This is a genomic window from Megasphaera sp. UBA4382 (assembly GCF_002391155.1).
GTDB lineage: Bacteria > Bacillota > Negativicutes > Veillonellales > Megasphaeraceae > Megasphaera > Megasphaera hexanoica.
On record NZ_DGRS01000046.1, the window covers coordinates 1 to 42,146 of the forward strand.

The following is a 42,146-nucleotide window of genomic DNA, read 5'->3' on the forward strand; positions in this document are numbered from 1 at the left end:
ATTTCCGGCTGATAGCCTGCTTCGCACAGCGTTTCGAATCCGTTGGTGATGAGCTGGCAGATACCGCCGCAGAGGACGGCCTGTTCGCCGAAGAGGTCCGTTTCCGTTTCTTCCTGGAACGTCGTCTGGATGACGCCGGCCCGGGTGCCGCCGATACCGCGGGCATAGGCCAGGGCGATGTCAAAGGCCTGACCGGAAGCATCCTGTCCGACGGCAAAGACATCGGGGACGCCGCTGCCTTCGACGAACTGGCGGCGTACGATATGGCCCGGGCCTTTGGGGGCTACCATGAAGACATCGACGTCGTCGGGCGGGATGATCTGCTTGAAGTGGATATTGAAGCCGTGGGCAAAGGCCAGGGCGCTGCCCGGTCTGAGGTTATCCCGGATTTCGTTTTTATATACGTCGGCCTGTTTTTCATCGGGAATGAGGACCATGGTGATGTCCGCACCGGCGACGGCTTCGGCGACGGTCTGGACGTTAAGACCGGCTTTACGGGCTTTTTCTGCCGATTTGCTCCCTTTATAGAGGCCGATGGTGACATCAATCCCGCTGTCGCGGAGGTTGAGCGCATGGGCGTGGCCCTGGCTGCCGTAGCCGATGATAGCGACTTTCTTTCCTTCCATAGCTTCCCAATTGACATCCTGATCATAAAACACTTTTGCCATATTAATTTCCCCCTTAATGCTTTTTCTGATAAAGAATAAAAAAAATCCGTCCCTTATAAGGGACGGATTGTATATCCGCGTTACCACCCAAATTCTTCACTACGGTGAAGCTCCTCACAACGTACCAACATACGCGTTTCCAGTAACGTGGAAATACCGTTGATGCTTAATACATTCAGCATCACTCTTCAGGGAGGATTTTCGTCTGTCTTGTATTACCGGCTTGCACCAAGTGCCGGCTCTCTGTAAATACCAAGGGCAGAGTACTCGTTCCCGTCATCAGATTTAGTCTTTATGTGCTTGCTCCCTGAGGACTCCTGTCCCTTGAGAGAAGTTGTGAACATTGTAACGGAACTATTCCTGTTTGTCAATAGAAAATATAGCCCGGAGGAATAGAACAAAACGGCGGTTTCGAATAATTAAGGGCAAACAAAACATGCTTTATAAAAACGACGTTAAAAATTAGTATATTAATAAAATACATTATAAAAACAAAAACAAATTAATGGGTCTGCTTTTACATCCCCCCCCGGAGTAAAGGGGCGGATATCAGGCAAATACCTTCCAAAGACCGATGAGTACCAGGGCCATGATGATGATGAAACTTATCACGCGGGTTTTGGAAAAGATTTTGGGATCATTGACCGTTCCTGGCGTCGGTTTGGGGGCTTCTACCTGCTGGGTGCCGCAGATCGGGCACATCCGTACGCCATCGCGCAGTTCAGTGCCGCATTTTTTACAAATCATATATGTCATCTCCTGAAATGTTGTTTTATATTTCCACCTGTATCATACCATGAGCGGAAGGGTCTTGCTAGTGTGCATTCCGGCATTTGTGATATAATGGAGCAAAAAGAAAAAGAGGGGGAACTGCTGTGGGAATGAATGATACACCTTCTGGTGAACGCGTACATATTGGCTTTTTTGGCCGCCGCAATGCCGGTAAATCCAGTGTTGTCAACGCTGTGACCGGACAGAATCTGGCTATTGTGTCGGATACGAAGGGGACGACGACTGATCCGGTGTATAAGGCCATGGAACTTTTGCCGCTGGGACCGGTACTGATCATTGATACACCGGGGTTTGATGATACAGGGGCTTTGGGGGAACTGCGCGTGGCGCGGACGCGGCAGGTGCTCAATAAAACGGATATAGCGGTCCTGGTCATCGATGCAGCAGAAGGAATGCAGCAGAGCGACAAAGAGACGCTGGACCTGATCCGGGAAAAACAACTTCCCTATATTATCGTTTATAATAAGAGTGATTTAACTACTGTACCCAATCAGATTCCCGATGATGTTTTATATGTCAGTGCCAGAAACAATACGGGCATTCATGAATTAAAAGAACGGATGGCCCGGCTGAAACCGCAGGATACGGGAGTTCCTATCGTGCGGGATATGGTACATCGGGGAGATTTTTTTGTACTCGTCGTACCTGTCGATTCGGCGGCTCCGAAAGGGCGGCTGATCCTGCCCCAGCAGCAGACTATACGGGATATACTCGATGCAGACGGGACGGCCATCGTCGTCAAGGAAACGGGGCTGAAAGATACCCTGTATCGTCTGGGCCAGAAGCCACAGATGGTCATTACCGACAGTCAGGCTTTTAAGCGGGTGTCAGCCGATACGCCGGATGACATTACGCTGACTTCTTTTTCCATTCTCATGGCACGCCACAAAGGCTTCCTGGATATTGCCATAGAAGGGGTGAGAGCCCTGAAACAACTCCAGGACGGCGATACGGTGCTTATTTCAGAAGGATGTACCCATCATAGGCAGTGTGACGATATCGGGACTGTCAAAATTCCCCGCTGGCTGCAGCAGTATACGGGGAAAAAGCTGGTCATTGAAACGTCTTCCGGACGGGATTTCCCTATGGATTTGACAAGATATGCCATGGTCATTCACTGCGGTGGATGCATGTTGAATGAACGGGAAGTGGCAGCACGGATGCAGCGGGCACAAAGACAGCATGTACCCATTACAAATTATGGGATTTTTATTGCCTGCATCCATGGGATACTGAAACGCAGCCTGGCACCATTTCCCGATTTACAGAAACGGGTCCCGTAGAGGAGAGAACGATGGAACGCTGGCTTATTTTGAAAATACAATCGGTTTTATTCCATAATCCCGCCGCAAGGGAAATCGCCGTCGGGATGGCCCGCTGGGGATTCTGGGCGTATATCCTCTATGGCCTTGTGCAATGGTTCCGCCCGGGAAATCTGCCGCAGCAGATCCGGCGCCGGCAATCAATGACAGAGGCCCTGTTTTCCGTGGGGATCAGTTCTTTCTTTTCCTTTCTCATATCGCTCATATGGCGGCGTCAGCGTCCCTTTGCCGCCCATGGTTCCGTAAGGCAGGCGGTCATACATAAAAATAACGCGTCCTTTCCCAGTAACCATACGATGAATGCAGCAGCTGCAGCACTGACGGTATTTCGTTATCAAAAGAGGTCAGGGACGGTGCTCCTGATATGGAGTATACTAATTGGCGCATCGCGGATTGCCTGCGGTGTACATTATGTGACAGATATTTTAGGCGGAATGATTCTGGGATATATGAGCAGCCGCATTGCCGGACGGAGCAGACTGGTTCGTCTGGTATCTTTTTTGGTGCCAGTGGTTTTGAAAATAGGCAGAAAAAGATAAAATAATTAGGGATGTATTGACGAATAAATTCGAAAATACGTTCAAATTAAAACGTAATTATTGATATTTAAAATAGCGTACTATAAACACGTAGTGGTATACAGCTGGCACATAATAATGTGCCAGCTTTTTATGAGCCCGAAAATGCGATATATAAGGCATTTGCGGACTTTATTAAAATTAGATTAAAAAATAAATAAAACACAATGATGTTATTTTTCTTGTAAAAATACATTATTTAGCATACAATAAATTTGTCAATAAGAGTACGGCAACGTACTTGAGGATACCGCTTATAAATCACAAGAGAGAGGAGAGTAACACATTATGGCAAAGAAAATTTTTAAAACAATGGACGGTAATGAAGCGGCTGCATACATAGCGTATGCCTTTACAGAAATCGCTTCTATTTTCCCAATCACACCGTCATCCCCTATGGCTGAACACGTAGATGAATGGGCAGCCCATGGTCGGAAGAACTTGTTCGGGACGACGGTCCAGGTACAGGAAATGCAGTCTGAAAAAGGGGCAGCCGGTGCAATGCATGGCGCATTGAATGCCGGTGCGCTGACGACGACCTTTACTTCGTCCCAGGGCATGATGATCATGCTTTCCAACATGTTCAAGATTTCCAGTGAACTTCTGCCTGGCGTATTCCACGTAGCATCCCGTACAGTAGCCACCAACGGGTATACGATTTTTGCCGGTCATGATGATGCCATGGCTATGCGTGGCACGGGCATCAGCATGATGTGTGAATCGAGCGTACAGGAAGTCATGGATCTGGCTGCCGTCGTCCATGCAACGGCTATTTCCTGCCGCATTCCTATCCTGAACTTCTTCGATGGATTCCGTACATCTCACGAAATTCAGAAGATAGAAGTCATCCCTTATGAAGAGCTCCGCCCGATGCTGGATATGGAAGCCGTCAAGGCGTTCCGTGCCCGTGGCATGAACCCGGATGATCCGGAAGCGATTTCTTTCTGCGAACCGGCAGAAACGTATATGCAACATCGTGAATCGTTGAATAAATTCTATGACCGCGTACCGGATGTAGCCGAAAGCTATATGAAGAAAATCAGCGAAATCACCGGCCGGGAATATCACCTCTTCAACTATACAGGTGCACCGGATGCAGAATTCGTCCTGGTAGCTATGGGGTCTGGCGCACAGACCATTGAAGAAACGGTTAAGATGATGGTTGAAAAAGGCGAAAAAGTAGGCTGCATCAACGTCCACATGTTCCGTCCGTGGTCGGAAAAGCATTTCCTGTCCGTCCTGCCGAATACGGTCAAGAAGATTGCCGTCCTGGACCGCACGAAAGAAACCGGCGCCAACGGGGAACCGTTATACCACAGCGTCGCCGCTACTTTTGCCGCTGCTGACCGGTCGCCGAAGATTTATCATGGCCGTTATGGTATTGCTTCCAAGGAATTCCTGCCGGGCGATGTCGTAGCTGCCTTTGAAAACCTGAAAGCCTTTGAACCGAAGAATGATTTCACACTGAGCATCGTCGATGATGTGACCTATAAATCCCTGCCCCGTGTGGAAGGTGTCCATACAGGCGGTAAAGGCCTCAAAGCATGTAAGTTCTGGGGCTTCGGGTCTGACGGCACGGTCGGTGCCAATAAGAGCGCTATCAAGATTATTGGCGATAATACGGACATGTATGCCCAGGCATATTTTGCCTATGACTCCAAGAAATCAGGCGGTGTCACCGTATCGCATCTGCGCTTTGGTGATACGCCCATCAAGATGCCATATCTGATCAATAACGCCGATTTCATTGCCTGCCACCGCCAGTCGTACGTACATGGTTTTGACCTCCTGAGAGGCATTAAAAAAGGTGGTACGTTCCTGCTCAACACTGTCTGGAAACCAGAAGAACTGAGCGAAAAGCTGCCGGCAAGATTAAAACGGGATATTGCCCGCAATAATGTACAGTTCTACATTATCGATGCTGTAGGTATTGCCCAGAAGATTGGCCTCGGCGGCCGTATCAACATGATTATGCAGTCGGCCTTCTTCAAACTGTCCGAAGTCATTCCTGTAGACCTGGCTATTGATAAACTGAAAGAATCGGTCGTCAAATCTTATGGCAAGAAGGGCCAGAAAGTTGTCGATATGAATAATGCAGCAATCGATGAAGGACTGAAGAATATTGTGAAGATCGACGTACCGGCCGACTGGGCTGATGCACAGGACGAACCGGTTGACCTTTCGAAGCACACGAAATTCTTCCGCGAATTCTCTATTCCGGTCAATGCCCTGGAAGGCGACGACCTGCCAGTCAGTGCATACAACGGCATGGAAGACGGCAGATGGCCGACTGGTACATGCGCAGAAGAAAAACGCGGCGTAGCCATGTTCGTGCCGAGCTGGGATGCAGAAAAATGTATCGGTTGTAACCAGTGTTCCTTCGTCTGCCCGCACGCCGCTATTCGTCCGTTCCTCCTGACGCCGGATGAAGCCGTTAATGCACCGGAAGGTTATCAGGATAAAGAAATCAAAGTAGCTCCGGGATACAAATTCAACATTGTCGTATCGGTCATGGACTGCTTGGGCTGCGGCAGCTGTACTCATGTCTGCCCGAAGGAAGCCCTGACCATGAAACCGTTCGACGACGAAGAATACAAAGCTGCACTGTGGGATTATGTCATTGCCCTGCCGCAGAAGAAGAACCCCATGAAGAAAGATACGGTCATCGGCAGCCAGTTCGAACAGCCGCTGCTTGAATTTACCGGTGCCTGCGCTGGTTGTGCTGAAACGCCGTACTGTAAAGTCGTTACCCAGCTCTTCGGCGACCGCATGATGGTTGCCAATGCTCACGGCTGTTCCTCCGTATGGGGCGGCAGTGCTCCGGACTGCGGTTATACGAAGAATGCCCAGGGTCATGGCCCGGCATGGTCTACGTCCCTGTTCGAAGATAACGCCGAATATGGCTTTGGCATGATGCTGGCAGAACAGGCCGAACGCAAGCTCCTGGAAAAATATATGGACGACGCTATGGACGTTGCCAGCCCGCAGCTGCAGGAAGCATTCAAGGACTGGAAAGAACATAAACTGGAAGGCGAAGGCTCGCGGCAGCGTTCCGATGCTATCATCGCTCTGCTGGAACAGGAAAAAGAAGGCAAGCCGGCTCTGGAACAGGTATATGAAATGAAGAAGTTCCTCGTCAAACGTAGCCAGTGGATCTTCGGCGGCGACGGCTGGGCTTATGATATCGGCTATGGCGGCCTGGATCACGTACTGGCCCAGGGTCAGGATATCAACGTCCTCGTATTCGATACGGAAGTATATTCCAACACGGGCGGCCAGGCTTCCAAAGCAACGCCGACGGCAGCTGTTGCCCAGTTCGCAGCTTCCGGCAAGAAGACGAAGAAGAAAGACCTGGGCATGATGGAAGCCCAGTACGGATATATCTATGTAGCTCAGGTTGCTATGGGTGCTGATAAGAATCAGTTCCTGAAAGCCCTGAAAGAAGCAGAAGCCTATAAAGGTCCGTCTCTGATCATCGGCTATGCACCGTGCATCAACCATGGTCTGAAAGTAGGCCAGGGACAGAGCCAGCTGGAAGAAAAACGGGCTGTCGAAGCCGGATACTGGCATCTGTGGAGATACAATCCGGAACTCAAGAAACAGGGCAAGAATCCGTTCACGCTCGATTCGAAACCGCCGACAGCAAACTTCCGCGATTTCCTCATGGGCGAAACCCGGTTTGCTTCCTTGAAACGTACCTTCCCGGATACGGCAGAAGCTCTGTTTGAAAAGACGGAACAGGATGCCAAAGAACGGTATGAAGGCTATGTCCGCCTGACAAAGGCCTATGATGAAAAATAACACAGATATCATGGCGCCGTAAGGCATGATGGTATACACACTCTTGTGTTTATGAGCACAGACACCCCTGGGGATTTCCCCAGGGGTGTTTGCTATCTGTATGGGATTGTTCCTTTCGGTCTATCCCTTGATCCGCTGGCGTTTGTTGCCTACGACGAGGTAGCGGCTGATACTGCGGTAGACCATGAAGGTAAAGAAGAAGAAGCCAAACAGGAATACCAGAGCGTAATCCAGTGTGAGTGGTTCATCCTGTACGTAGTACCAGGCACAGATGAGGGTCAGTATAAGGCTGCCGTACATAGATATGAGGACGCTTACCGTACGTTGTCCCCGGTCGCGCATGGAAAAGAAATCTTTGAAATGGATATAAAAACCGATAGTCGAGAATATAAGCGCTGCCGTGACGATGCCGATGGCGAGAACGCTCAGCTGGAAATAGAGTGAGACGAGAAGCAGTACCATGAGAAAGAGGGTACACAGGAAAATACCTTCCTGACGACGGATATCCTGTTTGTCCTCTTCTTCATAGGTACGGCTATCCCGGTTGCGATGACGTGCCATGGAATCACCTCCTTTGTATACCCTTTATTATAGCATATTTGCCGTGACGGGTTCTGCTTATTCGCGAAAGCGGTATCCTGCACCCCAGACGGTTTCGATATAGATGGGTTTGGCCGGGTCTGGTTCAATTTTTTCGCGGATGCGGTTGATGTGGACCATGACGGTCGCCGTATCGCCTTCGGCATCGAGACCCCAGACTTTTTCAAACAGGCGGTCCCGGCTGAAGACGAGACCTTTATTCTGGGCCAGGAATACGAGTAGCTCAAATTCCTTATTGGTCAGGGTGACTTCCCGGCCGCCGGCGAAGACGCGGTGTTTATCGACGTATATTTCCAGTTCTCCGGACCGGATGACGGCACCGTCGGCAGGAGAAGCTGACCGGGTCAGGCGTTCGTACCGCGTGATATGGGCTTTGACGCGGGCTACGAGCTCCGGCGGGCTGAAAGGCTTGCTGATATAGTCGTCGGCGCCGAGACCCAGTCCGCGGATTTTGTCGATGTCTTCCCGCTTGGCCGATACCATGAGGATAGGGACCTCTTTTTCGGCCCGGATGCGCTTGCAGATGTGGAAGCCGTCCATCCCGGGCAGCATGATGTCCAGCAGAATGAGATCGTATGTGCCGTGGAGGGCCCGGTCCAGGCCTTTTATGCCGTCGGTCTCGATGTCACTTTCGATGGCATTGGCTTCGAGGAAATCCTGTTCCAGTTCGGCGATTTCCTGATTGTCTTCAATGATGAGTATTTTTTTCATATTCTGACTCCTTAGCTGCTGCTGGCAGCGTAATGATGATGGACAGGCCACCGCCGGGCGTTTCCCCGGCAGAGATGGTGCCGTTCATGCCTTCGATGATCTGCCGTACGATAGCCAGCCCGAGGCCGCTGCCTTTTTTGACATCTGTCCGCGCCGCGTCGGTACGGTAGAAACTGTCGAACAGGCGGGGGAGGAATGGCGGTGCCACGCCAGGGCCATGGTCGGCAAAGACGAGGCGGACCTGATCAGGACCGTCTGTTACGGTTATTTCCATCGCTACTTTAGGCTTATCCTTGTATTTGATACTGTTTTCCAGGATATTTTCTACGACCCGTTGGAACTGGGCCCGGTCCAGTTGTACACAGGCTCTTCCAGTCGCCCGGCAGGTCAGGTCCAGTCCCCGTTCAGACAGGCGCTGCCTGTTTTCTCCGGTGTAGTCTTCCATATAGGACGAAAGGGAGACCGGGGTCAGGGAAAAGGACACCTGCCCCAGATCCAGCTTGGAGAACAGGAAGAGCTGTTCTACCAGTTTTTCCATGGTGCAGGCATTCTGGTATATCTGGGTGACGTAGCGTTGTTTCTTTTCTTCGGTCCGGGCAATTCCTTCGAGGATGCCGCTGGCGTATCCTTTGAGCAGGGTCAGAGGGGTCGATAAATCGTGGGAAATACCGGCGATGAGTTCTTTCCTGTTTTTTTCATAGCGCTGCTGGGCTTCACGGGCGCTTTTCAGCTGGCGGCGCATGTGGTCAAAAGCAAGGCAGGTCCGGCCCAGTTCATCGCGGAATGTGGATGTCATGTGATAGTCGAGATTGCCTTTTTCAATTTCTGCCGCTGCCTGACGCAGTGTTTCCAGGGGCTGCAGGATCTGACGGGAGAGCAGATGGGACAGGATGAGGCCGCAGGCGATGATAATCGCGCTGGCCGTGACGATGATGACAATGAGCAGTCCCTGCAGGACGCCTTTGGCCAGTCCGGCGCGGATGCCGCTTTTGGCGATAAATGGCATGGGTCCCGACGCGATGACCGTCGTCCCCGTGTGAAGCGCCGTATAGCGTAAGAAAAATCCGTCGCCATCCCAGATCATGGCCGTGTTCTGACCGCCTGATTTGCTCAGGACCCGTTCGGCCAGGCTGGTGGCATTGCTGCCGGGGGTGACGTACATGGTCCGTCCGTCCCGTATAATGGCCGTGGCGATGCCCAGATCTTCCAGTGTGCGACAGTCTTCTTTCAGGTCTTTGAGTTTCAGCGGCCCCGGGTGTTCGGCTTTGACGCGCAGGGAGCTGACCGTGTACTGGATGGACAGGGCCGGTCCTTTTTCGGGCCAGAGCGTGGCCAGGTCGCTTTGCTGGGCCGAAAAGCGCAGGCCCTGGAACAGAAGCAGGCCCAGCAGGGTCAGGATGCAGACCGGCACGAGGACCATGGTGACGTTTGCCATGAGCAGTCGCCTTCTCAGGGGGATATCTTGTATATGCAGCATAAGCAGTATCCTTTCTCGTACATATTTTCTCACAGTATATATTGTCATTATATACTGTGTCGGCACAATCTGCCAGAGACCGGATGGGGTATGACAAAAAGGGACCTCCTGTGATGGCCCGGCCATCATAGGAGGTCTCTTTGCAGGTATCAGGCAATGCGGCTGGCCAGGATGTCTCCACTTACGGCATCTATAAGGATGTGGTAGTGGATGTCGCCATCGGAAGCACGGATCTGATAGACAGGATGGAACGCCGTGGCAGCCGGGGTGGCTGGTGCAGCCGGTGCAGTTGCTGCAGGCTGGACATCCGGTGCAGGCCGGGTGTCAGGGGCGGTGCCTTTACCAGTGGCACCGGCTGTGTCATCAGGCCGTGCAGTTCCCGGAGCCGGGGTTCTGTCTTTTTCCCGGTCCTGTTTTTTGTCCCGGTATTTTTTATCTTTCTTGTCCTTTTCTTTATGCCGGTCCTCTCCTTTTTCATGTTTGCTACCTTCAAGGTCTATGAGGGAGATGCGGGAGAAACTAAGGGAGCTTTCGTCTTTCCCGATAGCCTGGGCGGCCAGGGCGCGGGCTTTTTCTTCCGGGATGAGGGTCAGGTTCTGTGCCTGTGCCTGGGCTTCAATCATCTGGGAGATGGCCTGGATCTTCTTTTCTTTATAAGCCTGTTTTTGCTGATGATGATACCAGGCACCTCCGCTGCCGGCGACGGTACAGATGACGATGGCGGTTACGGCGATTTTCGCGTTGCGGGCCGTGAAGATTTTCGATTTCCATGTATGCAGGTACGTATTCCATTTTTCTTGTGTCATGATGTATTCCTCCTCTGTTGTTTACTGACAAGGATAGTGTACAGGTAAAAGCTAAAATCCATCTAAACCGGGGCATAAGAGTTTCGAAAATTTCTCTGTACATCGGGCATTGTCTCTTTGTTGACATCGGCCCTTCTATATGGTACGCTGAACGAGGATAACTCATACTGGAAATAACGCCCTGACGGAATCTGTCCCGTGAGGGCATTTTTATTGGGAGGCAGGAATGATAAAAGCTGTAAAGAATTATGATGTCGTTATTATCGGGGCCGGGCCGGCCGGTATTTTTACGGCACTGGAACTGGCCGATAAAGGATATACGATCCTCATGGTAGAAAAAGGACAGGACATCCGCGACCGCATCGCTACGAGCGTCAATCCGCAGGCACTGGCCAAGGACAAGGTACGCAATGTCGTCTGTGGCTGGGGCGGTGCCGGGGCGTTCAGTGATGGGAAACTGACGCTTACCACGGAGTTTGGCGGCAATCTCGACGACTATATGTCCCAGGCAGAGCTGGCGGAAAAAATCAAATACGTCGATTCCGTATACTGCCGCTTCGGCGGTGCTGACCGCAAGGTATACGGTGATGAAAATCCCGAAGAAATCCGCCGCATCCAGCGTCGGGCTGCTGCAGCCGACCTGCGTTTCATCCCGGCCCGGATCCGTCATCTCGGGACGGATGTCAACGCCCAGATCCTGACAAATATGCGCGATTTCCTTGATGGTAAGGCGGATATCCTGTCCGATACGGCGGTGGAACACATCGTCGTTGAAGACGGCACAGTACGGGGCGTCATCATCGACGGCCAGCTCTACGGCTGCCAGTACCTCGTAGCCGCGCCGGGCCGGGAAGGGTCGGAATGGTTCGTCGGCGAAGTAGAACAGATGGGCCTGTCCCTGACATCCAATGCCGTCGATATCGGCGTCCGCGTCGAAATGCCGGCGGAAATCTTTGAACCCATCACGGATATCGTCTACGAATCGAAACTCATATATTTCAGCAAGTCCTTTGATGACCGCATCCGGACGTTCTGCATGAATCCCTATGGCTTTGTCGTCACGGAAAACAACGACGGCCTTTTGACGGTCAATGGCCACAGCTATGCTCACAAGCGCAGTGAAAACACGAATTTCGCCATTCTCGTTTCCAAGAAATTCACTGAACCGTTCCACGAACCGATCCGCTACGGCAAGTACATCGCCCGCCTGGCCAATATCCTTGGCGGCGGCGTCATCGTACAGCGTCTGGGCGATTTCCTCGACGGCCGCCGCTCGACGCCGGAACGGATCCGCCGCGGTCTCGTGCGGCCGACCATGCCCAGCGCGACACCGGGCGATTTGTCGCTGGTCCTGCCGTACCGCCATATGCTGGATATTAAGGAAATGTTCGAAGCCCTGGATAAGGTAGCGCCGGGAGCTAATTCCCGCCACACACTCTTGTACGGCGTGGAAGTGAAATTCTATTCTAACCGCCTGGAACTGAACAATAAACTGGAAACGAAGATTCCTAATTTCTTTGCCATCGGTGACGGGGCCGGTATCACGCGTGGCCTCGTACAGGCATCGGCAGCTGGTGTCACCGTAGGCCAGGAAATCCTGTCGCGCACGCGGCATCATTGACGCGGCGCCAGAGAGACGATACAATGAAAAGATAGAGATTTTGATCTATACCATACGAGGAGGATGTCATTCATGTTAGCATCGAAGTTATATTGCCCGACGCTGCGCGAAATCCCTGCAGAAGCAGAAATCGCCAGCCATCAGTATATGTTAAAAGCCGGTATGATCCGCAAGAACGGCGGCGGTTTGTATTCGTTCCTGCCCTTGGGACGGCGGGTTGAGCTGAAAATCGAAGCCATTGTCCGCGAAGAAATGGACGGAATCGGCGCACAGGAAATCATGATGCCCATCATGCAGCCGGCAGAAATCTGGCATGAATCGGGACGCTGGAACGCTTACGGCCCGGAAATGTTTAAGCTGGAAGACCGTCATGGCAATCATTTCTGTCTGGGACCGACCCACGAAGAACTGATTACGACGCTGGTCCGCAACGAATTGCGCTCGTACAAGCAGCTGCCGGTCACACTCTGGCAGATGCAGAATAAGTACCGCGATGAAATCCGTCCCCGCTTCGGCCTCATGCGCAGCCGTGAATTTGTCATGAAAGACGCCTATTCGTTTGACGTCGATGCCGAAGGACTGCACAAGAGCTATCAGGATGAATACGATGCCTACACGCGTATCTTTACCCGCTGTGGCCTGAACTTCAAGCCTGTCGAAGCCGACAGCGGACAAATCGGCGGCAGCCATACCCACGAATTCATGGCTCTGGCCGAAGCAGGGGAAGCGGAAGTCGTATCGTGCCCGAAGTGCGAATACGCGGCAGATATTGAAAAGGCTGAACCGGCAGCCCTTGCGATGGCAGCAGAAGACGCAAAGGATATGGAACTCATCGAAACGCCGGGCTGCTCTACCATTGAAGAATTGGCAGCCTTTATGAAGATTCCCGTAGAAAAGACTATCAAGGCTGTAGCCTTCACTATCGACGGCGAAAAGACGGTCCTCTGCATGGTCCGCGGCGATCACGAAGTCAACGATGTAGCCGTCCAGAACTTCGTTGGCGGTAATGCCATCGAACCTGCGACGGAAGACGAATTGAAGGCCCATGGCCTGCAGCCGGGCTATATGAGTCCTATCGGCGCTGATACACCCGATAATGAAACGTTCTTCGTCCTCGTCGATCCGACGGCTATGAATGTGCCTAACGGCGTCACCGGTGCCAATAAAGCCGGGTATCATTACCAGAATGTCAATCCGGACCGGGATTTCAAAAACGTCACGGTGGCCACTATCCGCCTGATGGTCGAAGGCGATGCCTGCCCGCACTGCGGCGCGCCGGTTCACATCATGCGCGGCATCGAAGTCGGCCAGGTATTTGAATTGGGGACCAAGTATTCCGAATCCCTCCACGCTACCTTCCTCGACCAGGACGGCAAGGCCAAACCGTTCTACATGGGCTGCTACGGCATCGGCGTCACCCGCACCATTGCCGCTGCCATCGAACAGTTCCACGATGATAAAGGCATCATGTGGCCGGTAGCCATTGCTCCGTATGAAGTAGTCATCCTGCCGCTCAACATGAAAGATGAAGAACTGGCCGGTTACGCACAGGATTTGTACCAACAGTTTATGGCCGTTTCCTCTGATGTCGTTCTCGATGACCGCAAGGAACGGGCCGGTGTCAAATTCAACGACGCAGACCTCATCGGCTACCCTGTCCAGGTCGTCATCGGCAAAGATACGAAGAATAACGGCACGGTCGAAATCAAGGTCCGCCGGACGGGCGAAAAAGAAGTCGTAGCCAAGGAACAGGCCCTGACACGGGTACAGGAAATCCTTTCGGATCTGCGCAGCAAAAACATGTAAGAACTGCTGTTCCTGCGCTATTTCCTATGGCTCTGGCGGCAGGGATGGTGTATAATAAAGCGTAAGCTTATTTCCAATATACATCTGTTCAAAGGAGAGATACTCGTGATAGAACGTTATACAAAAGAAGAAATGGGTAAGATCTGGGCTGAATACAATGAATGGAATACTATGAAAGAAGTAGAAATCCTGGCCAGCGAAGCCCAGGCTGAACTGGGGAACGTCCCAAAGGAAGCGGCGAAGGAAATCCGCGAAAAAGCTGCTTTTACGGTAGAACGCATCCATGAAATCGAAGCCGAAACCCATCATGACATTGCCGCTTTTGTATCCACGTTGTCTGAAAATATCGGCGAAGCCGGCAAGTATGTCCATCTCGGCCTGACATCGACCGATGTCAAAGATACGGCACTGGGCTACATGCTCAAACAGGCATCGGATATCCTCATCAAGGACCTGGAAAACTTCCATGCCGTCCTGCGCCGCCGTGCCGTCGAATTCAAATACACTCCCTGTATCGGCCGTACTCATGGAATCCATGCCGAAGCGACTACGTTCGGTCTGAAATTATGCAACTGGATGGCTGAAATCGAACGGGATATCGACCGCATGAAACACGCCAAAAAGACCATCGCCGTCGGCAAGATTTCCGGCGCCGTCGGTACCTATGCCGATATCGACCCGTTCGTTGAAAAATACGTCTGCGAACACCTGGGCATCGAAGCTTCTCCGATTTCTTCCCAGACTTTGCAGCGTGACCGCCATGCTGAATACGTGACGACTCTGGCCGTCATCGCCAGCTCCATCGACAAGATGGCAACGGAAATCCGTCATCTCCAACGGACAGAAGTACGGGAAGCAGAAGAATATTTCAGCCCCAAACAGAAGGGCTCGTCCATCATGCCCCACAAGCGCAATCCCATTACGTGTGAACGCATGTGCGGCCTGGCCCGCGTCATCCGCGGCAATGCCCAGGCAGCCCTGGAAGATGTCGCTCTCTGGCATGAACGGGATATCTCCCATTCGTCCGTCGAACGGGTTATCCTGCCGGACAGCACCATTGCCCTGGACTACATGCTCCAGACCTTTACCCGCGTCATCGACCGTCTCCTCGTATATCCTGACAAGATGATGAAGGACCTCAACCTGACCGGCGGCCTTATCTACAGCCCGATCATCCTCAACACGCTCGTAGAAAAAGGCGCCGTCCGCGAACAGGCGTATCGCTGGGTACAGCGCAATGCCATGAAACGCTGGCTCGAAGGGGAAGATTTCCTGGAAAACCTGAAGAAAGACGAAGACGTAAAGAAATATATGACGGCAGAAGAAATCGAAGGCTGCTTCGACGTCAACAAGATGCTCCGCCATGTCGATACTATCTTCGCCCGCTTCGGCATCTGATCCAGCCGGCTATAGACGATACAATATAAGAAAGAGGGGAGCTGCAGCATGTTACAGATGCCGGCAGCTCCCCGTTTTTGTATAAAAAAGAGAGGCCGCCAGACGAACCGGTTTAACAGCCTGCGAACGGCAGTTTCTTCGTCAAACATCAAACATCAAACTATCTATCCCGGAGGTGTACTATGTACTATTTTGACAATGCGGCTACGACGGTACAGAAGCCGCCGGCTGTTGCTGAGGCGGTGTACGAAGTGCTTCATAGCGGCCTGTATGGCAATCCGTCCCGTGGCGCCCACGGGTATTCCCTGCGGGCGTATGAACTGGTGCTGGAGGCCAAAGAGCAGGTAAAAAGCCTGTTTTCTGCCGGGCAGGATTATGAGGTGGCCTTTACGCACAACTCGACGACGGCGCTCAATCTGGTCCTCAAGGGACTGGTGCGTCCGGGAGACCACGTGCTGACGACGATGTGGGAACATAATGCCGTCCTGCGCCCGTTGTACCAGCTGGAGAAAGAAGGTGCCACCGTAGATTTTATCGGCAGTGATGCCCGCACGGGGCAGCTCCGTTATGAGGAACTGGAGCAGAAACTCCGGCTGGAAACGAAGCTGGTCGTATGCAATCATGCGTCCAATGTGACGGGAAATGTGCTGGATATATCCCGCATACGGGCTTTCTGTAAAGCCCATGGCCTGTTTCTCGTCATCGATGCATCCCAGTCGGCTGGCGTCGTTCCCATCGATGTGTCGGACGGGACGATAACGGCTATCTGCTTTACGGGTCATAAATCACTCTACGGACCGGGAGGAACGGGCGGTGTCTGCATCCGCCGCGATGCACCGGTCCGGCCGGTCCTGACCGGTGGCGATGGCGTCCATGCCTTTGACCACGACCAGCCCGGTGGTGTCCCTGCCATACTGGAAGCGGGGACGGCCAATGTCGCCGGCATTGCCGGCCTGAGTGCCGGCGTGTCCTATATACGGGAACACTGGCAGGAGCTGCAGCGGAAGCAGGCGGTTCTGAGTGACTATTTTCTCCAAGGACTACAGCAGATTCCGGATCTAGTACTCTATGGCGATGTTTCCGGTCCGCGCGTCCCCGTCTTTGCCGTCAATTTCCCCGGTGCTGAATCAACCGTCGTCAGTGATATACTCTGGGAGACCTATGGCATCGCTACGCGGCCGGGATTTCACTGTGCTCCCCTCCTGCATGAATCTTTGGGAACAAAAGAGCAGGGAGCCGTGCGCTTTTCCCTTTCATCCTTTACGACACGGGATGACCTGGACGCAGCCCTTGTCGCCCTGAAAAAGATAAGTGCCCTGCAAAGATGAACGAAATGCATAACAAATATGATATGTCTGTTTCAAATGGACGCTTGACTATTTAGAGTGGAAATAGTATCGTATAGTACAGGCGTGTGGTATACGTAACGTCCTCATTTCTTGGGAAAGAAAAGGGGAATATCTGTCCCGGTCCGCCACCGGGACAGATTTTATTGGAGGCGTGAGTATCATGAACGAAACGATTGCATCAGCTCTCAGTAATGAGGAAGTAAAAGACATCCTGACCAAATTTGTCCAGACTAATACGGTCAACCCGCCGGGTAATGAAAAAGTTCTGGCTCAGTGGATTGCCGATGATTTCAAAAAAGCCGGCATTGAAGCCGAAGTGCGCGATATGGGCGACGGCCGGGCTAACGTCGTGGCGCGGATCAAAGGCAGCGGTGAACGGAAAGCCCTGCTTTTCGACGGCCATCTCGACACGGTTCCGCCGGGAAACTGGACGGAAGACCCCTGGGGGGCTGTCGTCAAAGACGGCAAACTCTATGGCTTGGGGGCATCGGACATGAAAGGCGGTCTGGCTGCGATGATGCATGTCGTTAAAGCCATCAAGAAATCGGGAGCCGCTCTTAAAGGGGACCTCGTATTTGCCGCTTCCATCGATGAAGAAACGGACAGTCTCGGCGCCTGGGACCTGCTGAAATCAGGTGGACTTGACGGCGTAGGTGCCATCGTCATCGGCGAACCGAATTACAACGAAATCACTATTTGTGAAAAAGGCGCTCTCTGGTTGAAAGTGACGACCCATGGGCAGACCTCCCACGGAGCGATGCCGGAAAAAGGCGTCAACGCCGTAATTCACATGAATAAATTCCTGGATAAACTGCTGCAGTACCAGTTCCAGTATACGGAAAGCCCTATCCTGGGGAAACCGACCATGAATATTGCCACGCTGCACGGTGGTTTTAAGACTAATGTCGTACCCGACCGCTGCGAACTGACCGTCGATATCCGCACGGTCCCCGGCCAGGTGCATAAGGATATCATCGCCGATTTCCAGCGCATGTGCGATGAAGTCAAACAAGAAATACCAGAATTTATGGCCGATATTGAAGTCCTGAGCGACCGGGCTGCCGTAGAAACTAAGGCTGGCGACGACTTCGTCCGCCTCTGCCGTGGTGTGCAGCAGGACGTGACGGGCCGCAATCCCGAACCGAACGGCTTTATGTGCTATACAGACGCGGCCGTATTCCTGCCTCACACTCATATTCCTCTCATCGTGTACGGACCGGGGGAACAGCATATGGCACATCAGCCGGATGAATATATCCGCCTCGACCGCCTGTATGAATCAGTGCGGTTCTATGCCGAACTGGCAGAAAAATATCTGATCGACTAACGAATACTAAATCCGTGGGATAGGAGATGCCGTCGAGGGGAGTATGACGGCATCCCGGCAAGGGGGAGAATCATGGCAAACAGCAATGGTGGCTGGAAGCACCGCAATACGGTAGTTATCATTTTGTTTATTATATGGGTTACAGCCTATCTGGACCGCATGGTCATGGCTACGGCTATTCCTTACATTTCTGATGAATTCGGGCTGACACCGGTCGCTATGGGCGGCGTCATGAGTGCCTTTTTCGTAGGCTATGCGCTCTGTCAGATTCCCGGCGGTCTTCTGGCAGACCGCTTCGGCGCTCAGAAGGTAATGTTTTCCGGCATCGCTTGGTGGTCCGTATTTACGGCTATTACGGGCTTTGCCAATAATCTCGTCCACATGCTCCTGGTCCGCGTTGCCTTTGGCGTCGGTGAAGGAATTTTCCCGGCCGCGTCGTACCGGACGATTTCCAACTGGTTCCCGGCCAAAGACCGCGGCACGGCGACGGGGCTCATGATGTCGTCCAATGCCTTCGGGCCGGCACTGGCACCGCTGTTCGTCGTTGCTATCATGGCTGCCTGGGGCTGGCGCATGGTCTTTTATTCGCTGTTCATCCCGGGCATCATTATGTGCCTGCTGATTAAGTTCTTTATTCCCGACAATCCGGCTGACAGCAAGGGCATCAGCCAGGCCGAACTGGATGAACTCAAAGAAGACCATACGGAACAGACGGCACAGGCAAAAATCTCCTTCTGGCAGATTATCAAGGTACCGGCCGTATGGCGGACCTTCGTCAGCTTTTTCTTCTTTGATATCACTCTTTGGGGCTTCTTGTCCTGGCTGCCCAGCTATCTCGTCAAAGCCCGGGGTTTTGAAATGACCAAGATGGGCATCACAGCGTCCATGCCGTTCTTTGCCGGTACGGCTGGCGTCATCCTGTTCTGCTGGCTGTCGGACAAGTATTTTACGCACAACCGGAAAATGCCGGTTATCATCACCCAGATTCCCGGCGCGATTTTCCTGTATCTGACCTTTGCCGTACCCGATGCGACTATGGCCATCATCTGTGAAACCCTGAGCGGCTTCTTCCTCTATGGGGCCTTTGGCGCCCTGATGGCACTGCCTATGAGTTCCATTTCCAGTGAAATCACCGGCCGGGCTATGGGATTTGTCAATATGGCCGGTCAGATTGCCGGCTTCCTTTCGCCAATCATCATCGGTTATCTCATCCAGCTCGCCGGAGGTAGTTTCGGCACCAGCTTTGCCTGCCTGGTCGGTGCCACCGTCGTGTCCGTTCTGGTGACCATGACTATTAAAGAAAACGCCAATACAAAAGAAACGCATACAGAAACGGCGGCGTAAATACGGGCCGCTTCCTGACAAAAGGGACTGTACATGAAAGCCTATGCTATCATGCACAGTTCCTTTTTTAAATTCCCTCCCAACACTGCATTGTCTCTTTTCTTTGCAGGGAGTATAATGAAAAGAAAGAAAAATAATTAGGGAAGCTAAAAAAAATGGAGGCGATACGATGGATACGAATCAGCTCGTCGTCTGTGGCGGCTGTAATGCCAAGATAGGGGCAGGTAATCTGGGGCCACTGCTCCAGGACCTTCCGCGCCGGGAGAGCCCGGATCTGCTTGTCGGGTTTGATGGGGCTGATGATGCGGCTGTCATCCGTCTGCGGGATGACCTGGCCCTCATCCAGACGGTGGATTTTTTCCCGCCTATGGTAACCGATCCTTACCTTTTTGGCCAGATTGGTGCGGCTAATGCACTGAGTGACGTTTATGCCATGGGCGGCCGGGTCCTTTCGGCTCTCAATATCGTCGCCTTTCCGGAAGAACAGGATTTCGCTATTCTCCGGGAGATTCTGCGTGGTGGGGCGGAAAAGGTTAAGGAAGCTGGCGGACTCCTGTCGGGGGGCCATTCCATTCACGACCGGACGGTGAAATACGGCCTGGCTGTGAATGGTACCGTCCATCCGGACCGTATCCTGCGCAACGATGCCTGTGTGGCCGGCGATCATCTCATTCTCACCAAGCCCCTGGGAGTCAGTATCCTGACCATTGGATACAGTGCCGGTGAAATCAGTAAAGAAGGTTTCCAGCAGGCCGTAGACAGTATGTGTACGCTCAATGCCTATGCCATGGATATCATCCGCGATGCCGCCGGTGTGCACGGCTGTACCGATGTGACGGGATTCGGCCTCTGCGGCCATCTTCATGAAATGCTTCACGGTGCCTGCTCGGCCCGCATCGATACGTCCCGTCTGCCGTACTTTGAGGAAGCCTACTGGGGAGCCGGACACTTCATCTTCACGGCAGGAGGACAGCGGAACCGCGATTTTCTGGAAGACAAGGTGGCCTTTGAACGACAGGACTTCGCCCTGGAAGAAATCGTCTTCGATCCCCAGACATCGGGAGGACTGCTCGTATCCTGTGAGGCCGGTCAGGCGCCGATGTTGGTAGCGCGCCTTCAGGCCGGTCATATTCCGGCGTCGGATATCGGCGTCGTCACGGAAAAGAAGGAAAAAGAAATCTATATTGGATGAGGAGTGAAGGATATGTTTCAAGTAAATGCTCTGGGCAAAGCCTGCCCGCTGCCGGTCATTGAGACCCGCAAGGCACTGAAGGAACACGATGCCGTACAGACATTGGTCGATAACAGGATAGCTACAGAAAACCTGCAGAAAATGGCCCGTCAGCTGGGCTGCTCGTGCAGCGTAACCGAAGATGGCCCGGCCAATTATACGGTGGTCATCACGAAAGGAGAGGCGGCAGAAGCTGTTCCGGAACCGGTTGCGCAAACTACAGCTGTACGGGGCGATTCATACATCGTCGTCGTCAATTCTCCGACTATGGGGACGGGTGACGAAACGTTTGGCCGGACGCTGCTCAAAAATTTTATTTACACTCTGAAGGAACAAGATGTACTGCCCGATATGATGTTGTTCTACAACGGTGGTGTACCCCTGGTGACGGATACGTCGGAGTCTCTGGCTGATCTGCAGGAACTGGCTGCGGCCGGTGTGCAGATTTATGCCTGCGGAGCCTGCCTCAATTACTACGGTTTGACGGAGAAAGTGGCCGTTGGGGAGATTACCAATCTCTACCGTATCATTGAAATCCTGCGTACGGCCAACCGCGTCGTACGACCATGACGGAACGGTATGGTCTGATCCTGTTCCCCGAAACGCGGGAGGCCATGACAGCAGAAAAGGAAGGAAGGGCTCACGGCCTTTCCGTTCGCATCGTACCGACGCCGGGAAAACTAGTTGCCTCGTGCGGCTTTTCTCTGCGCTATGACCTGACCGGGGAAGACGAGTTATACCAGTTCCTGCAGCATCTCTCCGTCCGCACCGACGGCTGGTACCACGCCAGCCGTCAGGGGCTCCGCACGGACTACGAGAGATGGAAATGAAAGTAAAAAAATTTTCTTATGGATCTTCCTGTTATGGAATTGATGGATATATCGTTACAAAATAAATATTTATGCAAAAATAAACGGCGTTAAAGGTTTTATTTTAACGCCGTTCTGCATAAATTTTAATCAAATTTTAATGTAATTCTAATTTTATTTTAATGAACTCATTTTTCCGGAGTAAATTTCGTCGTGACAATATGACGGACGAAAATAGCGATTGTCGCAATGAATGCGGCAAATCCAATGCCGTTTGCGATTGTTTCAAAGTCTTTGCCGACCAGTGCCAGCGGATTTTCACTGCCACCAGACGTAACAGATACGACGATGATCAGGGCAATAATGACGCCTACGAGGCTTTCACCGACGATAAGGCCCGATGCAAAGAGGACGCCACGGTGATTGCAGGCTTCCACATCTTCTTCTTCATGACCAGGGTTGCGGAGCGCTGCACGCTGGTGCAGATAACGGTGGATGAACCAGCCCATGACAGAGCCGATGACCAACGGAATTTCCAAAGTCGGCGGCAGATAAATACCCATACCGATAGCCAGAGGTGGCAGGGCCAGGGATTTCGTATGACTCTTCAGGAGCATATCGACAATAATGGCAGCGATACCTACGACAATACCAAACAAAATGTAATTCCAATCGAGGCTGGCGCTGAAAATGCCCTGTGCAATCGTTGTCATCAGCGTTGCCTGGGGAGCGGCGAGGGCCTGGGACGGGTCCATGCCGGCACGGGGAAGGGCTCCCGTGAATCCATAAGCCTGATAGAGCAGATTCAGTACAGGCGCGATGGCGAAGGCACCGATGACAGAACCGAGAATCAGGGCTACCTGCTGTTTCCAAGGCGTGGCGCCGACGATATAACCGGTTTTGAGGTCCTGCAAGTTATCGTTGGAAATAGCGGCGATACTGACGATGACGGCTGTGATAAAGATGGCCAGTGCCGTAGCGAACTGAGTACCTTCTGGCGTGGCAAAGACGCCGAAGGATGAACCGATACCGAGGACAACCAGTGAAGAAACGATGATGCCCAGGATACCTATGCCAGAAATCGGGCTGGCTGATGTACCGATGAGACCTGCCATATAGCCGCAGGCTGCGGCAACAAAGAATCCCATGAGCATGGCGACCAGGATACCAACGACGATGTAAATAATGGTAACTGTCGTCGGGAGACCGGCGGCGCTGACGAACGAGTAGAATGTCACGAACAGTCCGGCCAGGATTACGAGGAATACAATGCCGACCGATTTGGGCGACATGTCGATATCCGTATGATGAAGGATCTGTTTTTCTTCCGTGTCATTGGCCCGGATAGCGTTGATGGACATTTTGATACCGTCAACGACCGGTTTGGCCAGACGAATCAGTGTCCAGATAGCAGCGATACCGATACAGCCGGCGCCGATGAAACGTACTTTCTGGGCCCAGATAGCCTGGGCAAAGGCGGCAGCACTCTGACCTTCTGCCGGAGAGATGACCGATGTCAGGTAGGGTACGAAGATGACCCAGGCCAGCAGTGTCCCCGTCAAAATAGCGATGCCACTGGCGATACCGATAAGGTAGCCGGCGCCGAGAAGAGCCATGGAAAAGCCCATGGGGAGCTGGGTGACCGCCTTGCCAATCTGTATCCAGTGACTGAATTCAGAAGAAGCAATGTGCAGTCCGTTGGCACAGAAACTGAAGATACCGGCCATGCCAGTACCGAGAACGATATCTTTCATCCCTGTTTCTTTTTTGCTCGTATCTTCGCCGGCAGCTTCTTCGCGGCGGATTTCACTGCCTACTTTCAGGATTTCTGCTGCCGCCCGGCCTTCCGGATAGGGCAGGTCACTGTTGACGACCATGGCGCGCCGCAGTGGTATAGTAAATAATACCCCTAATGAACCGCCGCATGCGCAGAGCAATAACGTTTGCCAGAATGGAAATCCCTGCCAGTATCCCAGCATGAGCAGACCAGGAAGAATAAAGATAATAGCTGATAAAGTGCCCGCGGCAGATGCCTGCGTCTGTACCATGTTATTTTCCAGAATATTGGAGTTTTTGAACATGCGCAGGATCGCCATGGAGATGACTGCCGCCGGAATAGATGACGAAAATGTCAGACCGACTTTGAGCCCCAGATAGACATTGGATGCCGTAAAGATAACGGTAATCAGCATGCCCAGGAACATGCCCCGGAATGTTAATTCCGGTAATGTGGGGTACGTGGCAGTCAGATTAGATTGACGTTTCATAATCAGACCTCCCGCATAAAAAATAAATAATTGGCCGTATAACAGCTAGCTTGTTTCACTATAGCATATTTTTTTTGAACTGTCATTCAAATCATAATGATTTAAAATATAACAAGAAACGGTTATATTATCTTTACTTATAGATAATTATGCAAGGAGAGAATAATAGCCGAGGTGTTTCTTTTGTATAAACGTGTTATAATACTCGCGTATGGATATTTCTAGACATAAGGAGGAATTTCCAATGGAAAATGAAAAGATTATTGAAGGCGTTTTGCAGGAATTTGCAGGCCTTGCCCGGCATCCCCGCAAATCAGGTCATGAAAAAGAAGTCAGTGACTATATTGCTGCCCGGCTTCGTCAACTCGGTGCTTCCGTTGTTCAGGATGAAGTCAACAACATCATTGCCGATGTACCGGCGACAAAAGGATATGAAGATGTGCCGCTGACGATTATACAAGGCCATATGGATATGGTCTGTGTGGCTAAACCAGGACGCGCGTATGATCCGCTGAAAGATCCTATTACCATCAAACGGGATGGCAAGACGCTTTCTGCTGATGGGACGAGCCTGGGTGCTGATGACGGTATGGCTATTGCCATTTCTATGTTCCTCATTCAGCAGGATTTTGCCCATGGTCCGCTGCGCCTGATCTTTACAGTAGATGAAGAAGTAGGTATGACCGGTGCCACCCATCTGGATTCCCAATATGTTCAGGATGCCCATTATGTCATTAACTGTGACTCTGAATCTGTCGATGTTATCTGTGTGGCTTCTGCCGGCAGTGTTCATACCTATTTCAGCCGTCCTGTTTCCTGGCAGGAAGCAGAAGGGACAGCTGCTCTGAAGATAACGGCATCGGGCTTTATCGGAGGTCATTCGGGTGAAACAATCAATCAGGGAAAGAGCAATGCTATAAAAGCGCTGGCTCTCGTCCTGCAGCGTCTCCATCAGGCGGGTATTTCCTATACACTGGCTTCCTATGACGGCGGCGATGCGGCTAATGCCATTCCGTACCTTGCCCAGGCTGTCATTGTTCTTTCTGATGCAGATGCAGATAAGGCATGCCAGCTTACTGCCGAAGGAGAAGCGGCACATAAAGCCGTATATGGGGCTGTAGAAACGACGTTATCCCTGAAAGCAGAAAAAACAGATGTACCGGAAAAAACTATTTCTAAAGCAGACAGCCGTGCTATCGTACAGATCCTTAATCTGCTTCACTTCGGCGTCTTCGCTATGAATCAGCATTTGCCGAAACTGCCGGACCTGTCTTCTAATATTGGTACGATTCATATCGGTGCCGATTCGGTGGACATCCAGTATTTCCCCCGTTCCTCTTCCGATGCCCGCCTGCAGGAAATGCTGTTGTCCCTGCCGGTATTTGCAGAAGTGACGGGATTTACTTTCAAAGCGTCTGCACCGGCTCCGGCCTGGTCAGAAAACACGCACAGTGTCCTGACTCCGGCCATGACTGCCGTTTATGAAAAAGAACTGGGCCGTACACCCCGCATCGAAGCGATGCATGGCGGTCTGGAAACGGGGTATTTCTTTGCCATGAACCCGGATCTGGACATTGTTTCGGTCGGACCGACGACATTTGCTATCCACAGTGCGGACGAATCAGTTGATCTGGAAACCGTTGCGGAAGTTACGCGTGTCATAGCCGGTACGCTGACGGCTCTTAAAAAATAATCTGGCATCAGTCTGGCATTTAATTATGTACCAGATGCAGGAACGCCTGTCAGTGCCTTTATTTGGGCATTGACAGGCGTTTTAGTCTGAAATGGGAGTCATGGTTGTTTAAAATGTGATTCCTATGGATTGCTTATACGTTTAACGGGACGTATACTATACATGTAAACACTTATTGCATAACACAATACAAGCGCTGTCCAGTCCGGTAAGGACCGGATATATATGTGTTTATGAACTGACGGGAGACAATCGGCTGATTGTCTCCCGTCGGCTGTTAAAAGAGATATTTTGTATCGTAACTCAGGTCCATATACTGGGCCAGCGTTTCATCGTCAAAACCATATTCTTCTGGTTTATTGAACCAGTGTGCGACGCGCAGCCGCAGTTTCTTTTCCGGTGGCAGGGGTTCCTTATATTCGATGCGCAGCTGACGGGCAGCTTCAGAGCGGTCTTCTACACGCACGAATAATCCCTGGTCAAATGTGAGTTCATATACCTTTTTAAAGGCATGGGGAATCTGGAATCCGAAAGGAACGAAATATTTCTGGATAAATCCATTGGCGATGAGAATAGAACCAGAGTAGGGAATGGCCAGCTCCAGGTCGTAGCGCAGATCACCGGCAGGGGAGTGGAACGGTACCGGTTCGATGCCATCTATAGACGGGGCAGGCCGGCCATTATTATTTGTGAATAATTTGTGCAGAGCCAGGTGTTTGTCTTCGGTGAAACCAAAAATGCAGGCATATCCCCGGAGACACGATTCATCGTAAATGACCGGATGCAGACCGTACTTTTCTATGTTAAAGAATTCATCGACGTGTTCTACAGCGACGATACTGAATTTATATTCGGCAAAATCAAATCCGTCAAAAAATTGGGATCTCATAAGGCAGCTCCTGTCTTTGGGGAACGGGATTTTATGTATACATCTAATATGTATTATATAAGGGGCGACAAAGGAAATAAAGTACTACTCCTTGAATACGGGCTTATTATCACGAAAAGCAGCAATGCGGGCTAATGATTCTACACGATAGCCGAGTGCTTCCAGCCGGCCGCGTCCGGGCTGGAATGATTTTTCAATGACAATGCCGATGCCTGCAGGGATAGCGCCGGCCTGTCTGACTAATTCGGTCAGGCCGACTGCTGCGGCGCCACTAGCCAGAAAGTCATCGATAATCAGTACGCGTTCGCCGGCATGCAGGTATGATTTGCTGAGGCTGGCTGTATAGGTTTCTTCTTTTGTATACGAATAGATAGACGCTGTGTATACAGCATCCTGCATGAGAAGAGATTTTTTCTTGCGGGCAAAGACGACGGGAATATTTCCCATTGCGACGGCTGTCGCCAGTGCAATTGCGATACCGGATGATTCGATAGTCACGATCCGGTCAATCGGGCAGTCGGCGAACCGGCGGGCAAATTCCTGTCCCATTTTCATTACCAGTGATGGGTCAATCTGCTGATTGAGAAAATTATCCACCTTTAAAATACGGTTGTCGATAATCGTACCATCCTGCAAGATGCGTTTTTTCAATTCTTCCATGAGGGGGCCTCCTAATAGTTATTATAACCAGTCTAATACGATTTGTGAGGGAAGTCAACGCCTGATTTCAGAGGGTCAGGCCCGTCAGAATCACGGATTTGACGCTGTTTTACTGCAATTTTCCGTTTACTTATGAAAGCAAAACGGGTATACTAAAGTTGTGTCACTAATGCTTATATGTCTTTTAAGGAGGTTCATTGAATGCAATCCATTCGACGTTTATATGTTACCAAAAAAGGTCCTTTTGCCCAGGATGCACAGAGGATGCTCAATGATTTGAAGAAAAACTTGCTTATTTCGGGTCTGACCGATGTCAAGATTTTCAATCGTTATGACGTAGGTGGTTTGGATGATGCAGCCTTTGAAGCAGCCAAGAATATGATTTTTTCGGAACCGCCTGTCGATACCGTATACGATGAATTGCCGGCCGGTAAAGACGATACGGTACTGGCAATCGAATATCTGCCGGGGCAGTATGACCAGCGTGCCGATTCGGCGATGCAATGCCTGCAGATGCTCACTATGAACAGTGACAGTGCTGTCCGCACGGCACAGGTCATTGTTTTATCGGGCACCCTTTCCGCTGATGATATTGCCGCTATTAAGCATTATTGTATCAATCCGGTAGAAGCCAGGGAAGCGTCGCTGGATCAGGTAACGGACCTTTCCATGGCATGGGAAAAACCGGCTGACGTTCCGACTATCGATGGCTTCGATACGATGGATGATGCAGCACTCCGGGAATTATCTGCCCATATGGGTCTGGCTATGAGCTTTGATGATCTGAAATTTGTGCAGACTTATTTCCGCGATGAAGAAAAACGTAACCCGACGATTACAGAAATCCGGGTTATCGATACGTATTGGTCTGACCATTGCCGCCATACGACGTTTATGACGGAATTGACCGACATTTCCTTTGAAGACGGCACATATACAGCTCCTATCCAGAGAGCCTACGAAGCATATAAAACGACGCGCGATGCATTAAAACGCAATAAACCACAGACGCTGATGGATATGGCAACCATTGCCGTAAAGGAATTAAAAGCAGCTGGCAAATTACAGAATCTGGATGCCTCTGAAGAAATCAATGCCTGCACCATCATCATTCCTGTCGATGTGGATGGCAAAGAAGAAGAATGGCTTCTCCTCTTTAAAAATGAAACACATAACCACCCGACGGAAATCGAACCGTTCGGCGGTGCTGCTACCTGCCTGGGCGGCTGTATCCGCGATCCTCTGAGCGGCCGGTCTTATGTATATCAGGCTATGCGTGTTACCGGTGCAGGTGATCCACGGCAATCCATTAAAGATACACTGCCAGGGAAACTTCCGCAGCGTACGCTGACGACAGGCGCTGCTAAAGGATATAGCTCCTATGGCAACCAGATTGGCCTGGCGACAGGGGAAGTAAAAGAATATTATCACCAGGGATTTATTGCAAAACGCATGGAAATCGGTGCTGTTCTGGGGGCGGCTCCGCGGGCCAACGTTATCCGGGAAGAACCGGTTCCCGGAGACATAATCATCCTGCTGGGCGGCAAGACCGGCCGTGATGGCATGGGCGGCGCAACTGGTTCTTCCAAAAAGCATACAGTAGAATCCTTGGAAACGTGTGGCGCCGAAGTCCAGAAAGGGAACGCCCTGACGGAACGGAAAATCCAGCGCCTGTTCCGCCGCCATGAAGTGACAGTCCTCATCAAACGGTGCAATGATTTTGGTGCCGGCGGTGTATCCGTCGCCATTGGCGAACTGACCGATGGCCTGGATATTAATCTCGATAAAGTCCCGAAGAAGTATGAAGGTCTGGATGGAACGGAACTGGCTATTTCTGAATCGCAGGAACGGATGGCCGTCGTAGTGGCTCCGGAACATGTAGAAGAATTCATGAAATACGCGGCGGAAGAAAATCTGGAAGCGACGATTGTTGCCGTCGCTACCGATACGAAACGACTGGTCATGCACTGGCGCGACCAGAATGTCGTCAATATCACCCGGGCATTCCTCGATACTAATGGCGTAACGCAGAAGCGGAATGCCATTGTCACTGCTCCGGAAGAAAAAGATTTCTTTACGGCAGCTCCTGTAAGTGATGTCAAAGATGCATTCCTCAAGACGATGGCAACGCTGAATGTCGCGTCAGAACAGGGACTGGCAGAACGCTTTGACAGCACTATCGGATCGCGGACGGTACTCATGCCCTTTGGCGGAAAGTATCAGAAGACGCCCGTAGAAGGCATGGTCGCCAAGATTCCTGTCCCGGGAAGTAAAACGACGACTGCCAGCATTTTCACGCACGGCTATGATCCGGACCTGGCCGTATGGAGTCCGTTCCACGGCGCATTGTATGCCGTACTCCAATCGGTAGCGAAATTGGTTGCTCTCGGCGGTGACCGTCGTCAGGCTTATCTGACGATGCAGGAATTTTTCCAGAGCCTCGGCACCAATGAAAAAGCCTGGGGCCAGCCGGTCAGCGCGCTCCTCGGGGCATATGTGGCACAGAAAGAGCTGCAGATTGCTGCCATCGGCGGCAAAGACAGCATGAGTGGCACCTTTGAAAATCTGACGGTTCCTCCTACGCTCGTATCCTTTGCTATCGTACCGGAAAAGACCAATCATATTATTTCTCCGGAATTCAAACAGGCTGGCGATATGGTTCTGCTCTTTGATCTGCCAAGGGATGCCGAAGATATGCCTGATTTTGATGTGTTCCGCCGTCATTGTGATTTCCTCCATCAGGCTGTTCTCGATGGCAAGGTCCGGGCTATGCATGCCGTAGGCCAGGGCGGGGCTGCTGCGGCGCTGGTACAAATGGCATTTGGCAATCGCATTGGCTTTACCGTTGATGACCAGTTCCCCGTACAGGAACTCTTCAATCTCCGGTATGGAGCTATTCTTGTTGAAACTGATGAAGCTACTGCGCGCATTTGGGAAAAAGAAGATCACGTGTGCCGCGTTGGCGTAACGAAAGAAGCTGCCGACATTACGGCAGCAGGTACCGCCATAGCCCTGACAGATTTGCAGAAGGCATGGGAAGAACCGCTCAGCAAAGTATTCCCGATTAAGAGTGAAAGTTCTTCCGATGATCCTACACTGCCTCTCTTCACGACCTATGGTCCCAAACGCAGTGAATCTTTTGGCAAACCGCATGTGTTCATCCCGGTCTGCCCTGGAACGAACTGTGAATACGATTCTGCCGCTGCCTTTGAACGGGCTGGCGCGACGGCAGAAATCATGGTACTGCGTAATGAAACGCCACAGGATCTGGCGGAATCGATCGACGAAATGGCAAGACGCATTGCCCATGCGCAGATTATCATGTTCCCCGGTGGCTTCAGTGCTGGCGATGAACCAGAAGGTTCTGGCAAGTTTATTGCTACTTTATTCCGAAGTCCGGCGTTGAAAGAATCACTGAACGATTTGCTCTATAAACGGGATGGCCTGGCATTGGGTGTCTGCAACGGATTCCAGGCGCTGATTAAACTGGGGCTCCTGCCTTATGGCCGGATCCAGCCTCTGCGTTCGGACAGCCCGACGCTGACATACAATACAATTGGCCGCCATCTGTCGCGGATGGTCAATACGAAGGTCGTTTCTGTCATGAGTCCCTGGTTCAGCAACATGAAAGCCGGCGATGTCCATACTATCGCTATTTCCCACGGGGAAGGCCGTTTTGTAGCGACACCCCGGCAGATCAGGGAACTGGCTGCGAAAGGACAGATTGCGACACAGTATGTGGATCTTAGTGGCAATGCATCCAATGACAGCGAATATAATCCTAACCAGTCCATTATGGCTGTCGAAGGGATTACCAGTCCCGATGGCCGCGTGCTCGGTAAGATGGCTCATACTGAACGGTTCAGCGGTCCCGATATTTTTGAAAATATTTCTGGCAATAAGCTGCAGCCTCTCTTTGCAGCCGGTGTTGCATATTTTGAATAATTGAAGAAAAAGGATGTCCCGTGAAAAGATCTTCTTTTGTGGGACATCCTTTTTACTTGCTATGGCGGAAAATCTGTGATACAATAATAAAGCTTGATTACTTCAAGCTACCCTTGCCCTTTTGAAATGAAGGGCCATAGTCCAGAAGAGGAGGTGATTTCGTGAATAAGTACGAAGTCATGTTTATCGCAAAGCCGCTGGAAGACGCTGAAGTAGATCCGATTGCTGAATTTGTTTCCAATCTGATCAAGAAGAATGGCGGCAATGTCGAAAAGGTTGATCGTTGGGGCAAACGCCACCTGGCATACCCTGTCAAAAAGCAGGCTGACGGTAACTACGTACTGATTAACTTTGAAGCTGATCCTGAAGTTATCAAAGAAATCGACCGTGTTATGAAGATCCAGGACGACATCCTGAAGCACTTGATCGTCAAGATTGACGAATAACCGGAGGCGCAAAGGTATGAATTCAGTACAGTTGTTAGGCAATTTGGCTCGTGACCCCGAAATCCGTTTTACGAAGACTGGCAAGGCTGTTGCTATGTTTACCGTAGCCTGCACGACCACGTATATTCCATACGGAGCTACGGAACCACGGGAATTCACTGATTTTGTTCCTTGTGTTGCTTGGGGTAATTTGGCAGAAACCTGTGGTAACAACCTGGCTAAAGGCAGTCGTGTCTTTGTGGAAGGCCGTTTTAACACGCGTTCGTACGAAACGCAGGACGGCCAGAAACGGTACAGGACGGAAGTCGTAGCTAATTTTGTGGCACAGACGATGGGAACGGAACGCCAGAATGGTACGGCGTCCTCTTCATATACCGGTGCTGCGCAGCCGAGCGCGCCGCAGCCTAAACCGGCTGCTCCGGGGACCGGCTTTGACAGCATGGGCTCCAGCACATCGGATGAAGAAATCCCATTCTAATAGTCAAACACATCCCTTAATTATGTTTTAAAGGGAGGATATATAATGAGAAGAGATCGCTCGAGAAAACCGAGAAGAAAAGTATGCAGCTTCTGTGTCGATCATGCTGAACAGATCGATTACAAAGACGTTGCAAAGCTCCGCCGTTTTACGACCGAACGTGGCAAAATCCTGCCGCGCCGTATCTCCGGCGTTTGCGCTAAACACCAGCGTAAACTGACGGTTGCTATTAAACGGGCCAGAGCTATCGCTCTGCTTCCGTACACAGCAGACTAATCGGATAGCAAAAAGAGGATGCAGCAAAATGTGCTTTACAGCCATTTTGTTACATCCTCTTTTTTGTTTAACCTTTGTGAGGAAGCAGATGGACCAGTGGCAGACTGGAAGGAGGCGCAGATGGGACACAGACATTTAGGAAAGAAGGTAAAATTTCCAGATCCAACGGGAAATCAGGGCCTTTGTCACCATCCATGTTTGTCGTGAGGGTGCCATCGATCAGCGTGATTTTCAGATGAGTCGTCGTAGACAGATTCATGTATTCTGAACTCAGGGGCGAGCCGGCAAGAAATTCCGGTATGGCTTTAATCATATCGAGATAGCTGCAATCCTTGAAGACGCCGACCCAGAGTTTACCATCATCGACCTGAGCAGCCGGTGCGAGATTTCGGAAGCTTCCGACGGAATTAGTCAGCATGATGACGATGAGTGGAGAGCGATGGATATAAACGCCGTTATCGTTTTCTATCTTAAACAGGTATGTTTCATGATTTTGCAGGGCTTTCAGGCCCGTCAGAAAATAGGCAAGAGGGCCAAGCCGTGTTTTTTGCTCAATCGATACGTGACTGACGGCTTCAGGCATAAAACCGGCAGCAATGGTGTTGACGAAATAGCGGTCATTGGCCCGGGCGATATCTACGCGCTGGATATGGGCGTTTTTAAGACCGGCAATGGCTGCTTCCGGATGCAGGGGCATAGAAAGAGCCCGCCCCAGGTCGTTGACCGTGCCCAGCGGGATGAAGCCAAACGTTATACTGCTCCGTCCGGCAAGGGCCAGCCCGTTGACGGTTTCGTTCAATGTACCGTCGCCACCCATGCAGAAAACGGCATCAAATCCGGTAAGGGAGGCTTCACGGGCCCAGTCAGTCGCATCTCCCGGACCGGTCGTGATGCGCATTTCTACATCGTCATACATCGTATCCAGCTGGTTTTTTAATGGTTCTTTAAAATACTTGGCCCGTTCACGGCCGGCTGTCGGATTGACAATTAACAAGCACCGACTCACGGTGATTCCTCCTTTTACGGCAGGACAGACAGAGCTGTCGCAGAAAGTTACATATACATTATTATAGACACAAAACAGATTTTCGGGAAGAGCAGGGACTGCTTTTTTTAGAGTGTATTTTATCTGTTCTATACAAAAAGCAGGCTGGTTTTACTGACCCGTGTGAAGGAATGTGATATGATAATCGTATATACAAGGAAAGGGCGTGTTAATATGGCAATGACATGGGACGGACAGATATATCCCTATCCCTCGCGGAGAGAAGTCGTCTATGCCCGCCGCGGAATGGTCTGTACATCGCAGACCTTGGCGGCGCAGGCCGGGCTGGATATGCTGAAGTTGGGAGGCAATGCCGTCGATGCGGCATTGGCTACGGCGATAGCACTGACTGTACTGGAACCAACCAGTAATGGCCTGGGCAGTGATGCCTTTGCACTGATATGGATGAAGGGAAAGTTATACGGTCTCAATGGCAGTGGTTGGTCGCCACGTACACTGACCTGGGAAACGCTGCATGAAAAAGGACTGTCGGAAATTCCCCTTCGCGGCTGGACTCCCGTTATGGTACCGGGGGCGCCGGCAGCATGGGCGGAAATACACAGCCGTTTTGGAAGACTTCCCTTTGAAGAACTATTTAAACCGGCTATTTCTTATGCAGAGGATGGCTATTCTGTCATGCCCAATCTGGCGGTCATGCTGAAAGAAGGTTATGAAAGCTTTGCTCCGTACCGTCATGAACCGGCTTTTAAGGGCTTGTTCGATACCTTTTATGCTGGTGATGTCATTGCCGGTGCGGGAGATATCCTGCGCCTGCCTCAGCAGGCACGGTCCCTGCGCCTCCTGGCCAGGAGCCGGTGCCGGGATCTTTATGAAGGGGAAATCGCTACAGCCATCGATGATTGGTCGAAAAAGACGGGCGGATATCTTCGCAAAGAGGATTTGATGGATTACCGGCCTCAGTGGGTCCAGCCAATACATACGAATTACAGAGGCTATGATGTCTGGGAAATTCCGCCCAATGGCCATGGACTGGTCGTACTCATGGCTCTGAATATTGCCAGTGGTTTTTCCTTTGCAGAGCGGGATACGGTTGAAACGTTCCACCGCCAGATTGAATCGATGAAACTGGCTTTTGCCGACGGGCGTGAATACATAGCCGATCCCCGTTTTATGAACACGTCTGTAGAAGACTGGCTTTCTGAATCCTATGCAGTCCGGAGGCGGGCAGAAATCGGGGATATGGCACTGATGCCCAGGCCAGTCAGTCCCAATAATGGCGGGACGGTCTATCTCTGTTCGGCTGATGGAGAAGGCAACATGGTATCGTATATCCAAAGTAATTATACGGGGTTTGGTTCGGGCATCGTCATTCCGGGATATGGAGTGGCCCTCAGTGACAGGGGCAATAATTTCAGCATGGACCCACGGAGCGACAATTGTGCCGGTCCGCGAAAAAAATCCTACCACACAATCATTCCCGGTTTTCTGTCACGGGACGGGCAGGCTGTAGGACCGTTTGGTGTCATGGGAGCGTTCATGCAGCCCCAGGGACAGTTCCAGGTACTGATGAATACGATAGATTTCCATCTTAATCCTCAGGCGGCACTTGATGCGCCACGCTGGCAGTGGGTAGGCGGTAAACGCATCGAAGTGGAAGCGGCCGTTCCGGCGGCGGTTGTTGAAGGGCTGCGCCGTAAAGGCCATGAGGTAATAGTAAATGCTGATCCTATTCCCTATGGACGGGGGCAGATTATCTGGCGCAATGAACAGGGAGTTCTTTCCGGTGCGACAGAACCCCGGGCAGATGGTGCTGTTGCGGCATGGTAAAGGTATAAATAGAAGGCAGTGATAAGGTAAAAGCTATTCTTTTTTAGCACATTGCAATGCCAACTTAGAATTGACATTTTACAATTGCAATTCTATAATGAGAGTATGCAGGACGTATATACACAATAGGTCTTATATACAAACAGGAACTTGCCATAACCTGTCAGCTAAGGAGTGGTTATCCTGGGTGTATGGTATATTTTGAACTACAAGAGGGAGGTTTCATTTTCATGATTAATGCAATGATTATCGATGAAAAAGACAACGTTGCTGTCGTCATCGAACCGGTAAAGAAAGGCGATACGGTTTCTTACGTTGACAAAAACAAGAAGACCGTTTCCTTTACTGCCGTAGAAGATGTCCAGATTTATCACAAAATCGCCATCAAAGATATTCCGGCCGATGCACCAATCGTTAAATATGGTGAACATATTGGTCATGCTGCCCGTGATATCAAACAAGGCGAACACGTACACGAACACAATGTTAAATCCGTTCGTGAAAATTTGGGCTAAGAGGAGGAAATCATAATGAAATTTTGGGGTTATAAACGTCCGGATGGACGCGTAGGTGTCCGTAATCATGTATTAATTCTGCCGGCCAGTGTCTGTGCTTCTGATACGACCCGTATCATTGCCTCCCAGGTCAATGGCGCCGTTACCTTCAACAATCAGAACGGCTGTTCCCAGGTACCGCCTGACCAGCAGCTTACCATGGATGTAGAAGCCGGTTATGCTGCCAACCCGAACGTCTATGGTACGGTCGTCGTTTCTCTGGGCTGCGAAAACTGTCAGATGGACCTGGTAGTCAAAGCTATCCAGGAACGGACGAACAAGCCGCTCAAACAGGTCATTATCCAGGAAGAAGGCGGCACGCTGAAAGCTATTGACAAAGCGGTCCGCTATGCCAAGGAAATGGTACAGGAAGCCAGCATGCTGCGCCGCGAAGAATGCGACATGAGCAAACTCATCGTCGGTACTGAATGCGGTGGTTCCGACCCGACATCGGGCCTGGCGGCCAACCCGACTATCGGCGAACTGAGCGACCGTCTCGTTGACCTCGGTGCTACGTCTATCCTGAGCGAAACGACGGAATTCATCGGTGCAGAACACATCCTCGCCCGCCGTGGTAAAGATGAAAAAGTAAAAGAACAGATCCTCGGTATCGTACACCGTTATGAACATGCCCTGCAGCTCGTCGGCGAAGAAGTCCGCGAAGGCAATCCGAGCCCGGGCAATAAAGCCGGTGGTCTGACGACGCTGGAAGAAAAATCGCTGGGATGCATCCATAAGGGCGGCCATCGCACGATTCAGGCTGTATATGACTACGGCAAACAGGTCGATACGACAGGCCTGGTCATCATGGATACTCCGGGGAACGACCCATCTTCTGTAGCCGGCATGGTAGCAGGCGGCTGCCAGGTAGTCGTATTTTCTACGGGCCGCGGCACGCCGACAGGCAATCCAATCGTACCGGTCATCAAAATCACGGGTAATAAACTGACATTCCAGAATATGGAAGACAATATCGACTACGATGCCAGCCCGGTTATCTACGGCAAAAAGACCATGGGTGAACAGGGCGATGAACTCCTGGCTATGACTATGGAAGTCGTCAACGGCAAGCAGTCTAAAGCAGAATCTCTGGGCTATACAGAAATGGCCATTGCCCGTGTCTGCAACTACGTTTAATCATTATGGCATACAGGCGCAGCGGTACAGACGTTACGCCTGTACGCTATGTTATAATATTTTATATTCCAAGAGGAGTTTTGTCGCATGAGCAAATTCAAAGAACGTTTAAAGAATGGTGAAAAGCTCTTTGGGCCTTTTATCAACATGAATTACCCCGCTGTCGTAGAAGTAGCCGGTATGGCTGGCTTTGATTTCTGCATCATCGATAATGAACACGGTGAAATTCCGGTAGAAGGAACGCTGGATATGATCCGCGCCTGCAAACTTGCTGGCATTCCATCCATTGTCCGCGTCTATGAAGGAAACCCGGAACTCATTGATAAGGCCCTGGATCTCGGTGCCGATGGTGTACAGATTCCGAATATTGGATCCAAAGAAGCTGCTGAAATCGCTGTCAGCGCCGCTAAATTTGCGCCAGAAGGAAGCCGTGGATGCAACCGGTATGTTCGTGCTGGCAAATATGGCTCTATTGATAAAGCTGATTTCTTTGGCAAGGCAAATGATGAAACGGCTGTCATTCTCCAGGTTGAAGGTCAGGACGGTGTACAGGCTCTGCCAGATATCCTGAAAGTCAAAGGCTTTGATGTATTGTTTGTCGGACCCTATGATTTATCTGCTTCCCTGGGAATCCCGGGACAGGTCAATCATCCGAAAGTCATTGCCCAGATGGAAGAAATCATGCGTCAGGCTAAAGAAGTCGGCGTAGCTGTCGGTTTCTTCTGCGATGATGTGGCAACGGCTGTAGAATGGAAAAACCGTGGCGTTCAGTACGTTTCCTTCTCTTCTGATATTGGGCAGCTCTATGAACGCTTTAAAGAAGCAGCTGACGGATTTGCCAAAGGCTGATTATAGAAACGGTAAGTCAAAGAAAGGCACTGGCGTGTGCTTTTCTTTGTCCCTGCCTTTGTGAAATTTAGCACATTAAAGGAGTAGATTCACCTATGATGACAGGTAAGGAATATAAAGAAAGCTTGCGGAAACGTAATATCGTCGTATATCTTCAGGGCAAACAGATTCCGGCTAAAGAATTGCCGGACCATCCCTTCATCCGTGGCCATGTTAATTCCGCTTCCGTAACGTATGACCTGGCCTTTGACCCGGCATATGAAAACCTGATGACGGCGACATCCCATCTGACGGGCAAAAAAATCAACCGCTTCACCCATATTCACCAGAGTGTGGAAGATCTGGTCAAAAAAGTCAAAATGCTGCGCATGCTCTCCCTCAAAACGGGGACCTGCTATCAGCGCTGCGTCGGCTTTGATGCCATGAATGCCACCTATGGCACGACCTTTGAAATGGACCAGAAATATGGAACCCATTATCATGAACGGTTCAAGAAGTTCCTCGAATACATCCAGGATACGGACTTCATGGTATCCGGTGCCATGACCGATCCGAAAGGCGACCGCAGCAAACGGCCGAGCCAGCAGAGTGACCCTGATTTGTTCGTCCACGTCGTGGAAAAGAATGACAAGGGTATCGTCATCCGCGGCGCCAAGGCCCATATGACGGGGATGGTCAACAGCCATGAAATGCTGATTATGCCGACCATGAGCCTGAAACCGGAAGACAAAGATTACGCTGTCTGCTGTGCGCTGCCAGTCGATGCACCGGGGGTACTGCACATCTTCGGCCGCCAGAGCAATGATGGCCGTAAACTGGAAGGAGATATCGATCAGGGCAATGCCAAGTACGGTATCGTCGGCGGCGAATGCCTGACGGTCCTGAATGACGTCTTCGTACCGTGGGAACGGGTCTTCATGTGCGGGGAAACGGATTTTGCCGGCATGCTGGTAACGCGGTTTGCCAGCTACCACCGCCAGAACTACGGCGGCTGTAAGGGCGGCGTATCGGATATCGTCATCGGTGCAGCGGCAGCTATGGCCGATATGAACGGCTATGCCAAAGCCAGCCACATCAAATCGAAGATTAACGAAATGATCCACCTGACAGAAACGCTGTATGCGTGCTCCATCGCATGCTCAGCCGAAGGGGTACAGCTGCCGAGCGGCCAGTATTTCGTCAACATGCTGCTGGCAAACGTAAGCAAGCACAACGTCACGCGGTATATCTATGAAATCGACCGGCTGGCCCAGGATATTGCCGGCGGGTTCATTGCCACACTTCCGAGCCAGGCAGACCTGGAAAGCCCGGAAATCGGCAAATACGTAGAAAAATACTTCAAGGGCGTCGACGGCGTATCGACGGCAGACCGCATGCGGGTAGCCCGTCTGATCGAAGTGATGACAGGTGGCACGGCATTGGTAGAAAGCATGCATGGCGCGGGCAGCCCGCAGGCCCAGGAAGTTATGTACTCCAAACTGGCCAATCTGGAAGCGAAAAAGAAAGCAGCTCTCAAGATTGCCGGCGTTAAAGTAGAAGACTGAGGCGCGTATGATTGTCGGTGTTAAGTTCTGTGGTAATTGCAATCCTTTCATCGAAACGCCAACACTGCTTAAAAGGCTGATAGCGGCGGCCCCGGACTTGGAATTCCGCATTATCAGCCGTACGCTGCCACATTGGGATGTTACCCTCCTTTTGAACGCCTGCCCGGCAGGCTGTCTGAAAGAGAAAGAATATAGGAATCCTGTCGTTGTCAGCGGATTGTCCGTGGAGCATTGGGATGTAGATGAAGGAGAATTGGTGCAGAAAGTTATTGCGGCCATCCGTTGTAAATTACCGGCAATGTAACAGGCAGAGTATGTTTGCATATAGTGCAAAAATATACAAAAAAATAGTATAAAGAAAATATCAAATCCCTGAACTTTACTCATGAAGTAAAGTTCAGGGATTTGTTTTGTCAAGCGATATAATCCCTGTTGATAAAAAGTCAATACAAAAATTGCATGGATGGGTACGGGGCATTGCTTATTTATAAAGATTGAAAAAATATAAATTCTAAGTATTGACGCTATAGGGAGAAAAACGTATAATATACGTGTAACCAATTCGCATATACGTTATGTTTCTTATATATGAATAATGACATGTATGCAGAGATGAGATGCAGACGAAAGTTTTTATTTAAAAATGGGATACTAGTGTTACTAAAGAAGAATCCCAGGGACAGACGTTGTAGATAACACGATGCAACACAAAACAATCCGGCGTTTTTAGTAATGATAGGAAAGCGGGGTGAATCCGGATCTGGTTTCGATGTTCTTTATTTATGTATTATAAGTATAAGGTTGTGAAATAGAGAACGCAGGATGTAGCATTTGTGATGCAGGTGACTATCGAACCCGTATGAAACGGGCTCACCATAGAAGGTATGAATCTTAGTGGAGGTGGCTGTTTTGTCTAACGAATTAGCTATTGAAAAATCGTGTATGAGAAAGTGCTCAAGCCGGCTCTTGCCGTACTTGCTCTTTATGTTCCTGCTTTGCTATATTGACCGTACAAACTTAGGCTTTGCTGGTATCCAGATGTCTCCGGAATTAGGTCTGACGGCTTCTACGTTTGGTTTTGGTGCTGGCCTGTTCTTTATTGGTTATTTTATTTTCGAAGTTCCGTCCAACCTGTGCCTGGCCAAGTTCGGCGCCCGCCGCTGGATTGCCCGTATCATGGTTACCTGGGGTGCCGTAGCGGCTCTTATGTGCATGATTAACGGTACGACGAGCTTCCTCGTCATGCGTTTCTTACTCGGTGCATCTGAAGCTGGCTTCTATCCTGGCGTTACGTATTTCATCGGGGAATGGTTCCCTAACAAATATCGTGCAGCAGCGCTCTCCCGTTTCAATCTGGCTCAGCCTGTTGCTCTCGTCGTCGGTTCTCTCGTTTCCGGGTTCCTTATCAGTTCTCTCGATGGCGTCATGGGCTGGTCCGGCTGGCGCTGGTTGTTCCTCGTCGAAGGGATTCCGACTATATTCTTCGGCTTTGTAACTCTCTACTATCTGACAGATAAACCGGCTGATGCCACATGGCTTACGGAAGAAGAACGCAATTGGCTCACAAACCGTATGGCTGAAGAAGCTGCGGCCATTAAAGGTGCTAACGCCGACTACTCTATTATGAAAGCTCTTACGCACCCGGCTGTTCTGGTCCTCGGGATTGCTTACTTCCTTGCTATCTGTGAAGGTGTATACGGCATTAACATGTGGATTCCTCAGATGCTTAAATCCTGGTCCAATATGTCTTCCATGGAAATTGGCTTTATCGGTGCACTTCCGTTCGTATGTGCATTCATTTCCGTTATTATCTTTGGTCATAGTTCCCAGGTTCGTCAGGAACGTAAATGGCATCTGACTGTAGCTCTCGGCATGGCTACTGTTGCTCTGTGCGCAAGTATGTTTGTTACAGGAACTATTCCTACCATGATTTGTGTCTGCGTAGGTGCTGCTGGTATGTTCGCAGCTATTCCGCTGTTCTGGACGATTCCGGCCCAGTTCCTTACTGGTACGGCTGCTGCAACGGGTATCGCCGTTATCAACTCTATCGGCAACCTCGGCGGTTTCTTCGGACCGACGGCTGTTGGTATGGTTAAAGATGCGACAGGCGATTTCCATTATGGCCTGCTGCTCCTCGGTGTCTGCGTATTCATAGGCCTTGTCCTGTGCCATATCATGAACAATATCTATGGCAAGAAAGTTGACTACAGCAAGATTGAAAAATAATAGTTTCATAAAATAGTTACTTTTTAGAAAATAATGAAGAGACTGCTAAAATGAGATTAAAAAACTCAGCAGTCTCTTTTTTTTGCAAAGAAGAAAACTATACATTTTTATATATTTATACTATATAGTGCATAACGAAAAACAAAGCCTTTGCTTGAAAATACAAATCATCTGCATTATAGCAACTCGTATTAGCGGTAAATACAGAGAAGTGTGGCATCACTTAATTATGATACGAAAAAATCATAGAAAACACAATTGCATTGCTTATTTATAAAGATTGATAAAATATAAATTTTGACTCTTGACGATGTGTTGTTAAATCCGTATAATATCCCTGTACTTGATTCGCATATACGACATATTGCTTATATATGAATTATTCCTTACATGATAAAAGCAATAAGTGATGTGCTGATCCATGTGAAATTTTTCATAAAGTCAACAATAAGGGATACTAGTGTTATCAGCTTTATGATGTCGTGAAAATGGTTATACGTAATATTTGTAGATAACACGATGCAGTCAGATTGGTACCTTTAAAAGGGGTGAACTTGGATTTTAAGCATTATATTCTTCACATACAATCATATTAATGTGAAATATAAAAGGTACCAGTTTTGTTTTTGTACTGCAGCGTGTATATCGAACCCGTCAGAGGACGGGCTCAATATAAGAGGTAAAGAATTTAGTGGAGGTGGCTGTTTTG

The 42,146-nt window shown here is 50.6% G+C and carries 34 protein-coding genes and 1 other annotated feature; of the genes, 24 read left to right on the forward strand and 10 right to left on the reverse strand.

What is annotated here, in order from left to right; genetic code table 11:
• A partial coding sequence (gene ilvC, locus B4H10_RS05180; RefSeq protein WP_292018327.1) for a ketol-acid reductoisomerase occupies positions 1-668 on the reverse strand: 668 nt, incomplete at its 3' end.
• A 55-nt stretch (positions 669-723) separates the two neighbouring features.
• Positions 724-957 (reverse strand) — a binding site (T-box leader).
• A gap of 260 nt (positions 958-1,217) precedes the next feature.
• Positions 1,218-1,415 (reverse strand): zinc-ribbon domain-containing protein, encoded by a 198-nt coding sequence (locus B4H10_RS05185; protein ID WP_059076327.1) that lies wholly within the window; start codon positions 1,413-1,415, stop codon positions 1,218-1,220.
• 128 nt (positions 1,416-1,543) lie between these two features.
• Here B4H10_RS05185 and hydF point away from each other — a divergent pair, with 128 nt between their 5' ends.
• From hydF to nifJ, 3 genes are all read left to right on the forward strand, one after another.
• On the forward strand, positions 1,544-2,743 hold the full coding sequence (gene hydF, locus B4H10_RS05190) for a [FeFe] hydrogenase H-cluster maturation GTPase HydF (RefSeq protein WP_059076328.1): 1,200 nt from the start codon (positions 1,544-1,546) through the stop codon (positions 2,741-2,743).
• Positions 2,744-2,754: 11 nt separating this feature from the next.
• Positions 2,755-3,321 carry a phosphatase PAP2 family protein gene (locus tag B4H10_RS05195; RefSeq protein ID WP_059076329.1) on the forward strand — a complete coding sequence of 189 codons (567 nt, stop codon included), beginning with the start codon at positions 2,755-2,757 and terminating at the stop codon, positions 3,319-3,321.
• 327 nt (positions 3,322-3,648) lie between these two features.
• Positions 3,649-7,161: a pyruvate:ferredoxin (flavodoxin) oxidoreductase gene (gene nifJ, locus B4H10_RS05200; RefSeq protein ID WP_170087054.1), complete on the forward strand. Its 3,513-nt coding sequence runs from the start codon at positions 3,649-3,651 to the stop codon at positions 7,159-7,161.
• Between the two features lie 120 nt (positions 7,162-7,281).
• Here nifJ and B4H10_RS05205 read toward each other — a convergent pair whose 3' ends face one another.
• From B4H10_RS05205 to B4H10_RS05220, 4 genes are all read right to left on the reverse strand, one after another.
• Complete coding sequence (locus B4H10_RS05205; protein WP_292018328.1) at positions 7,282-7,722, reverse strand: hypothetical protein; 441 nt, start codon at positions 7,720-7,722, stop codon at positions 7,282-7,284.
• Positions 7,723-7,779: 57 nt separating this feature from the next.
• Positions 7,780-8,472 carry a response regulator transcription factor gene (locus B4H10_RS05210; RefSeq protein WP_170087053.1) on the reverse strand — a complete coding sequence of 231 codons (693 nt, stop codon included), beginning with the start codon at positions 8,470-8,472 and terminating at the stop codon, positions 7,780-7,782.
• On the reverse strand, positions 8,450-9,907 hold the full coding sequence (locus B4H10_RS05215) for a sensor histidine kinase (RefSeq protein ID WP_292016840.1): 1,458 nt from the start codon (positions 9,905-9,907) through the stop codon (positions 8,450-8,452). The genes B4H10_RS05210 and B4H10_RS05215 overlap by 23 nt, the downstream gene beginning before the upstream one ends.
• A 191-nt stretch (positions 9,908-10,098) precedes the next feature.
• Positions 10,099-10,755, reverse strand: coding sequence for a PepSY domain-containing protein (locus tag B4H10_RS05220; protein WP_170087051.1), 657 nt, complete (start codon positions 10,753-10,755; stop codon positions 10,099-10,101).
• A gap of 226 nt (positions 10,756-10,981) precedes the next feature.
• On the opposite strand from B4H10_RS05220, the gene B4H10_RS05225 reads away from it, so the two are divergent.
• From B4H10_RS05225 to B4H10_RS05265, 9 genes are all read left to right on the forward strand, one after another.
• Positions 10,982-12,376: an NAD(P)/FAD-dependent oxidoreductase gene (locus tag B4H10_RS05225; RefSeq protein ID WP_170087050.1), complete on the forward strand. Its 1,395-nt coding sequence runs from the start codon at positions 10,982-10,984 to the stop codon at positions 12,374-12,376.
• A gap of 72 nt (positions 12,377-12,448) precedes the next feature.
• Positions 12,449-14,182: a proline--tRNA ligase gene (locus tag B4H10_RS05230; protein WP_059076333.1), complete on the forward strand. Its 1,734-nt coding sequence runs from the start codon at positions 12,449-12,451 to the stop codon at positions 14,180-14,182.
• 105 nt (positions 14,183-14,287) lie between these two features.
• Positions 14,288-15,580 (forward strand): adenylosuccinate lyase, encoded by a 1,293-nt coding sequence (gene purB, locus B4H10_RS05235; protein ID WP_059076334.1) that lies wholly within the window; start codon positions 14,288-14,290, stop codon positions 15,578-15,580.
• A 182-nt stretch (positions 15,581-15,762) separates the two neighbouring features.
• Positions 15,763-16,908: an aminotransferase class V-fold PLP-dependent enzyme gene (locus B4H10_RS05240; RefSeq protein ID WP_113855261.1), complete on the forward strand. Its 1,146-nt coding sequence runs from the start codon at positions 15,763-15,765 to the stop codon at positions 16,906-16,908.
• 181 nt (positions 16,909-17,089) lie between these two features.
• Positions 17,090-18,256, forward strand: a complete 1,167-nt coding sequence (locus B4H10_RS05245) for a M20 family metallopeptidase (protein WP_170087047.1) — start codon at positions 17,090-17,092, stop codon at positions 18,254-18,256.
• Between the two features lie 72 nt (positions 18,257-18,328).
• Positions 18,329-19,600 (forward strand): MFS transporter, encoded by a 1,272-nt coding sequence (locus B4H10_RS05250; RefSeq protein ID WP_075581770.1) that lies wholly within the window; start codon positions 18,329-18,331, stop codon positions 19,598-19,600.
• A 169-nt stretch (positions 19,601-19,769) separates the two neighbouring features.
• Complete coding sequence (selD, locus tag B4H10_RS05255; protein ID WP_292018329.1) at positions 19,770-20,792, forward strand: selenide, water dikinase SelD; 1,023 nt, start codon at positions 19,770-19,772, stop codon at positions 20,790-20,792.
• Between the two features lie 12 nt (positions 20,793-20,804).
• Positions 20,805-21,401, forward strand: a complete 597-nt coding sequence (gene yedF, locus B4H10_RS05260; protein WP_292018330.1) for a sulfurtransferase-like selenium metabolism protein YedF — start codon at positions 20,805-20,807, stop codon at positions 21,399-21,401.
• Complete coding sequence (locus B4H10_RS05265) at positions 21,398-21,661, forward strand: DUF3343 domain-containing protein (RefSeq protein WP_059076340.1); 264 nt, start codon at positions 21,398-21,400, stop codon at positions 21,659-21,661. The genes yedF and B4H10_RS05265 overlap by 4 nt, the downstream gene beginning before the upstream one ends.
• A gap of 167 nt (positions 21,662-21,828) precedes the next feature.
• Here the strand turns inward: B4H10_RS05265 and B4H10_RS05270 are convergent, their stop codons facing one another.
• On the reverse strand, positions 21,829-23,907 hold the full coding sequence (locus B4H10_RS05270) for an OPT family oligopeptide transporter (RefSeq protein ID WP_292018331.1): 2,079 nt from the start codon (positions 23,905-23,907) through the stop codon (positions 21,829-21,831).
• 244 nt (positions 23,908-24,151) lie between these two features.
• Between B4H10_RS05270 and pepD the strand changes: the two genes are divergently transcribed.
• A complete protein-coding gene (gene pepD / locus B4H10_RS05275) occupies positions 24,152-25,600 on the forward strand; it encodes a beta-Ala-His dipeptidase (RefSeq protein WP_292018332.1) in 1,449 nt (482 codons plus the stop codon).
• 277 nt (positions 25,601-25,877) lie between these two features.
• On the opposite strand, the gene B4H10_RS05280 is transcribed toward pepD, so the two are convergent.
• Together B4H10_RS05280 and B4H10_RS05285 are read right to left on the reverse strand one after the other, a co-directional pair.
• On the reverse strand, positions 25,878-26,489 hold the full coding sequence (locus tag B4H10_RS05280; protein WP_059076343.1) for a hypothetical protein: 612 nt from the start codon (positions 26,487-26,489) through the stop codon (positions 25,878-25,880).
• A gap of 84 nt (positions 26,490-26,573) precedes the next feature.
• Positions 26,574-27,149, reverse strand: coding sequence for a xanthine phosphoribosyltransferase (locus B4H10_RS05285; RefSeq protein WP_059076344.1), 576 nt, complete (start codon positions 27,147-27,149; stop codon positions 26,574-26,576).
• Between the two features lie 201 nt (positions 27,150-27,350).
• On the opposite strand from B4H10_RS05285, the gene B4H10_RS05290 reads away from it, so the two are divergent.
• The 4 genes from B4H10_RS05290 (at position 27,351) to rpsR (ending at position 32,294) form a co-directional block, all read left to right on the forward strand.
• The gene (locus tag B4H10_RS05290) at positions 27,351-31,094 is read left to right on the forward strand and encodes a phosphoribosylformylglycinamidine synthase (protein ID WP_292018333.1); all 3,744 of its coding nucleotides are present in this window, start codon (positions 27,351-27,353) and stop codon (positions 31,092-31,094) included.
• A gap of 161 nt (positions 31,095-31,255) precedes the next feature.
• Entirely contained in the window at positions 31,256-31,540 is a 285-nt protein-coding gene (rpsF, locus tag B4H10_RS05295) for a 30S ribosomal protein S6 (RefSeq protein ID WP_059076346.1), read from the forward strand.
• A 16-nt stretch (positions 31,541-31,556) separates the two neighbouring features.
• Positions 31,557-32,018 (forward strand): single-stranded DNA-binding protein, encoded by a 462-nt coding sequence (locus tag B4H10_RS05300; protein WP_059076347.1) that lies wholly within the window; start codon positions 31,557-31,559, stop codon positions 32,016-32,018.
• Between the two features lie 45 nt (positions 32,019-32,063).
• Positions 32,064-32,294, forward strand: coding sequence for a 30S ribosomal protein S18 (gene rpsR, locus B4H10_RS05305; RefSeq protein WP_059076348.1), 231 nt, complete (start codon positions 32,064-32,066; stop codon positions 32,292-32,294).
• Between the two features lie 67 nt (positions 32,295-32,361).
• Here the strand turns inward: rpsR and B4H10_RS05310 are convergent, their stop codons facing one another.
• On the reverse strand, positions 32,362-33,300 hold the full coding sequence (locus B4H10_RS05310) for a diacylglycerol/lipid kinase family protein (RefSeq protein ID WP_059076349.1): 939 nt from the start codon (positions 33,298-33,300) through the stop codon (positions 32,362-32,364).
• Positions 33,301-33,513: 213 nt separating this feature from the next.
• Here B4H10_RS05310 and B4H10_RS05315 point away from each other — a divergent pair, with 213 nt between their 5' ends.
• The 7 genes from B4H10_RS05315 (at position 33,514) to B4H10_RS05345 (ending at position 41,437) form a co-directional block, all read left to right on the forward strand.
• Positions 33,514-35,127, forward strand: a complete 1,614-nt coding sequence (locus B4H10_RS05315) for a gamma-glutamyltransferase family protein (protein ID WP_234995356.1) — start codon at positions 33,514-33,516, stop codon at positions 35,125-35,127.
• Between the two features lie 230 nt (positions 35,128-35,357).
• Complete coding sequence (locus tag B4H10_RS05320) at positions 35,358-35,642, forward strand: UxaA family hydrolase (RefSeq protein WP_075581774.1); 285 nt, start codon at positions 35,358-35,360, stop codon at positions 35,640-35,642.
• A gap of 15 nt (positions 35,643-35,657) precedes the next feature.
• Positions 35,658-36,818 carry a UxaA family hydrolase gene (locus B4H10_RS05325; RefSeq protein WP_059076351.1) on the forward strand — a complete coding sequence of 387 codons (1,161 nt, stop codon included), beginning with the start codon at positions 35,658-35,660 and terminating at the stop codon, positions 36,816-36,818.
• Positions 36,819-36,905: 87 nt separating this feature from the next.
• On the forward strand, positions 36,906-37,667 hold the full coding sequence (locus tag B4H10_RS05330; RefSeq protein WP_059076352.1) for an HpcH/HpaI aldolase family protein: 762 nt from the start codon (positions 36,906-36,908) through the stop codon (positions 37,665-37,667).
• Between the two features lie 95 nt (positions 37,668-37,762).
• Complete coding sequence (locus B4H10_RS05335) at positions 37,763-39,211, forward strand: 4-hydroxyphenylacetate 3-hydroxylase family protein (protein WP_059076353.1); 1,449 nt, start codon at positions 37,763-37,765, stop codon at positions 39,209-39,211.
• Positions 39,212-39,218: 7 nt separating this feature from the next.
• Positions 39,219-39,515 (forward strand): hypothetical protein, encoded by a 297-nt coding sequence (locus B4H10_RS05340; RefSeq protein ID WP_059076354.1) that lies wholly within the window; start codon positions 39,219-39,221, stop codon positions 39,513-39,515.
• A gap of 605 nt (positions 39,516-40,120) precedes the next feature.
• Complete coding sequence (locus B4H10_RS05345; protein ID WP_083237088.1) at positions 40,121-41,437, forward strand: MFS transporter; 1,317 nt, start codon at positions 40,121-40,123, stop codon at positions 41,435-41,437.
• The last annotated feature ends 709 nt before the right edge of the window (positions 41,438-42,146 follow it).

What these genes read in the sequence shown, in the direction of transcription:
- B4H10_RS05315 (WP_234995356.1), top strand. Translation starts at nt 33,514, where the DNA reads ATGGCAATGACATGGGACGGACAGATATATCCCTATCCCTCGCGGAGA.
- B4H10_RS05290 (WP_292018333.1), top strand. Translation starts at nt 27,351, where the DNA reads ATGCAATCCATTCGACGTTTATATGTTACCAAAAAAGGTCCTTTTGCC.
- B4H10_RS05280 (WP_059076343.1), bottom strand. Translation starts at nt 26,489, where the DNA reads ATGAGATCCCAATTTTTTGACGGATTTGATTTTGCCGAATATAAATTC.
- B4H10_RS05185 (WP_059076327.1), bottom strand. Translation starts at nt 1,415, where the DNA reads ATGATTTGTAAAAAATGCGGCACTGAACTGCGCGATGGCGTACGGATG.
- B4H10_RS05285 (WP_059076344.1), bottom strand. Translation starts at nt 27,149, where the DNA reads ATGGAAGAATTGAAAAAACGCATCTTGCAGGATGGTACGATTATCGAC.
- B4H10_RS05215 (WP_292016840.1), bottom strand. Translation starts at nt 9,907, where the DNA reads ATGGCAAACGTCACCATGGTCCTCGTGCCGGTCTGCATCCTGACCCTG.
- B4H10_RS05330 (WP_059076352.1), top strand. Translation starts at nt 36,906, where the DNA reads ATGAGCAAATTCAAAGAACGTTTAAAGAATGGTGAAAAGCTCTTTGGG.
- B4H10_RS05210 (WP_170087053.1), bottom strand. Translation starts at nt 8,472, where the DNA reads ATGAAAAAAATACTCATCATTGAAGACAATCAGGAAATCGCCGAACTG.
- nifJ (WP_170087054.1), top strand. Translation starts at nt 3,649, where the DNA reads ATGGCAAAGAAAATTTTTAAAACAATGGACGGTAATGAAGCGGCTGCA.
- B4H10_RS05335 (WP_059076353.1), top strand. Translation starts at nt 37,763, where the DNA reads ATGATGACAGGTAAGGAATATAAAGAAAGCTTGCGGAAACGTAATATC.
- B4H10_RS05300 (WP_059076347.1), top strand. Translation starts at nt 31,557, where the DNA reads ATGAATTCAGTACAGTTGTTAGGCAATTTGGCTCGTGACCCCGAAATC.
- yedF (WP_292018330.1), top strand. Translation starts at nt 20,805, where the DNA reads ATGTTTCAAGTAAATGCTCTGGGCAAAGCCTGCCCGCTGCCGGTCATT.
- B4H10_RS05340 (WP_059076354.1), top strand. Translation starts at nt 39,219, where the DNA reads ATGATTGTCGGTGTTAAGTTCTGTGGTAATTGCAATCCTTTCATCGAA.
- rpsR (WP_059076348.1), top strand. Translation starts at nt 32,064, where the DNA reads ATGAGAAGAGATCGCTCGAGAAAACCGAGAAGAAAAGTATGCAGCTTC.
- B4H10_RS05195 (WP_059076329.1), top strand. Translation starts at nt 2,755, where the DNA reads ATGGAACGCTGGCTTATTTTGAAAATACAATCGGTTTTATTCCATAAT.
- B4H10_RS05250 (WP_075581770.1), top strand. Translation starts at nt 18,329, where the DNA reads ATGGCAAACAGCAATGGTGGCTGGAAGCACCGCAATACGGTAGTTATC.
- B4H10_RS05325 (WP_059076351.1), top strand. Translation starts at nt 35,658, where the DNA reads ATGAAATTTTGGGGTTATAAACGTCCGGATGGACGCGTAGGTGTCCGT.
- B4H10_RS05225 (WP_170087050.1), top strand. Translation starts at nt 10,982, where the DNA reads ATGATAAAAGCTGTAAAGAATTATGATGTCGTTATTATCGGGGCCGGG.
- selD (WP_292018329.1), top strand. Translation starts at nt 19,770, where the DNA reads ATGGATACGAATCAGCTCGTCGTCTGTGGCGGCTGTAATGCCAAGATA.
- B4H10_RS05240 (WP_113855261.1), top strand. Translation starts at nt 15,763, where the DNA reads ATGTACTATTTTGACAATGCGGCTACGACGGTACAGAAGCCGCCGGCT.
- B4H10_RS05220 (WP_170087051.1), bottom strand. Translation starts at nt 10,755, where the DNA reads ATGACACAAGAAAAATGGAATACGTACCTGCATACATGGAAATCGAAA.
- B4H10_RS05205 (WP_292018328.1), bottom strand. Translation starts at nt 7,722, where the DNA reads ATGGCACGTCATCGCAACCGGGATAGCCGTACCTATGAAGAAGAGGAC.
- B4H10_RS05320 (WP_075581774.1), top strand. Translation starts at nt 35,358, where the DNA reads ATGATTAATGCAATGATTATCGATGAAAAAGACAACGTTGCTGTCGTC.
- B4H10_RS05245 (WP_170087047.1), top strand. Translation starts at nt 17,090, where the DNA reads ATGAACGAAACGATTGCATCAGCTCTCAGTAATGAGGAAGTAAAAGAC.
- B4H10_RS05270 (WP_292018331.1), bottom strand. Translation starts at nt 23,907, where the DNA reads ATGAAACGTCAATCTAATCTGACTGCCACGTACCCCACATTACCGGAA.
- B4H10_RS05265 (WP_059076340.1), top strand. Translation starts at nt 21,398, where the DNA reads ATGACGGAACGGTATGGTCTGATCCTGTTCCCCGAAACGCGGGAGGCC.
- B4H10_RS05230 (WP_059076333.1), top strand. Translation starts at nt 12,449, where the DNA reads ATGTTAGCATCGAAGTTATATTGCCCGACGCTGCGCGAAATCCCTGCA.
- pepD (WP_292018332.1), top strand. Translation starts at nt 24,152, where the DNA reads ATGGAAAATGAAAAGATTATTGAAGGCGTTTTGCAGGAATTTGCAGGC.